The 57671-nt window shown below is 37.3% G+C and carries 46 protein-coding genes and 1 pseudogene (1 of these 47 running past the window's edge); 32 read left to right on the top strand and 15 right to left on the bottom strand.

The window, feature by feature from the left end; translation table 11 throughout:
* Positions 1-131, bottom strand: the beginning of a protein-coding gene (locus H4J56_RS16430) for a hybrid sensor histidine kinase/response regulator (protein ID WP_182259618.1). Its footprint begins 4042 nt before the window's first position; 131 of the gene's 4173 nt are visible here — the first part of the coding sequence; it begins with the start codon at positions 129-131; its stop codon lies beyond the left edge, outside the window.
* A gap of 489 nt (positions 132-620) precedes the next feature.
* Between H4J56_RS16430 and H4J56_RS16425 the strand changes: the two genes are divergently transcribed.
* The 3 genes from H4J56_RS16425 to H4J56_RS16415 all read left to right on the top strand — a co-directional run bounded on the left by H4J56_RS16425 (position 621) and on the right by H4J56_RS16415 (position 5802).
* Positions 621-2207 carry a methyl-accepting chemotaxis protein gene (locus H4J56_RS16425; protein ID WP_182259617.1) on the top strand — a complete coding sequence of 529 codons (1587 nt, stop codon included), beginning with the start codon at positions 621-623 and terminating at the stop codon, positions 2205-2207.
* 938 nt (positions 2208-3145) lie between these two features.
* Entirely contained in the window at positions 3146-3604 is a 459-nt protein-coding gene (locus H4J56_RS16420; RefSeq protein WP_182216211.1) for a (2Fe-2S)-binding protein, read from the top strand.
* The gene (locus H4J56_RS16415; protein WP_182259616.1) at positions 3601-5802 is read left to right on the top strand and encodes a xanthine dehydrogenase family protein molybdopterin-binding subunit; all 2202 of its coding nucleotides are present in this window, start codon (positions 3601-3603) and stop codon (positions 5800-5802) included. Before H4J56_RS16420 ends, H4J56_RS16415 begins: the two co-directional genes overlap by 4 nt.
* Before the next feature lie 145 nt (positions 5803-5947).
* Here H4J56_RS16415 and H4J56_RS16410 read toward each other — a convergent pair whose 3' ends face one another.
* The 4 genes from H4J56_RS16410 to H4J56_RS16395 form a co-directional block, all read right to left on the bottom strand.
* Positions 5948-6955, bottom strand: a complete 1008-nt coding sequence (locus H4J56_RS16410; protein ID WP_182259615.1) for a cytochrome d ubiquinol oxidase subunit II — start codon at positions 6953-6955, stop codon at positions 5948-5950.
* 3 nt (positions 6956-6958) lie between these two features.
* Positions 6959-8326, bottom strand: coding sequence for a cytochrome ubiquinol oxidase subunit I (locus H4J56_RS16405; protein WP_182259614.1), 1368 nt, complete (start codon positions 8324-8326; stop codon positions 6959-6961).
* A 112-nt stretch (positions 8327-8438) separates the two neighbouring features.
* A complete protein-coding gene (locus H4J56_RS16400; protein WP_182175603.1) occupies positions 8439-8984 on the bottom strand; it encodes a GbsR/MarR family transcriptional regulator in 546 nt (181 codons plus the stop codon).
* A 270-nt stretch (positions 8985-9254) separates the two neighbouring features.
* On the bottom strand, positions 9255-10622 hold the full coding sequence (locus H4J56_RS16395; protein WP_182216218.1) for a M17 family metallopeptidase: 1368 nt from the start codon (positions 10620-10622) through the stop codon (positions 9255-9257).
* A gap of 149 nt (positions 10623-10771) precedes the next feature.
* Here H4J56_RS16395 and H4J56_RS16390 point away from each other — a divergent pair.
* The 5 genes and pseudogenes from H4J56_RS16390 to H4J56_RS16370 all read left to right on the top strand — a co-directional run.
* Positions 10772-11050 (top strand): annotated as a pseudogene (locus H4J56_RS16390) (alpha/beta hydrolase family protein); the annotation flags it as partial.
* Positions 11051-11451: 401 nt separating this feature from the next.
* Positions 11452-12483 carry a hypothetical protein gene (locus H4J56_RS16385; RefSeq protein ID WP_182216220.1) on the top strand — a complete coding sequence of 344 codons (1032 nt, stop codon included), beginning with the start codon at positions 11452-11454 and terminating at the stop codon, positions 12481-12483.
* Entirely contained in the window at positions 12480-13475 is a 996-nt protein-coding gene (locus tag H4J56_RS16380) for a hypothetical protein (protein ID WP_182251508.1), read from the top strand. Before H4J56_RS16385 ends, H4J56_RS16380 begins: the two co-directional genes overlap by 4 nt.
* Before the next feature lie 417 nt (positions 13476-13892).
* On the top strand, positions 13893-15218 hold the full coding sequence (locus H4J56_RS16375) for an NAD(P)/FAD-dependent oxidoreductase (protein WP_182259613.1): 1326 nt from the start codon (positions 13893-13895) through the stop codon (positions 15216-15218).
* 150 nt (positions 15219-15368) lie between these two features.
* Entirely contained in the window at positions 15369-17015 is a 1647-nt protein-coding gene (locus tag H4J56_RS16370) for an FMN-binding glutamate synthase family protein (protein ID WP_182259612.1), read from the top strand.
* A 253-nt stretch (positions 17016-17268) separates the two neighbouring features.
* Here H4J56_RS16370 and H4J56_RS16365 read toward each other — a convergent pair whose 3' ends face one another.
* Positions 17269-18354, bottom strand: coding sequence for an L-dopachrome tautomerase-related protein (locus H4J56_RS16365; protein ID WP_182259611.1), 1086 nt, complete (start codon positions 18352-18354; stop codon positions 17269-17271).
* A gap of 76 nt (positions 18355-18430) precedes the next feature.
* Positions 18431-19456 (bottom strand): zinc-binding alcohol dehydrogenase family protein, encoded by a 1026-nt coding sequence (locus H4J56_RS16360; RefSeq protein ID WP_182259610.1) that lies wholly within the window; start codon positions 19454-19456, stop codon positions 18431-18433.
* Between the two features lie 138 nt (positions 19457-19594).
* Here H4J56_RS16360 and H4J56_RS16355 point away from each other — a divergent pair, with 138 nt between their 5' ends.
* The 10 genes from H4J56_RS16355 to puuE all read left to right on the top strand — a co-directional run bounded on the left by H4J56_RS16355 (position 19595) and on the right by puuE (position 29082).
* Positions 19595-20530 (top strand): LysR family transcriptional regulator, encoded by a 936-nt coding sequence (locus tag H4J56_RS16355; protein WP_182216230.1) that lies wholly within the window; start codon positions 19595-19597, stop codon positions 20528-20530.
* Positions 20531-20852: 322 nt separating this feature from the next.
* Positions 20853-21383, top strand: a complete 531-nt coding sequence (locus tag H4J56_RS16350; RefSeq protein WP_182216231.1) for a hypothetical protein — start codon at positions 20853-20855, stop codon at positions 21381-21383.
* Positions 21384-21680: 297 nt separating this feature from the next.
* Positions 21681-22055 carry a hypothetical protein gene (locus H4J56_RS16345; RefSeq protein ID WP_182216233.1) on the top strand — a complete coding sequence of 125 codons (375 nt, stop codon included), beginning with the start codon at positions 21681-21683 and terminating at the stop codon, positions 22053-22055.
* A gap of 94 nt (positions 22056-22149) precedes the next feature.
* On the top strand, positions 22150-24138 hold the full coding sequence (locus tag H4J56_RS16340; protein WP_182216234.1) for a TonB-dependent siderophore receptor: 1989 nt from the start codon (positions 22150-22152) through the stop codon (positions 24136-24138).
* Positions 24139-24673: 535 nt separating this feature from the next.
* Positions 24674-25375, top strand: coding sequence for a GntR family transcriptional regulator (locus tag H4J56_RS16335; RefSeq protein ID WP_182216236.1), 702 nt, complete (start codon positions 24674-24676; stop codon positions 25373-25375).
* Between the two features lie 30 nt (positions 25376-25405).
* Positions 25406-26068: a TetR/AcrR family transcriptional regulator gene (locus H4J56_RS16330; RefSeq protein ID WP_182216237.1), complete on the top strand. Its 663-nt coding sequence runs from the start codon at positions 25406-25408 to the stop codon at positions 26066-26068.
* Between the two features lie 307 nt (positions 26069-26375).
* Positions 26376-27578, top strand: a complete 1203-nt coding sequence (locus H4J56_RS16325) for a urate hydroxylase PuuD (RefSeq protein ID WP_259364867.1) — start codon at positions 26376-26378, stop codon at positions 27576-27578.
* A gap of 73 nt (positions 27579-27651) precedes the next feature.
* Complete coding sequence (locus H4J56_RS16320; RefSeq protein WP_182216240.1) at positions 27652-27867, top strand: hypothetical protein; 216 nt, start codon at positions 27652-27654, stop codon at positions 27865-27867.
* A gap of 92 nt (positions 27868-27959) precedes the next feature.
* Positions 27960-28133 (top strand): ureidoglycolate lyase, encoded by a 174-nt coding sequence (locus H4J56_RS16315; RefSeq protein WP_182216242.1) that lies wholly within the window; start codon positions 27960-27962, stop codon positions 28131-28133.
* A 28-nt stretch (positions 28134-28161) separates the two neighbouring features.
* On the top strand, positions 28162-29082 hold the full coding sequence (gene puuE, locus H4J56_RS16310; protein ID WP_404842411.1) for an allantoinase PuuE: 921 nt from the start codon (positions 28162-28164) through the stop codon (positions 29080-29082).
* A 235-nt stretch (positions 29083-29317) separates the two neighbouring features.
* Here the strand turns inward: puuE and H4J56_RS16305 are convergent, their stop codons facing one another.
* Positions 29318-29503 carry a hypothetical protein gene (locus H4J56_RS16305; RefSeq protein WP_182216243.1) on the bottom strand — a complete coding sequence of 62 codons (186 nt, stop codon included), beginning with the start codon at positions 29501-29503 and terminating at the stop codon, positions 29318-29320.
* A gap of 400 nt (positions 29504-29903) precedes the next feature.
* On the opposite strand from H4J56_RS16305, the gene H4J56_RS16300 reads away from it, so the two are divergent.
* The 7 genes from H4J56_RS16300 to H4J56_RS16270 all read left to right on the top strand — a co-directional run bounded on the left by H4J56_RS16300 (position 29904) and on the right by H4J56_RS16270 (position 39222).
* The gene (locus H4J56_RS16300; protein ID WP_182216245.1) at positions 29904-32102 is read left to right on the top strand and encodes a malate synthase G; all 2199 of its coding nucleotides are present in this window, start codon (positions 29904-29906) and stop codon (positions 32100-32102) included.
* Complete coding sequence (locus H4J56_RS16295; protein ID WP_259364865.1) at positions 32062-32928, top strand: bifunctional allantoicase/(S)-ureidoglycine aminohydrolase; 867 nt, start codon at positions 32062-32064, stop codon at positions 32926-32928. Before H4J56_RS16300 ends, H4J56_RS16295 begins: the two co-directional genes overlap by 41 nt.
* 230 nt (positions 32929-33158) lie before the next feature.
* Positions 33159-33452 carry a hypothetical protein gene (locus H4J56_RS16290; protein WP_182216248.1) on the top strand — a complete coding sequence of 98 codons (294 nt, stop codon included), beginning with the start codon at positions 33159-33161 and terminating at the stop codon, positions 33450-33452.
* Between the two features lie 324 nt (positions 33453-33776).
* Positions 33777-34133, top strand: coding sequence for a response regulator (locus H4J56_RS16285; protein WP_182216250.1), 357 nt, complete (start codon positions 33777-33779; stop codon positions 34131-34133).
* Positions 34134-34141: 8 nt separating this feature from the next.
* Positions 34142-34765 (top strand): chemotaxis protein CheX, encoded by a 624-nt coding sequence (locus H4J56_RS16280; RefSeq protein WP_182216252.1) that lies wholly within the window; start codon positions 34142-34144, stop codon positions 34763-34765.
* A gap of 7 nt (positions 34766-34772) precedes the next feature.
* Positions 34773-36818 (top strand): response regulator, encoded by a 2046-nt coding sequence (locus H4J56_RS16275; RefSeq protein ID WP_182216254.1) that lies wholly within the window; start codon positions 34773-34775, stop codon positions 36816-36818.
* A gap of 574 nt (positions 36819-37392) precedes the next feature.
* A complete protein-coding gene (locus H4J56_RS16270; protein ID WP_182216256.1) occupies positions 37393-39222 on the top strand; it encodes a monovalent cation:proton antiporter-2 (CPA2) family protein in 1830 nt (609 codons plus the stop codon).
* A 103-nt stretch (positions 39223-39325) separates the two neighbouring features.
* Here the strand turns inward: H4J56_RS16270 and H4J56_RS16265 are convergent, their stop codons facing one another.
* The 5 genes from H4J56_RS16265 to H4J56_RS16245 form a co-directional block, all read right to left on the bottom strand.
* On the bottom strand, positions 39326-39880 hold the full coding sequence (locus H4J56_RS16265; RefSeq protein WP_182216257.1) for a carboxymuconolactone decarboxylase family protein: 555 nt from the start codon (positions 39878-39880) through the stop codon (positions 39326-39328).
* A 406-nt stretch (positions 39881-40286) separates the two neighbouring features.
* Complete coding sequence (locus tag H4J56_RS16260; protein ID WP_182259609.1) at positions 40287-40889, bottom strand: TetR/AcrR family transcriptional regulator; 603 nt, start codon at positions 40887-40889, stop codon at positions 40287-40289.
* A 182-nt stretch (positions 40890-41071) separates the two neighbouring features.
* Positions 41072-42307: a M56 family metallopeptidase gene (locus H4J56_RS16255; RefSeq protein ID WP_182216261.1), complete on the bottom strand. Its 1236-nt coding sequence runs from the start codon at positions 42305-42307 to the stop codon at positions 41072-41074.
* Entirely contained in the window at positions 42300-42674 is a 375-nt protein-coding gene (locus H4J56_RS16250; RefSeq protein WP_182175629.1) for a BlaI/MecI/CopY family transcriptional regulator, read from the bottom strand. Before H4J56_RS16250 ends, H4J56_RS16255 begins: the two co-directional genes overlap by 8 nt.
* Before the next feature lie 669 nt (positions 42675-43343).
* Positions 43344-45413: an MFS transporter gene (locus H4J56_RS16245; protein WP_220465330.1), complete on the bottom strand. Its 2070-nt coding sequence runs from the start codon at positions 45411-45413 to the stop codon at positions 43344-43346.
* Positions 45414-45900: 487 nt separating this feature from the next.
* On the opposite strand from H4J56_RS16245, the gene ribA reads away from it, so the two are divergent.
* Positions 45901-46497 (top strand): GTP cyclohydrolase II RibA, encoded by a 597-nt coding sequence (gene ribA / locus H4J56_RS16240; protein ID WP_182216265.1) that lies wholly within the window; start codon positions 45901-45903, stop codon positions 46495-46497.
* Positions 46498-46872: 375 nt separating this feature from the next.
* Entirely contained in the window at positions 46873-47250 is a 378-nt protein-coding gene (locus H4J56_RS16235; RefSeq protein ID WP_070373769.1) for an RNA-binding S4 domain-containing protein, read from the top strand.
* Between the two features lie 450 nt (positions 47251-47700).
* Here the strand turns inward: H4J56_RS16235 and H4J56_RS16230 are convergent, their stop codons facing one another.
* Both H4J56_RS16230 and gtfA read right to left on the bottom strand, forming a co-directional pair.
* Positions 47701-48732 (bottom strand): LacI family DNA-binding transcriptional regulator, encoded by a 1032-nt coding sequence (locus H4J56_RS16230; protein ID WP_070373768.1) that lies wholly within the window; start codon positions 48730-48732, stop codon positions 47701-47703.
* 96 nt (positions 48733-48828) lie between these two features.
* On the bottom strand, positions 48829-50304 hold the full coding sequence (gtfA, locus tag H4J56_RS16225) for a sucrose phosphorylase (RefSeq protein WP_182244881.1): 1476 nt from the start codon (positions 50302-50304) through the stop codon (positions 48829-48831).
* 180 nt (positions 50305-50484) lie between these two features.
* Here gtfA and H4J56_RS16220 point away from each other — a divergent pair, with 180 nt between their 5' ends.
* The 5 genes from H4J56_RS16220 to H4J56_RS20030 all read left to right on the top strand — a co-directional run bounded on the left by H4J56_RS16220 (position 50485) and on the right by H4J56_RS20030 (position 57482).
* Positions 50485-51714, top strand: coding sequence for a sugar MFS transporter (locus tag H4J56_RS16220; protein WP_182222602.1), 1230 nt, complete (start codon positions 50485-50487; stop codon positions 51712-51714).
* 167 nt (positions 51715-51881) lie between these two features.
* Positions 51882-54305 (top strand): TonB-dependent receptor domain-containing protein, encoded by a 2424-nt coding sequence (locus H4J56_RS16215; RefSeq protein ID WP_182259608.1) that lies wholly within the window; start codon positions 51882-51884, stop codon positions 54303-54305.
* Positions 54306-54372: 67 nt separating this feature from the next.
* Positions 54373-55329: a carbohydrate kinase gene (locus tag H4J56_RS16210; RefSeq protein WP_182259607.1), complete on the top strand. Its 957-nt coding sequence runs from the start codon at positions 54373-54375 to the stop codon at positions 55327-55329.
* 42 nt (positions 55330-55371) lie between these two features.
* Positions 55372-57024: a glucose-6-phosphate isomerase gene (gene pgi / locus H4J56_RS16205; RefSeq protein ID WP_182251495.1), complete on the top strand. Its 1653-nt coding sequence runs from the start codon at positions 55372-55374 to the stop codon at positions 57022-57024.
* Positions 57025-57368: 344 nt separating this feature from the next.
* On the top strand, positions 57369-57482 hold the full coding sequence (locus H4J56_RS20030; protein ID WP_404842412.1) for a tyrosine-protein phosphatase: 114 nt from the start codon (positions 57369-57371) through the stop codon (positions 57480-57482).
* Positions 57483-57671: the final 189 nt, after the last annotated feature.

Here is a 57671-nt window from a genome sequence, read left to right as displayed (position 1 = left end):
GTCAGCACTTTAACCGAGTATTCATTAATGAGCTTTGAAGTCGATTCATTACTATAAGCTGGAGCAATCGTTCCAATAAATAGGATAACAAAGCAGATAACGTGATTAACAAGCGATAAATTATATTTCATAAATATTAAGATTATCAAATCCAAGTAAGGTCAACAAAAAGTACAAAAAATCTTATTTAATTTAATAGGTTATAACGTTGCTAAAAGCGGATAAACCTAATTAAGGCACAAGCTTAGTTTTATTTACTCATGCATCGCCCCTGCAATGTAAGCCAAAAGCTTATCATCTAGTATGCTACTTTAGCTGTAATATTTATATAAAATTTTTGTCAATATTTAGTTGATTAAATAAAACTAAAGGCTGGTTGGGTCTTTTACTTATGTTAGCCAAGTGTATCATTTTATTTTAGGGGAAAAGTTTTAGGCCCAGGAAGTATTCACTTTTGTGTACTAAACGTTAACGGAGACTTTAGTAATACAATGATATTTATAATACTAAGGTCTACAGTGCATATTGTTTGATAATCATGTATTAATATAGTTATTAAAGACAAATTATCTATCTTTTATGTCTAATATCAATAAGGTAATATTATAGTGAGTCGTCATATGGAAAATAAATTACAGAAATCAGTGCTTGTTTCATTAGTCATTACCATAATAATCACTTTAATTACGTATGCTAGCCACAAAGTTTTTTCATCAGTATTGCTCGCTTCACTGAGTGTAGCAGTCGTTAGTTTTTTTGCTGTGTTTTTCGGTGTAAGTCGCTGCTATAAAAATATAAATAAAAACGAAACAAAAAAGCAACGTGATAATTTAACAACAGAATCTCTTGCCAATATTGGTCAATCTATCGGTAATACCGCCAGTGAGTTAGCGATTAATTCTGCAGAGGTCAGTTTCTTTTTAAACCAATTGGCCCAAGCGATAGAAATATCAAGTGAAGATGTCGACCGATTAGCGACTGCAGCGGAAGAAATGTCGGCTAACAGTAAGCAAATAAACGAAAATTCCTCATTAGCCTCAGAGCAAGCGAGTCTAGCAATGACCGCTAGCAGCTCAAGTTCAGCAAAGCTAAGCCACAACATTGATACCGTCAATGAGCTTCATCATGCGGTTAGTACCGCCACAAAAAAAATTGAATCACTGGCCAGCAAAACACAGCAAATACAGAGTATTACTGATGTAATAGATGGCATATCAAGCCAAACAAACTTACTGGCTTTAAATGCGGCGATAGAAGCTGCTCGCGCAGGCGAACAAGGTCGCGGTTTTGCTGTTGTTGCCGATGAAGTCAGAGCGCTGGCAGGAAAAACTGCTGATGCTACTCGAAAAATAGGTGACATGCTTAAACAAATTAGTGACGAAACAACTGAAACAACCCAAGTAATAGCGGAAATTGTTGAAAAAACTGATAGTGTTGTCGTCACCATGACTGATTTATCACAAGGTTTCAAAGACATTGATCAGCTTATGGCTGATTCATCGGGCGCAAGCGATCAAATAAGTCACGCTTTAAAAGAACAAGATTTAGCCGCTAATGAAATTTCAACCGCTATTATAAATTTACATGACTTTTTAGTGGATAAAAGCCACGAAACGAAGTCTGTATCAAAGCAAGCGACAACATTATCCAATGGCACCGAGTCGATATTTGTACATATCTCTAATTTTTCTAGTGAGACTTTAATAAGTAATATGTGCAATCAGGCGCAGTATACAGCCAGTAAAATTGGTCAGTTATTTGAAAAAAGTATTAAAAATAATGAGATAACAGAACTGCAGTTATTTGATTTTAATTATAAACCTTTGGGACTTACCGAGCCGAAAAAATTTACCACCAGTTTTGATAAATTCACAGACCAACATTTACCTGCTATTCAAGAGCCTTTATTAGTAGAATTCTCTAACATGATTTATGCAGGCGCTGTTGATATTAATGGTTATTTCCCTACGCATAACAAATGTTTTTCAAAGCCGCTAACTGGTAATCAGGCAATAGATGCTATTAATAATCGCACTAAACGTTTATTTAATGACCCTACAGGTATTCGCTGTGGAAAACACACAGATAAATTTTTATTACAAACCTATAAACGCGATACAGGGGAAATAATGCATGATGTTTCCGCACCCATTTTTGTTAATGGCAAACATTGGGGAGGTTTTAGAATTGGCTTTAAAGCGGGTTAATATAGTAAGTCTTATAAACAAAGAAGCAGGTCATTATTTACCACTGCCTACCTGATCTGAGTTGAAATAATATTGACCCGCAACAACCTAGATTAACAGTTAAATTTTATCTAGATAAAATAAACAATTGTATTTACGATGCCTTATCCATAGAGCTAATGAATGTTTAGCTTTAACTAGTTTTGAACGAGATAATGTCTAAGCGAAGGTTGCATAGCCATTACTCTCTACTTTTAGCTACTTTAGAATATGTTCAGCCTAAGAGAAGAAGCGTTTAGTCTATATTTTTCAATCAAAAGTTAGCCGTTAAAATTAATATCACCTTAAATCAGCGCAAAGCATCAGGTAAGCATTGCTGTTAATCTCCTCGGTTTGTCTAAAACTAACGTTAATGAATACTCCATAGTGGATGCTTTTTTTATTATTGTTAACCTTATCAACATCTAGTATTTACTTAATTAATCGTTAAATCTATCACATGTCGTTTTTAATAAAGGGCGACGATATCGTTTGCTTTGAAGTATTTTTTATTGGAAATTAAAGTCAGCTTATCTGCACTATCTTTAACGAAGTCACATTCTACCTCCTGAGAAAAACAGCTGGAATCTAACGATATTAAACATTAAATAGTAGGGGGGCACACTAAGAAATTGAGTGGTTATAAGGTAATTATTGACTGAAAATAGAAAGCAACATAATATTTATTTTATTCAATAAACGTGAATAACCTTTAATAGGTTCTGCTCAAAGTGATTAATTGCGAAGAACATCGTTGTAAATTATCAATAGCTGCTATTGTGACGAGAATAGTTTTTAGCGATGATAGTCACAAGTCCAAACACAATAACCGTCAGTTTTGATTTTTTAGATTGATCTTATCGATTGATTTTAGCGGCGATTTTTTATCTCTCTTTATAATGTTTTAGCAAGGAACCCCTATGATTTCTATCAACCTTAATGGCCGAGAACAATTATTTGATGTCGAAGACGATATGCCATTGCTTTGGTTGATCCGTGAAGAAGCCGGTCTTCGCGGCACTAAGTTTGGCTGTGGTATAGCACAATGTGGTGCTTGCACGGTTCATGTTGACAATCAGGCTGTTCGCTCTTGTATGTATCCGGCGGTTGCAGCCCAAGGTAAGCAAGTGAATACGGTTGAAACTCTCGGCTCAAAAGAGGCTCCGCACGCTTTACAGGCTGCTTGGATTAAACACCAAGTTCCTCAGTGTGGCTATTGTCAGTCAGGAATGATGATGGCAGCAGCTGCATTATTAGCGAGTACTCCTAATCCAAGTTCTGACGATATCGATACTGCAATGACCAATATCTGTCGATGCGGAACTTACAGTCGAGTTAAAGCTGCCATTCTTGATGTAGCAAAGGAGATGTCTTTATGAGTCTTACTCGTCGGATGTTCGTTTTTGGTGGTGCAGCGATTGGCGGCGGATTAGCGCTAGGGGTTATTGGTTTAGGAACACATTTGGCCATGCATGATCGCCTTGGTGTGCAGCGAGATGGCAACACCAGAGATACCTTGCTCAACTTGTGGCTTCGTATTAACAAAGACAATACCGTTACACTACTTTCTCCGCATACCGAACTTGGTCAAGGTGCCGGTACTGGTTTAACCCAAATAGTGGCCGATGAACTTGACTTGAATTGGCCACAAATCAAATTAGAGCTTGCGCCTGCGACCACTGCATTTTCCAATGGTGGCGTTTTTGAAGGCTTTGTTAGTGAAATGATTGGTAAGCCACCAGTCTGGGCAGAGCATATTGCTAGTAATGCTTTCAACCGTCTAGCCGACTTACTTAATATGCAAATGACTGGGGGTAGCGCCTCTATTCGTTTTACTGGCTGGCAAGTTATGCGTGAAGCAGCCGCAGCTGCACGTCAAATGCTGATTAACGCAGCCATCGATAAATACGGCGCAAGTACTAATACGACTACCGATGCTGGATATGTTGTTGATGGCGACAACCGCTGGAGTTATGGCGAACTGGTTGAGCATGCGGCAACTTTAGACGTTCCTGAAAACTACACACTTCGTGCAAAAGGTGATCGTAAGTTTATTGGTAAGGCAATGCCTCGTCATGATTTACCCGACAAAATATTTCTTGAAACACAATACGGTATCGATCGCCATGTGGAAGGGATGCGCTATGCAGCTATTGCACACAGCGGTGTCTTTGGCGCTAATGTCGCCACTATTGATAACTTAGCTGAAATTACCTCGATGCGGGGTGTGCTGGGTGTTGAAAATATGGGGCTATCCGTTGCTGTTATCGCTAATAATCCTTGGCGAGCAGAGCAAGCGATAAAAGCCTTAAAAATTACGGCAGCATCCCATAAAAATAGTGATTTAAGTTCAGCAAGTATTGAAAACTTTCAACGTGAGAGTTTACAAGGAGAATTAAGTGATGCCCACAATATTGGCGATGTAGCGTCTGTGTTAGGCGGTAGCGGTGAAACAGTTGAAGCTGAATTTTGGGTGCCTTATTTAGCACATGCTACTATGGAACCGATGAATGCGAGCGCTTGGCTAGAAGGCGATAAGCTTCATGTTGCTGCGGGTGTGCAAAATCCACTTTACGCTCGTGTTCATGCGGCAAAAGTCGCTAATATGGACGTAGAAGATGTTGTTTTTCATGCTCATTCAATGGGAGGAGGCTTTGGTCGTCGTGTCGGTTTTAGCATGAGTGAAGACAATCCAATAATGTGGATTGATGAAGTCGTCACTTTAGTAAAAAAATACAAGTTTCCTATCAAACTCACTTGGTCACGTGAGGCAGACACGAGACAAGATGTTTATCGACCGGCAGTTCTGGCAAAATTTTCAGCACAGCTTGACGAAAACGCTAAACCACGTTACTGGCTATCGGCAAGCTATGGCAGCGAAGGTGGTGCGCCAGCCTCTATGCCACCTTATAATGTTGATAATATTAAGGTGCAGTTTGCTAATCATCCTTCTCCTGTGCCTATTGGTTTTTGGCGTAGTGTCGAAAATAGCCAACATGCATTTTTCAACGAGAGTTTCATTGATATATTGGCTGAAAAAGCACAGGTTGACCCCATTAAATATCGATTAGCATTGCTCGATAATAACGACGATCATGCAAAATGCTTAAAGGAAGTGGCGCAGCTGTGTAATTGGCAATACGGTGTTAGCTCTGACGGTAAAGCGATGGGCGTTGCGGTACAAAAAAGTTTTGGCACTATGGTTGCTACCGTTGCTGAAGTTTCACTGCAAAATAACCAAGCGCTTGTTCATCGTGTTTGGATAGTGACTGACAGTGGCGTGGTGGTCAACCCAGACTCAGCAATCGCTCAAGTTGAAGGTGGTGTGCTCTTTGGACTAACGGCGGCACTTTATGGGCGTTGTGATATTGAAAGTGGTGGTGTTAAACAAAGCAATTTTCATGATTACCCTATTATTAAAATGGCTGAAGCGCCGATTGTTCAGGTGAAATTGCTTGAAAGTACTAATGAACCCGGTGGTTTGGGTGAGGTTGGCGTACCGACTATTGCCCCAGCAGTTGCAAATGCATTGGCGGTCTTAGGTAAAAGACCAATGCGTTTACCGATTAATGCTTAATATGATAGCCAAAGTATAATGACCTTAATTAAAAACCAGCCTTGTGGCTGGTTTTTAATTAAGAATGGCGCTTAGCAAAAATACTTAACAGAAGAACATTAATAATAAGTGTCTGTGCTTAGTTTATTTAAGGATAAACTCACGCTTAATAATATCTGAGCTCTCGCACCTTGCCCCAAAATACCCGATAAGAAAAGGCGGTATAACTAAATATAACCGGTACCACAATGAAGGTTCCCCATAAGAGAAAACTCAAAGATTCAGGTGCTGCGGCTGTTTCCCAAATAGTCAGCTTGTTAGGCACTATGTACGGAAAAAAACTAAAGGCTAAACCAAAAAAACATAGAGTGAAGATAATCACTGCCGCGACAAAAGGTCGCCAACAGCCTTTGTCATTTATTTTAGGTAGTTGCTTTAGTTGTATTAAGCTAAAAATAAATAACGCAAAGCAAATAGCGGGTAAGGTTAATATCAATAAAGTGTTTGGCCAAGCAAACCATTTTTCATAGACACCTGGGTTAATTAATGGATTAACAAAGGAGACAGCTATAATACCAAGGAAACAAATTAGTCCTGATTTTTTTGCCCAAGCTACCGCTTGTATTTGTAGTTCACCTTCAGTTTTCATAATTAACCAACAAGCACCTATATAGCTATAAGCGGCCGCAACACCAAAGGCACTCAGTAAACTAAAACAATAAGCGGCTACAGTGCTTTCAAAGCCCATAACATACATACCTAACATGTAACCTTGGCTTAAAGCAGCGAGTAACGAGCCTATTTTAAAGACTTTATTCCACGTAGGCTTATGACCAAAGGCCGCCTTAGCACGAAAATCAAAAGCTACACCACGAAGCACTAAACTAATTAATAATACCGCGGTGGGTAAATAGAGCTCTTTAAATATATAACTGTGCGCCGCAGGAAAGGCTATCAACAATAAACCAATCGCTAAGACTAGCCAAGTTTCGTTAGCGTCCCAAAAAGGGCCTATTGAAGCTATCATCGTATCTGCATTATCTGCATTATCTGTTTGATCGAGCGGTAGCATAATGCCAACACCTAAATCGTAGCCATCTAAAATGGCATAAAGTAAGATTGAAAGACCCATTAATGAGACAAAAATTAGCGCTAAGGTATTTTCTTCAAACATAACTTATCCCTCGATTGATTTACTAGGTGTGTGAATAACAGGTTTTACTTGTTCATCGATACTGAATTCTTCAAGTTCAATCGCTCGTCCTGCCATCGTAAATAGGGTGTGTAGGTAGGCAACCATAATGACAACATATAAAGTCAAATAAAGTGTAAGTGTAATTCCTACATTTGCTGGTGCTATATCTGTCGCTGCATCTTTTACCGTTAAAATCCCTGTCACTAGCCAAGGTTGTCGGCCAATCTCAGTGACATACCAGCCCGCTAATGTGGCGACCCAACCCGAGAAGCTCATCGCAACCAGTACTTTTAATAGCCAAGGGGGCAATTGTTTTTTACGCCACAATTGAAAATGACTAAACCAAGCGACAATAAACATGAAGAGACCTAAAGCCACCATGATTCTAAAAGCAAAGAACACCGGCGCAACAGGGGGATGGTTACCTTCAAATTCGTTTAGCCCCTTTATTTCGCCATCAAAATCGTGTGTCAAAATAAAGCTGGCCATTTTAGGAACGGCTATTTCAAAATGATTGGTTTTTTGCTCTTCATCAGGAAGTGCAAATAACAACAGCGGTGCTCCTTTTTCGGTATGCCAAATACCTTCCATGGCAGCAATTTTTTGTGGTTGATGTTCTAAGGTATTTAACCCATGCATATCACCTAACAATATCTGTACTGGTGCCAGCACCGCAGCGACTGTTAACGCTATTTTTAGCGTTAATTGTGGCGCTTTTTTGTTATCACCCTTGAGTAGGCGATAGGCACTTATACCCGCAACTAAAAATGCTGCCGTTAAACCAGAGGCAACCAGCATATGAGACAACTTGTAAGGGAATGATGGGTTGAAAATAATAGCAAACCAGTCAACGGGGAATGCGACACCATCGCGCATCTCATGACCTTGAGGCGTTTGCATCCAAGAGTTAAGTGCTAGGATCCAAAATGACGATAAACTGGTACCAAAAGCGACAATTAACGTTGATAATGTATGTACTCGAGCCGAAACTCGATTCATACCAAATAACATAATGCCTAAAAAACCAGCCTCTAGAAAGAAAGCAGTGAGTACTTCATAACCCAATAATGGTCCCGCTATATTACCGACTGTTTCCATAAATTTTGGCCAGTTAGTGCCAAATTGAAACGACATAGTAATACCGGTAACCACACCTATTGCGAAGGTAAGGGCAAAAATTTTGACCCAAAAACGGTAGGCCCGCATCCAGATAGGATCATTGGTTTGGTCAAAGCGTAATTTGAAATAAAACAAAAACCAGCTCAGTGCGATGGTTATTGTTGGAAACAGGATATGAAAGCTAATATTAGCGGCAAACTGGATGCGTGAAAGCATTAAGGTTTCTAACATGATTTACTCCATAAACCCTAGAAAACACGAGTATCATCAACGGGTTTAACGTTTAAAGTGACAATTTTTTATAACATTAATGTGCTAGCTTTAAAAAAGTCAAAGTGACAATTTAGTTTTTATTTAAAAGTTTATCTTTTATATCAATAACTTTACTGACACCGGCACCAAGTTTCATTAATGTATTAAGTTTTTCTGGGCTCATGCTTTGTAGTTCTGCCGCCCAATGGGTAATCGTTTCAAGTAGGTCATGCATCTCATGCATTTTTTGCTGTGCATATTGTTCTTGAGGGTTAGCGGGTTCATCTAAAAGATTATCGCGTAATAGTGACAGGGTAGGGTCAACCTCACGTTTGCGACGTTCTTCAAAGACACGTATTGCCATTTCCCAAATAGACCCAGCCGGTGAGTAATATTCTTTGCGATCTTTGGGTTTATGTTGTACTTGAACTAAGCGCCAAGACTGTAATTCTTTAATACCCATACTGACATTACCGCGAGAAATGTTGAGGGCTTCTGATATTTGTAGCGCAGTGAGTGAATCATTGTGAATAATTAATAAACCATACATTTGACCTACGGTGCGGTTAAAGCCCCAGCGACTGCCCATTTCACCACAGTGCATAACGAACGATTCGATTTTAGCTGTCATAATCATAATTAAGTCTTCTGAACTTTCAGTAATTTCTGAAAGTTTAAACCTTTGTTGATTTAGATCAAGTGTTATTTTGAATATTATGGCTTTTTTTTGATTATTGAGTGAGGTACTCAGCTCGTGATAAAGCAAGGTGTTGTTAAGTGAGGTACCGACAGAAAAATGGGGAAAGTATCAATAAAAACTAGCTTTGGTAGCGACAGACATTTATGAATAAATGCGGCGCAAAAGCACCGCAGTTATTAACTTTTATGGCGATGTGGTTTTAATTGCTTATTTATACTTAGCTTGTAAGTAATCAAATACGGCGCGAATACCAAAAGCTTCACCGCCAAGGGGGCGCCCTGGTAAAGCTCTGATATTAAATGCCATCACGTCAAAGTGAACCCAATCAGTCTCTTTTTTAACAAACTCTTGTAGATATAATGCCGCGGTAATTGCACCACCAAAGGGTATTGCGGCGCAATTGGTCATATCAGCAATAGAGCTTTTCAGTAAATCACCGTATGGGCTATAAAGGGGCATACGCCAGACCGGATCGCTAATTTTGCTGCCCGCTTGGGTAATACCTGCAGCAACTTCATCGCTTGTTGAGAAAAATCCTGGTAATTCTGTGCCTAAAGCAACACGCATTGCGCCAGTTAGGGTTGCAAAATCAATAATTAAATCAGGCTGTTCGGTGTCAGCTTCTGTTAGAGCATCACACAATACTAAGCGACCTTCTGCATCAGTGTTGTGAATTTCAACGGTAATACCTGCGCGTGTAGTAATAACATCACCAGGTCTTATGGCATTGCTCGACACGGCATTTTCTACCGCAGGAATGAGTACTCGTAGATTAATTGGTAGGTTATGCGACATAATTAGTTGAGCTAATCCGAGGACATGTGCAGATCCGCCCATATCTTTTTTCATATTACGCATACCAGCAGCGGGTTTTAAGTCGAGACCTCCACTGTCAAAGCAAACGCCTTTACCCACTAACGTTACTTTTGGGTGATGGCTATTACCCCAAGTTAAGTCAATTAAACGAGGTGCATGCGCACTCGCGCGACCAACGGCATGTATGGTTGGGTAATTTTGTTCGACCAGCTCATCACCAATAATTTGCTGAACTTGGCCGTGATACCTATTAGCCAAGTTTTGCGCACAGTCACCAAGATCTATTGGCATCATATCAGCTGCTGGCGTATTGACTAAGTCACGTACTAAAGTCGTTGCCTCGGCATATTTAATGGCACTGTCGACTATGGTCTGATTATTAACGGCTAAGCAGGGAAGCGGGTCATTATTTTTGTTTTTTGTTACATAACGATCGAATTTATAGGCGCCCATTAGCCATGAAAAACAGATGGCTTGTTGCTGTTCATCTTTCGCATGTAACAAATACTGACCAGGAGGAAGTTGCTTAATTAATTCGCCACAGGCAAAGAAGTGATTGGCATCTTCAACAACAAATACTGCTAGCGACAACTCCCCTTGAGTATTAGGTAATAACGCTAAACCTTCAGCTTTATAATTAGTATTGGCTAACCATGCTTGGTTTTGCTGAGTTTGCTCGCTTAACCAGTCGTTATAGTTATTTTTGTTGATGATAAAAAGTGATGTACCTTTATCGTCGGCACGTAGTAACTGATTCATGAATTTCCTTAGGACGAATTGATTGGTTTTTATGTCTTGCTAGATTGTAACCTAAGCAAGATTAAGTTGAAGTGCTATCGGATGTTTCTGGCCTAATTATAAAGTAATTATTGCGAGCATAGATGTTTGTAAGTGAAATACCCACCGAACCCTTCTGCTTTCAAGGAGAAGAGCGTAGTTTTTGGGAAGGTCAACCAGCCTATGCATCGATGCCACCGTTCTTTCATGCAGAAAAAATTAATGAGCCAATGTTGATGCTCCACGGTAAAGAAGATCCAAATTCAGGTACTTTTCCAATGCAATCAGAACGAATGTTTGCTGCGCTAAAAGGACTTGGCGGTAATGCTCGCTTGGTGATGCTACCACATGAGCAACACGGTTATCGAGCCAGAGAGTCGTTGCTCCATATGCTGTGGGAACAATATTAATGGTTAGATATACATGTGAAAAACCCCACTAATAGCGCTACCCCTGAATAAAATTTATCAGGCGCTTTACCTATCAAATAATCGTTTAAGTAAAAGCCATGTCAACTGCTTATCAGTGAGCATGGCGAATTACTCACCGCAAAATAATGATATTTTAAATTTCAGCAAATCAATAATAAGTTAGCGAATAAGGTTATGTTCATTATGAAAATCTATATAACATAAACTAATGGCGCTCTATTGTTGTTTAATTTATAGGCTGCACCTATAGTTGGTTATTGAACTTAAATGGATTCAATTTGACTTAGCTAGGATAGCGCCTTTCCTTTTTTACTCGGCTGAATCTTCACGTTCGTAAAGTCTATTTAATTTAACATTGACGTCGATATTTGGAGAAAAAAATGAGCGATAAACCCGTCTTAATTTTAATGCATGGCATTGGAATGCACACCTCTGACTCTTTTAAAGAAGACGTTGTTGAGTCAATTAACAATGCATTGGAAAGGTATCCAAGTTATAAAAAACTAAAAATTGAAAATGAATTGATCATTCATAGTATTAGTTATGACCATCTATTTGAGAAGATCCGTAAGGAAATTTCAAGCAGCAGTAAAACAGTTGAACACTTCATTAAAACTCAGCTGGCGGGTGTTGATACGCCTGACTTAATGAATAAATTGATAGGTATTGATGCCAATCTGGGGAGTGATACCTTTGAAAATACTCATGCCTTAGATGTTATCCTATATTTGTCTATATTTGGTGAAAGCGTTAGGGGCTTTGTTATCAAAGAGTTAGTGAGTATATTTGGCCAACACAGTGCAGGTACGACTTATCATTTTTTAACGCATTCTCTTGGCACGTCAGTAATGCATGACTCATTAAATAAACTCTTTCCTGATGAAAAACCGCTCGGTCAACCGCAAATATCTACCTATTGGAGTTTCGCTAATGTTAGCGATTTAGTCACGTGGGCTTCTGGTTTAACTTCACCTTATCAATCTATTGTTAAACCTGGTGTTGGCGGAATAATGAATGAATTTTATAATATCTATCATGAGTGCGACCCTATTGCTTTTGATTTATTTAGACGCTTCGATCCTAAAAATAATGGTAGTTGGATAAGTGAATCAGCGTTTGATAATGCATATCGAAAAATTGTTACTAAAGAATTTAGTCGCAAGAATACCCATTCAATTAAAGGGTACATTGAAGATCCAAAAGTATCTTATCCTTTACTTTATACATTTTTAGATGACTTCGACCCCAGCTCTACTGAGCAAACACAAGCTAATAAGGCATTTAAACATTATCAAGGAGAGCTAAATAAAATTAAAAATTATCAACAAACAGGCGGCTTTACTGCTGACATTAAGGGATTAGTGGCAGCTATCACCGGTTTTATTAGATATTTCAAGGAGGATAAACAATGAAATATTTATTGGCGGCTATTTTACTTGCCTTGATATCTTTATCTTCTTTTTCTGAAGAGCTTATTTGTCAAAAACACGACGCTACAAAAGGGAAGGTTTTTATTAATATGTATGAGGGTGTTGATGATATTTCTCTGAAAATATGTAATAAACTTCTTGATGGCTCAGAAGTCGATCAAGCGATGAATGCTTGGTTTATTAATTGGAAGGAAAAACTTTCCTTGCATGTTAAACCGCTAGAAAAAATGGGTGTCGACAGCGATTTTATCATCAACAATGCTTATCAATCGTTAACCACATTGTCGTACCCTAAAAATATTAATGCCTCAAAAAGCACTAAGACAGGAAAATATCATCTAAAGTATAACAATGAAGAAATTGCAGTTTTAGATAATGCTGACTGTAAGGGGTATGGCCCAAAAAACTGTAAGATCCTCTTTGATAATTTGCATAAGGCAATTGTTGCTCCTTTTGAATCTTCTTATAAATATGCCAATTCAAAAGCAGGTATGAATATAGCTTTAAAGAACACTGCATGGTCAAATTATTTTGAAAATTCGCGTTCACAAACGTTTATAGATTTAGCCATTAATACTTGGTATTACCAAGATAAATTAAAAGAAAACCGTTTAGTTCCACCCCCCAATAAACAGTACTTTGCCTTACATCCTTCTATTATTATGCATTACAGTGTCGATGCTGAACATGGCGAACAGATGAAAGAAGCACTTGCTATAGAATGGGCGGGGATTAATTACTGGCAGTTAAAGATACCTTTGGGACTTTCAGTCGTCTCTACCTATGCAGATAGAGTTTCAGTTAAGTCGGTATCTCACGGGGTTATGTTTCACATAAACAATACTTATTCTTTTGGTTTAACGACTAACAGCGAGCAGCAGCATGGTGTTTTTGTTACTTTAGATTTACTGAAATTATTCGAAGATAAAAAGTCTAACTATAAAAACTATCTTAACAACATAAAAGATCTGTAAATTTTAGCCTAGATATTAACGACTTCTATTGGTAATGAAGTCGTTAGTAATATTTAGGATTAACTTATTATTAATAAGGCTGGAGATCAGATAATTTAGCAAAGTAAGTATAACACCCAGGCCGAAAACCCAACTAGATCTACTACTCAAGGCTGAAAGAGAGTCTGCATATTTAAAATGTTCTAATTTAAAATAGACTCGTGTCGCAGCCATAAGAAAGAACACAACACCAAGAAATGGACCTAAACGTTTAAACCAGGAAGACACGCTTTATCCTTAGTGCATTCATAAAGATAGCATGATAGTTTATTACATATTCGCTAACTTAAGCATAGATTAAGGTAGGGAATATCTAATACAAATAACGCTAGCTTTTAATGGTGTTGGCTCATTATAGTTTAAGGATCAGCGAATAAAATGTTAATCAGGCCTTGGTGGCGAAAACCGACCATTTCTTCAGACCCCATTGTTATAATCGGTGGTGGTGCAGGAGGTTTAGAGCTTGCCACTAAACTCGGCAAGTATTTTCGAAAAACCAAACAAAAAGTTATTTTAATCGACCAAAATAGAAAACATGTTTGGAAACCACTTTTACATGAAGTCGCTTCAGGCTCACTTGACGCAGATATAGATTGTGTTGATTATTTATCCCATGGTGCGCGTAATGGTTTTTTGTTTCAGCTAGGTGTAGTTGATGGACTCAACCGAGAATCGAAGCATGTACTTTTAAAACAATTAAATGATCAAGACGGTGCTTTAATATTTCCTGCTCGCCAGGTTAAATACTCATTATTGGTATTTGCGTTAGGGTCTGTAACGAATGACTTTAATACGCTGGGAGCAAAGGAGTACTGTACATTTCTTGATACTTGTGAAAATGCAGAGCGATTCCATACTGAGTTACTTAATGCTTTTTTACGACTTAAAGGGGACGATACGCGCAGCAGTCTCAATATTGCCATTATTGGTGGTGGTGCTACAGGCGTAGAGCTTGCTGCAGAAATAGTAAAAACCTCTGAATTACTGAAAAATTATGGATATGACCATTTATCAAAAAAGAGTCTAGATATTCACATTGTAGAAGCAGGGCCTCGGATCCTTGCTGCACTTCCTGAACGTATAGCGCAAAGTGCACAACAAGAACTAGAGGCGCTTGGTATCACCGTAAATACTAACACCGCGGTTACTGAAGTTACGCCCAACAGTGTAATAACAAAAGATGGTCGTGAAATCGCTAGCAGCATTACTGTTTGGGCGGCGGGCATAAAGGGACCTGATTTTATGCAAGCTATTGGCGGTTTGGAAAGTGCAAAGAACAATCAATTATTGGTTAATCCATTCCTGCAAACCCCTTTAGACACCGATATATTTGCTCTTGGCGACTGCGCCTCATGCACGACATTAAAAGGGATAAAAGTTCCCCCTAGGGCGCAAGCAGCACATCAAATGGCATCGACTGTCTTTACCAATATTATTGCTAAATTAGCATTGAAGCCCTTGGTTGCCTATGAATATATCGATTATGGTTCCTTGGTGTCATTGTCATCTTACACGGCAGTAGGCAGCCTAATGGGAAACATTAATCAACGCAGTATGTTCATCGAAGGTAAGTTGGCAAGATTGGTTTATATTGGGTTATACCGCATGCACCAAGTGACACTTTTTGGTGTGCTTAAAACCTTACTCATTGTCCTTGTTGGTAGGGTTAATAGAGCGTTAAGGCCTAACCTGAAATTACATTAACTGGTGGGTGGTGAATATGATTGATAAAGATTTTCAGTCTCTATAGGCTTTACACCTATTTATTACCGCCATACATCAAAAAAATAATATTATCCCATTGATCAATGGGGTTAAATAAGCAGATTAGAAATATAGTAGGATATTTAAAAAATGACTTCAGCGCAAAAATTTTACTGGCAAGTTTTAACCCTAGGTAACATCAGTAGCTTTATCTTACTTTATACCATTGCTGGTTGGTTCCCTGGTTTTTTGGTGTTTTTTACCCTGACCTATTCAATAGTAGGTGCATATGATCTTACCCTAAGTAAACATACCTTAAATAGACTGTATCCGGTTCTTGCTTACTTTCGTTACTTCTTTGAATCAATACGAACAGAAGTTCAACAGTATTTTATTGCAAATAACACCGAAGAAATGCCTTTTAATCGCGAACAAAGAGATCTGGTTTATCGACGTGCAAAGTCGGTAACAGACACCATTCCCTTTGGCACTCAACGAGATTTAATGCAAACTAACTATCAAAGTATATGGCACTCGCTAGCACCAAAAACAATAAAGGATGAATCTAAGCACGTTTCAGTTGGCGGGCGACAATGTTCAAAACCCTATAAAGCGTCAAGATTAAATATATCAGCAATGAGTTATGGCTCTTTAAGTGCAGAAGCTATTGAAGCGATGAATCTAGGCGCAGGTGCAGGTGGCTTTTATCATAATACTGGCGAAGGTGGTGTTAGCCCTTATCATTTAAAGCATGGTGGAGACTTGGTTTGGCAAATAGGTACGGGGCTTTTTGGCTGTCGAAATGAAGATGGCCGTTTCAATCCTGTGATGTTTGCTAAAACGGCTCAATTAGCACAAGTAAAAATGATTGAAATAAAGTTGTCGCAGGGCGCTAAGCCTGGTCATGGTGGCGTACTTCCTAAAGCTAAGATAACAGATGAAATCGCGCAGATCAGAGGTGTCAGTAAAGAAGAAGATTGTGTCTCTCCGGCGATTAACCCTGAATGCAATAGCCCATTTGAATTACTGTTATTTGTTAGCCAACTTAGAGAGTTAAGTGGTGGCAAGCCCATTGGTATCAAACTTTGTGTTGGTAACCCCGCTGAATTTTTATGTCTTGGCAAAGCCATGTTGGAAAGTAACATATACCTTGATTTTATTACGGTTGATGGCGCAGAAGGGGGCACAGGCGCTGCACCCGTGGAATTTAGTAACAGACTTGGTATGACCTGCTTGGAAGGAACCTACTTTGTTCATCAGGCACTTGTTGGATTAGGACTACGTAAACAGATACGGGTGATTTCAGCCGGTAAAACAGCTTCAGGTTTTGACATGCTTAACAAGGTTGCCTTTGGTGCTGATATTGTTAACGCGGCCCGAACATTTATGATGTCATTGGGCTGTATTCAATCTAGGCAATGTGACACCAATATGTGCCCTACGGGGGTCGCCACACAAGATAAAAATCGCTCTAAAGCCATCGATATAGAAGTAAAAGGCAAACGTGTAACCTCATTTCATCATCACACCCTAAATAGCTTCTTTGAATTATTGGGAAGCATGGGACTAGATGATGTCTCGCAGTTAACTTACAACATGATAAAACGTAGAACACCAAACGGCATGTTAGAATCTAATACCCACACAGTACCTGAACTGACTGAGAGTCAGTTAACGCAAGAAAATATTACTGGGATGTGGTTAACATGGTGGAATCAAGCCTCTAGCGATACTTTTTATGTTAATGATATTGCGCCTTTGGTACCACCTGAATTAGCCGTTAAGCAAATTTCTTAATGATTACTTGAGCGTTGCGCAATACTATTTTATTGTTATCGCTGAGGTTGAGAACCGTTTAATTATCAATGAATATTGACCATTAAAGCTCTAATATCGTGGTTCATATTATGAGCCACGATATTAGGATAGAACGTCTGCTTCATTAATAAAATAGACGGTCGTATTGATAATTACCTTAATATTTTTAATGGTTAAAAGCGGCCAAAAGACTTTTTAGTGTTGATAAGCCAAGGAAAAGGGTAGCGGGGCACTAACGACCTACTTTACCTTTAACAAGTGGCTTAAAAGAAAGCACGCTATATTGCCCTTGGCTGTCATCTTTACCATTGTTGAGTATTGGCGAACGGTGAAGTTTATTAACGGTAACGTAAATTTTATCATCGTCTCCGTAACTAAAACCATCAGGCCACACAAGACGTTCATCTTTAAATAACACTTGGTAATCGCCACTAGGTTTAACCACGCCAATAGCGCCGTTAGTAATATCGGTGACATATATATTGCCGCCACCATCGATAATAATACCATCAGAAATAGGCTTAGTACCGTAGTGCTGTACTTTTTCCTCTAGCTCTTTACTTGACAGACTTTCATTTATAATTGCGCTTGTGGCAACACGATATACCGATGTGCCCGACATGGAGCCAAAGTATAACCAGTCTTCATTGGGCTCAAGAGTGATTGGGTTTACACCCAAACGCGCAGCTTGCCCGCCAATTTTCATTGTGCGACCGTCAATAACTATGTCGATGTTTTCAGCACGAGTATAATGGCTGTCTTGCAGTATTCTTCGTGCGGCACCTGTTTTAAGGTTAACAGCAATAATTGCGGCTTGACTACCTTGTGCCGTGTCAGCAATATAGATATAGCCATTTTTGTTATCAACGGCTAAGTCGTTTAGAAACGACGTATCTGTAATCGTTGGCTTTGCTAAATAAATAATTTTATCAAGCTGCTCACTTTTAGTATCCCAACCCACTAATCGTCCCGCATGATCAGGACCCGACGTATCTAGCATCCATAACACACCCTCGGCTGATACATTAATACCAAGAACACCGTAAAAACCTTTACCATTATTGTAAGCATATGCCCATTCTTCATTAGGATAAGGTTTTGTGGTGCCGTCTGGCATAAGCTCCATGATCTTTTGCTTTTGTCCATAAAATCCATGTATCGACAAAAACTTTCTTCCCGATGGCGTAATAGCAATGTTACCCGGTGGATGTTGTGCATCGAATGTAGCGACTGTGTGAAGCTCGCTGTTATTGGCTAATGTAGTCGCTGTAGTGAGTAATGCTATGCTGTAAGCTATTACTGAAAGTAATTTTTTCATTTTTATACCTATTATTAAGTTATTAATAATTATACTTAATCGTCTTAGAGAGTCTCTTACATTTGTAGGACTGCTTTTAAAAACCTTCTAAAACAATTTTTCCAATCGATTGTCCTGATTCAAGTATTTTATGGGCCGCTCTTAGGTTTTTAGCGTTAATGGTTCCTAAGTTTTTACCGACCGTAGTTTGGATATATCCTTGGTCAATCAAGTCTGCAATTTTGTTAAGTAAGCGATGTTGCTCATTGATATCTGTTGTTTTGAACATTGAACGTGTAAACATAAACTCCCAGTGCAGGGATAAACTTTTAAATTTAAGTTTACTGATATCAAGCGACTTAGGATCGTCAATTAAGGCTATCTTTCCCATTGGAGCTAACAGTTCAACAAAGCTATCTAAATAGGAGTCAGTATGCGTTAAACTAGCAACGTGTGTTACTTGCCCTATAGCTAATTGTTCAATTTGTGCTACTAGTGATTTGGAGTGATCGATAACATAATCTGCCCCCAGTTTTTTTACCCATTTTGCAGAACTATCACGTGACGCCGTAGCAATGACAGTTGCGCCTGTTAGTGCACTTGCTAACTGAACTAAAATCGAACCGACACCTCCCGCCGCGCCAACAATTAAAATTATATCGTTTGATTTTTTCTTTATCTCAGGATGTTGTTGTTTGATTAATAAGCGTTCAAACAATAATTCCCAAGCAGTAATCGCGGTTAATGGTAATGCAGCGGCCTCGCCATCGGATAAACTTTTTGGCTTATGACCGACGATGCGCTCATCAACTAATTGATATTCGGCGTTACTTCCTTGGCGATTTAAATCTCCGGCATAAAAGACTTTATCCCCAGGTTTAAAGTGACTCACTGACTCACCTATGGCCACGACTTCACCAACAGCGTCCCAACCAAGCACTTTGTATTCATCGTTCTCTGCTGCAACATTTTGACGGATTTTGTAATCTACAGGGTTAACAGCGATAGACATAACCTGTACTAATAAGTCATGTCCTGAAGCTGTAGGTTGCGATAGTTCGATGTCTATTAATGATTTAGGATTACTGATCGGTAATGATTGTATGTAGCCAACTGCTTTCATGGTTTTTCTCCAAAGCTTTAAAATTGTTAATTACGGGGAGTTAACGTTAATTGTTATGGTGATTATAATGATATGACTTGATCGCTCAAATAGAAACAGCATAATGATAGAATCTTTATCAAATTATTTTTGACAATCATGCTATTAGAAGATCTTAATGTAATCTTAAAAGTTGCCGAATTTCGCAGTATTACTGCAGCGGCAGAGAGTTTAGACATGCATACAGCAACAGCTAGTGCAGCAATAAAAAGGGTTGAACGTGCGCTTGGCGTTGATCTGTTTATACGAACGACTCGAAGCTTAAGGCTCTCTGTTGCAGGAGAAAGGTATATTCCAAATTGTCAGCAAGCATTGCAAATGCTTGACGTAGCTAAGCAAAATGTTAAAGATGATTTAGACATTATTGATGGTGAATTAAGAATTTCTATCCCCTCAGATTTAGGTCGGAATTTAGTATTACCTTGGCTTGATGAATTTATGGAAGAGCACACAGGGATCAGTGTTAAATTACATGTCAGTGATAGTAATATTGATTTCTATAGGGATCCCGTTGATATTGCCTTGCGCTATGGTTCACCAAATGATGCCAACCTTTACGGTTTTAAAATCTGTAATGTACCACGAGTTATTTGTGCAACACCTCAGTACCTAGAAGCGCATGGTATACCCAAGCATCCTAATGATTTGACCACACATAACGGTCTTCTATATAAGTTACATGACATTGTTCATGATGTATGGGAATTCTCTTATAAAAGTGAGTTTATTAAAGTCAAAATGAAAAGTAATCGCGTTTCAAACGATGCTGACCTAGTCAGGCGTTGGTGTGTAAGTGGTAAGGGAATAGCTGTAAAATCTAGTTTAGATATGTCATATGACTTGCTGAGTAACCAACTTGTGACACTATTAACTGGCTTTGTCCCTAAGCCAACAGAATTATGGATTATTTGCCCAAGTAGACAGACCATTACTCCGGCAGTTCGCCTGCTTAGAGAACACTTAAAAATAAAGTGTAACTATGTTCTTACTCAACTTATAAACAAAGGTATTTTAGCTCAAGCGGATGTCTACTAATTGAGCATTCTATTTGATTTAAATGAGCGATTTTATTGATTTGAAGTTTGATGGTAATCCTCAATGCTTTAGAGACTAGTGACGTCAATGTAGTATTCTTGTGTATAAATAGGTGAAATACCAACGGCAGTAATAAGCTTGTTGGAGAGATTTTCAGCTAAAAATAATTTCTTATGATTTGCAATAACGTCATCCGTCACTCAATTATATTAACATGACTTTAGTGCCTGTTATTGACGTAATGAACTGAAAAGCTTAATGTCTTCTTTGACTACTGAGCTGTCAAGTATGGAATACATTTAACGTAATAAAAAGGACATCGATGAAACATCTTTTATTAACTATATTAACCACTACTTTAATCGTGCTTAGCGCTTGTGGCGGCGGTGCTGATAAAAAAACACCAGAGATTAATATATTGCCACCGGTTGAGGAAGGCTTCACCTTACAAAATATTCGCTTTGATTCAAGAGATTATTATGAAGGAGAGCAGGTTACTGTTACAGAAGGTACTCGCTTTGAAGTTCAGTGGGTATCACCGACTTCTGCAGCCTACAGAATAGATTTATACTTATCGATTAATGGCGACGTATATTCTGACGATAATAAAATAGCCGGGCTTAAATGTGGTAGCGCTTCTTTCTCACTCTGCCCAAACGCAACAGGTGAAGTTCAATGTGTAATTGATGACAACAGCTTATCTTGCTCTTTTGGAAACAAATCTGTAGGAAGCGAGTCTTTTCAAGATAATGACCTATCAAGCTTAAGGTTTATTATAAGAGGTTGTGATGCCCTCAGTAACTGTGATGTAAAAACGTTTAATTTGTCAGTACAAAATAATATGGGTAATTAAAATCAACGTTTATTAAAACCGCTCTCAAAGGTAGATATCAACAGGCAGAAAATAGATGTTTCACCTAATCCAAGCCCACCAATAACTGCCAGCAAGGCTACCATAGATGTCGTTCATCATAAAAAGGCTAATGCTACTTTTGTCTGCTTATCTGACAAACTAGGCATTATAATTAATAATCTCTTAAACAGTTTATAGTACCGACTTAATAGATAACTCGTACGAAGTTGCCTATGATTGTTCACATATCATGAATAAACTCTTATAATACTCTGCGTATGGTTTTTAAGGGTTTTTATGTTTAAAGCAGTGTTAAGAATGTTTATTATAGCAATGATGCTTGTTGCCTTCGTTGGGCAAGCAATTAGCTTTAATACTGCTATGTCTTGTGAAAATTCAGAAAAATCTCTTTCTTTTGACACCAGCGAAAAAGTAAAACATTACGGTTTAAATACAGCTAGTAAAGCTAACCCAAAAGACTGCTGTGGTATCGAATGTTGCGATGTTAATTGTACTTGTATTGTTAATGCATGTTCATCAACTGTATATTTTAATACTGTCGTTCACTCAGCTAAAATAACTATCTTAGCTGAAGCTTTTTATATGCAACAATTTGAGCAGCTTAAATCTATTTCTCCCTTGCTCTATCGGCCTCCTATTTTTACCTCATAAAAACTTAGAATAACAAAGATTGTACAACTCATCACTTTTCAAGTTAATTAGCGCCCTTGTGCTGAATTATTATCAAGTAATACCTGAGGTAAAAATGTTTAAAATATCATTAAAAACGGCAGTAGCCATGCTGTTAATCCCTGCGTTTTCTTACGCGAATGAAAATAACAATGAAGATGAACACGACAAAGAACACCATGAACATAACGATAACAAAATTGAAAAAATTCAAGTAAGCGCTTCTCGTTTAGGTCGTATCGTTACTGAATCGGCAACACGAACCGAAATTATTAATGGGGAAGAAATACAAGAAAAAGCGCTAATGCGTCCAGGGAATATCTCCATGTTAGTGGCTGAAACGGGTGGCGTTAGAGTGCAAACTACCTCGCCTGCGTTAGGAAGTTCCAACATTCGACTGCAAGGAATGTATGGTCGTTACACACAGCTCTTAAGTGATGGTTTACCCTTATACGGTGGTCAAACCGCTTCAATTGGCCTGTTGCAAATTCCACCTACAGACCTTGCAAATGTTGAAATAATTAAAGGGTCTGCTTCTTCTCTTTATGGTGGCTCAGCACTTGGAGGAGTGATTAATCTAATTTCACGCACACCTTCAGATGTTTATGAGGGCGAAGTGTTACTTAATGCTACGTCTAAAAATGGTCAAGATATCACTTCATACTTTGCCGCTCCTTTAACTAGCGCTTTAAGTGCATCGATTACTGCTGGAGTTCATCATCAAGAAGAGCAAGACTTAGATAACGATGGCTGGATTGATTTGGCTGGCTACGAAAGGCACAGTGTCCGACCTCGTTTCTATTGGCAGCAAGATAATGGTGCAAACCTTTACGTTACCTTGGGTGCAATGAAAGAACAAAGAGATGGTGGTACTTTAGGTGACGCTACTTTACCTGATGGTAATAGTTTTCCTCAAACACAGGGTACGCTTAGAACCGATGTTGGTTTCATATATGACCGCCCATTGGGGCAGGTGATGACTATTAATGTCCGTGGCTCGGCAATGAAACAAGACCACGAGCATGAATTTGGTCCTGTTCAAGAGGATGATAGCCATACAAGCAGCCTGATTGAGTCGAGTTTGTCAGGGTATTCTGATAAAGCGGCATGGCTAGTTGGCTTAGCACTACAGTCTGAAAAGTTCGAATCTGATACCTTTTCTGAATTTAATTATTCCTATCAAGTGCCGGGACTATTTTCGCAACTAGATTATGAAGTCAGTGATGATATTTCTATGTCGCTTAGTGCACGTGCTGATTGGCATAATGAATACGGAACACAAGTAAGCCCGCGAATTTCATTATTATACAACCAAGAAAGCTGGTCGGTTAGAGGGGCATATGGGCAAGGTTTTTTCGCACCAAGTCCTTTTATTGAAGATATTGATGAAGCCGGTTTATCTCGACTTGCGCCGCTAGAGAGTCTTGATGAGGAGCGAGCATCTACCGCATCTATAGATTTTAGCTATGTGCTGGGCAGTGTAGAAACTAGCCTAACATTATTTGCGTCAGATATTGATAACGTTACTGAGTTAGCTGTGATTAATAGTGATGATGCTTCAAGAAAGCAAGTTCTTATCGTCAATGCTGCTGGCGAAAGTAACATTAACGGTGCTGAATTATTACTACGCTATCGCTGGCAAGATATTAAATTTACCGGTAGCTATCTATACATAGACGCCACTAAAGAAAGAGATCCGCAATTTGGCCGAGTACCCTTAGCGTTAACCCCTAAACATTCGGCTGGTCTTGTTGTAATGTGGGAAGAACATGGTAGTCATATGGTAGGATTTGAAGCTTACTATACGGGTACACAACAACTTGAAAACAACCCATATCGAGAGCGAAGCAGCCCTTATTGGCACTTAGGGCTGCTGGGTCAAATTACCATCGGACAAGTAAGTTTTTTTGTTAATGCTGAAAACTTGTTAAATGTGCGACAAACAAAGGATGACTCTTTAGTATTACCCGAACAAGCACCTAGCGGTCGATGGACAACCAACATTTGGTCAAGAAACGATGGTTTTACTGTTAATGCTGGTTTACGTTTTAAATTTGGCGGTTAAAACCATACTATATTAGTATAACGATTTGTTGGATTGACCATATTGTATTAAGTGTTTTTAGAGGGGATACCGGCAGTTTTAGCTGTCCCCTGATTCGAATAACGGGTGCTTTGGTGATCTTAAATGAGCTATTAGGGGCTTCTAATGGCTAGCGTTTAGTTCTCATCGTCACCCTAAACCCTAAATAGGGATTAGGGTGCTAAGTTTATCAGTCTCACTCAGCCACAACTGAGATAAAGAATGTAAAACCTCAAGTCTATAATGTAACATTAGTCAGCGTTAACAGGTTACTCGATTAACCCATCAAAAAAATGCTCATAATGAAGATTAACTATTTAGGGATCTTTAGTTTAAATTTTGATTGTTTAACATGAGACTGTCTCTTTGATATTCAGCGCCAGTTAGGCGCTATTTATTTAAATAAGCGATAAGGTTATTGATTGTAATGAAGTTCAATGACTAGTTAACATAAAACTCTATATACTATAATCTAAGAGGATTAGTACCAAGTGGTCAATTTGTATTTAGGATTGTGATGAAAGTTAAGTTGAAGTCTGACGAAAAAATTAAAAAAATTAGCGATAAAGAAATATACCAAGAAATTTTTGATGCAATATTATCGTTTCGTTTACGCCCTGGTACTCGGCTGACTGAAGAAAATTTATCAAAAATATTCAATGTGGGTCGTACAACGATTCGTAGTGCTTTACTGCGACTTTCTCAAGACCATATTATTGAAATTCAACCGAACAAAGGGGCATTTATCGCAAGTCCGACCGTTAAACAAGGTAAAGATATTCTTGAAGCTCGAAAATTAATTGAAGTAGAGATTGTTAAAGATGTCATTAAGCATGCAACGCATAGTGACTTCGACTTATTGAAAAAAATAGTTAAATCAGAAGAAAATAATATCAAACGTGAACATATGGTTGAAGGTATTCAACTCGGTGGCGACTTCCATTTGATGCTGGCGAAGATATCAAAAAACACCACGCTTGAGCGCATTCTGACAACCTTAATACCGCAAACCTCTTTAGTGATTGTACTGTATGAAAACCCTGATGCGCCTAAATGCTCGCATTTTGAACACTTCGAGCTTATCGACGTAATGGAAAAAGGTCAGGTTGAAAAAGCTACAGCACTTATGTATCAACATATTCATAGTATTGAGACGCGTTTAAATTTAGATGAAAAAGAATTTACTAACGATTTAGTTGATATATTTAAAAAACGTTAATGCGTTAACGGTTAGGTCTTTGGTTAAAATATGGCAATAATAAAAATTTCTGATGATGATTTAGTCAATACACAACAAAAAGCTAGGTTATTAAACAAAAATAAAATAATAAAAGCTGCTGAACAAGAATTTAAGAAATATGGCTTTAATGGTGCGTCCATTGCGCGTATTGCTGAAACGGCAATGTTACCCAGAAGTAACATTCATTATTATTTCACGAATAAACTCGCGCTTTATGGTGCGGTGTTAACTAATATTATCAATTTATGGAATCAAGCTTTTGCTGATATAAAGCCCAATGATGACCCAGCAAAAGCAATTGCAAGCTACATAGATGCGAAAATAGAGTATTCAAGAACTAATCCTACTCCTTCAATTATTTTTGCTAGTGAGTTACTGCATGGCGCGCCTTATTTAAGTCAATATTTGAAAACAGATTTTAAACAGTGGATCACTGACAAAGCTAACATCATTCAATCATGGCAAGCGCAAGGTAAGTTAGATGAGCAAATATCAGCTTACCATTTGTTGTTTACTATTTGGGGGGCAACTCAACATTATGCTAATTTTTCAGTTGAGATTGAAGCTGCTTTAGATAGGCCGCTGACCAATAGCGACTTTGATGATGCTAAAAGAACGATAAAACATATCATTTTAAAAGGTTGTGGTATGCAGCTTGTTGAGAAGCGCTAACAATAGATATAACTCTTATAATTTCAATCCCTTCCTGTAGAAAAATCACCAATATTTTTAAAAACATAAAGTCATTGTAATTTTTTGGCTTTGTTTATGGGCAAAAATACTTGTTTGTACTGATGGTTAATTGTAAACAAGATTGTTGACAATGTTGTTTTTGTTTCATATGCTAAGTTGATGTTTAGTAATGAATGTAAATTACACAACACAACACAAGCCTTAAGCTATAGTTAGGTTGGCAAATTAAGCCGCGCTATAAATGCAATATAAATTCTTTAGAAGGGTCAGAAATTTGGAAGCGTATTTGTTCGATGTATTAAATTTTTTAGTGCGAAGTTTTCATATCATTACCGGCATAGCTTGGATCGGCGCATCATTTTATTTTGTTATGCTAGATAATTCATTACATACACCTAAAAATCCTGCAGACACCAAAAATGGTGTTTTTGGTGAGTTATGGGCGGTACACGGTGGTGGTTTTTATCATTCGCAAAAATACATGTTGGGTCCCAAAAACCAACCTTTAGACGATAATCTTCATTGGTCTAAATGGGAAGCATATACAACGTGGATCAGCGGTTTCTTTTTGATGGCTATTGTCTACTGGTATGGCGCTGATATTTACCTTATTGATACAAGTGTTGCTGATATATCGCAAAGCACAGCCATTGCAATTAGCTTAGGCTTTATGTTTGGTGGCTACATTATTTACGATTTCTTATGTAAATCTGCTTTAGCTAAAAACGATTTAGTTTTAGGTGTTGTGATTTTTGCACTTGTCTCTACCGCCGCTTATGCATTAACACACATATTTAGTGGTCGTGGCGCTTTTATGACCTTTGGTGCCATGTTAGGTACTATTATGGCAGCTAGCGTATTCTTTGTTATTATTCCTGGCCAAAAGAAAATGGTCGAAAGGCTCATCGCAGGCGAGAAAGTTGACGCCGCCCCGGGAATAGCAGGCAAACAGCGTTCTGTTCATAACACTTATTTTACCTTACCTGTTGTCTTTGTGATGATAAGTAATCACTATGCCATGACCTATAACCATGAGTATAACTGGTTAATATTAATGGGTATTTCAATGGCAGGTGCCTTAATACGGGTGTTCTTTGTTTCGCGTCACACGCCAGGAAAACCACTAACAGGAGCGTTAGTTACTGCTGTAGTTATTATGGTCGTCGTTATCTGGGCTATGGCGCCTAAGTCAATCGTGGCGAACACTGATTCAACAGCCTCACCAGTAGAATTCTCTCAAGTTCAAGCCATTATTAAACAGCGTTGTTCATCTTGTCATGCAGACAAACCTACACAAGCTGGTTTTGCCGCTGCGCCTAAAGGCTTTATTTATGACACACCTGAACAAATTAAAGCGCAAGCCACTCAAATTTATCAGCAAGCCGTAGTCCTTAAAGCTATGCCTATAGGTAACTTAACCAAAATTACCGACTCAGAGCGGAAGTTAATTGCACTGTGGTATCAACAACGTCAAACAACAAAAGAGTAATGTAACCTTTACTTTATACAACTAAATAATCATGGAATAAAAAGTTACAACAAAACATAAACCGAGAAGATAAATGAACATGATAACCACAGTTATTAGTGCTGCATCTTTTCTATTTCTTGGTTTGAGTTCGGCTACAACACAAGCTGCTACTTTTAATACATTTAAAGTAGCAGGCTTATATGGCACAGGACATAATAAACGAAGCACTGATGGCAATGAAGCAACGTTCACTATTGCAAATGCAACAGGCTTTACGTGGGATGATAGCTATTTTTTGCCGATGTAGCCCATGTCAGTGATGCAAATTCAACAGGTTGTACACATCTCGAGTTTGCTCCTAGCTATCGCCTCTAACAAGTCACCTCCAAGATAATAAAAATGGCAGGTGACTCTGTTTCTAGTGCAAATTTACAGGTTTTTGTAACCCATGAACAACAAGACTTTAATTTTCATGCAGGAATTTGGCACATGGCCTTAATTTTAGAAAAAGACCGACTTTTTTCGTCTTTGATAGGGCCGGTGCTGGCAAACATTGTAATGAACTTACTTTAGAAAACGAAACTATTGAGTTGACATTAGCATGAGTAAAATAGATATGAATAACTACCCTCGAGACATGAAAGGATACGGAGAGCATGCACCTAAGGTTACTTGGCCAAATAAGGCAAAAGTGGCGGTGCAATTTGTGATCAACTATGAAGAAGGAGCCGAGAATTGCATTTTACATGGTGATAATGCCTCGGAAACTTTTCTATCAGAAATCATTGGCGCACAACCGTTTGTTAACGAACGACATATGAACATGGAGTCTTTTTATGAATATGGCAGCCGTGCAGGTTTTTGGCGATTACATCGTTTATTTTCTCAGCGAGGCTTACCTGTAACTGTTTTTGGTGTCGCGATGGCGATGCAACGTAACCCTGAAGCAGTTGAAGCGATGTTAAAAGCAGATTGGGAAATTGCGAGTCATGGATACAGGTGGATAGACTATCAAAATGTACCGATTGAAACCGAGCGTGAACATTTAAAAAAAGCGATAGCTATTCACAAAGAAATGACAGGACAAAAACCTAAAGGTTGGTATCTTGGCCGCATGAGTGAAAATACTCGACAGTTGGTCATGGAAGAAGGCTCTTTTTTATACGATGCTGATAGTTATGCTGATGATTTACCTTATTATGTAAAAGGTAAAGAAAAGCCACATTTAATTGTCCCTTATAGTTTAGATGCCAATGATATGCGTTTTGCTAGTCCGCAAGGTTTTAATTCAGGTGAACAGTTTTATTGTTATTTAAAAGATACTTTTGATACCTTGTATGCTGAAGGGGCTGATGCGCCAAAAATGATGTCTATTGGTTTGCATTGCCGCATTATTGGCCGACCAGGTCGTTTTGCAAGTCTGGTTAAGTTCCTAGATTATATTGGAAAATATAATGATGTCTGGGTGTGTAGGAGACAAGATATTGCAGAGCATTGGTTAGCAAACCATAAAGCAGAATAAGTAGTAAGTAGCTAAAATTATTGCAATAACAAACAATTAGCAAACCATAAAGCAGAATAAGTAGTAAGCAGCTAAAATTATTGCAATGACAAACGATTAGCAAACCATAAAGCAGAATAAGTAGTAGCAAGTACCTAGTGATACTGCAACAACACCAAGAGCCTTAATTGAAAAGGTTTGACTGGTGTTGTTGTTAACAGATTGAGCATAGGGTAAAAATATTACAATGCCCCCCTCAAAAGAAGTAAGTTGAAACAAAGATTACACTAGCAGTAAAACCAAAATATTCTGTTCTTCTAACCGCCAAAAAAGGCATGGTTAACGCACCCAAAATGCCAAGATGAGTTGGAATACGATTTAAAAATGGTGGTTTATCTTGTTGGTCACCTTTATTTGCAAAGTAGTCTGCCACATGGAGCATGATAACGTATTCTCCAACTTCAATTTTGGTGTCGCCAAGTAATCACTCGTTTTTTCATCCGTCAGTATTGATTATCACTGCTAGTAAACGGACGATTAATCTAGATTTTTTATACACATTACTCGCTTTATAGGTCAACTTTTCGATAAATACAGGTGATCTTGAGATGATTATTAAGGTGTTTTATTAAGCATAAATATTGTTTGATGTTAATAGAGTTGACTCAAAGATAGGTTGTCAACAATTATGTATGCAATCTATCGTCTTTATTGACAGGTATTGTGAATTTGTATACATTCATCAGCATTGCAGCTTTAGATAAAGACGCTTATCAGCGCAGACCTCAACAGATAATTAACATAACAATCAAAGTATAATTAAGGAATAAGTGGTTAAGGAAATGACAATATATCAACAGAAAAACTTGCTAAAAGTAGATATTGATTTAGTAAAATTCATAGAAGAAGAGGTTTTACTCGGCTTAAACATCTCTGCTGATAATTTTTGGAAATCCTTATCAACAATCACTCATCAATTAGGGCCTGAGAATAGAGCCTTATTAGTAAAACGCACTCAATTTCAGGAACAACTTGATGATTGGAATCTCGCGCATCAAGATAATTTTGATATTGAGGAATATAAACAATTTCTTTTTGATATAGGCTATTTAAGCCCTGAAGGTGATGACTTTCTTATCACCACAAACAACGTAGATAGTGAAGTAAGCTCACAAGCAGGACCACAACTTGTTGTTCCCGCCGCCAACGCTAGATTTGCATTAAATGCCGCTAATGCTCGCTGGGGAAGTTTATACGATGCCCTTTATGGAACTGATGTCATTAGTGGTGAAGATGGCGCTGAGAAAAAAGCAACGCATAATCCTATTAGAGCAGCAAAAGTAGTCGCTTACGGTCGTGAATTTTTAGATGATCACTTTCCACTCGTCAACGGCTCACATCATCAGTCATGTGCTTATACTATTGACAATAAAAAGCTTTTAGTCACTTTAGTTGATGGTCGTACTTCACTATTAAAAAATACTGAACAATTTATTGGCTTTCAGGGGGATAAGAATAAGCTCAGCTCAGTTTTACTTAACCATCATGATTTACGTGTGGCGATAGAAATAGATGCAAGCTCAGCTATTGGTAAAACAGACGCTGCAGATATAAAAGATATTACTTTAGAATCAGCATTAACCACAATACAAGACTTTGAAGATTCGGTAGTTGCAGTAGACGCCAAAGAAAAAATTCATGTTTATCGTAATTGGTTAGGGCTAATGAAAGGTGACTTAAGTGAAACTATTGATAAAGCCGGTAAAATAACTCAGCGAGTATTAAAAGCTGATAAAATTTATCAGGACCTTAACGGTGGCAACTTGAATTTGCCAGGACGCAGTTTATTATTCTGTCGAAATGTTGGCCACTTAATGACTAACGCTGCAATACTCGATCAAGAGGGCTTCGAAATTCAAGAGGGCATCATGGACGCCATGATAAGCACCTTAATAGCCTTACACGATTTACAAAAAAATAGTATTCACCGTAACTCAAGAAAGGGTAGTGTCTATATTGTAAAGCCTAAAATGCATGGCCCTGATGAAGTGGCTTTTGCTAATAAACTCTTTAATGCTGTTGAAGATGGTTTAAGTCTTGATAGATATACCATTAAAATTGGGGTAATGGACGAAGAACGTCGCACAACAGTCAACCTGAAAGAGTGTATTAGAGCCGTAAAAAATCGCGTTGTATTTATTAATACTGGTTTTTTAGATAGAACGGGCGATGAAATACATACCAGTATGTTACTAGGTCCCATGGTGTTAAAAGGTGATATGAAAGCACAACCCTGGATTAAAGCCTACGAAGATAGGAATGTAGATATAGGTTTAGCCTGCGGTTTTTCCGGTAAAGCACAAATTGGTAAAGGGATGTGGGCTATTCCTGATGAAATGGCTGATATGATGAAAATGAAAATTGCTCATCCTTTATCAGGTGCTAATACGGCATGGGTTCCATCACCAACCGGGGCTACCTTACATGCTATACATTACCATCAAGTGAATGTATTTGAGGTACAGAGTAGGATTGCGCAAAGATCTCGTACTCGTCTAAATGATATATTAACAGTACCCTTATTAAAAAAATCTGAGCAATTGGGTAAAGAGGCGATTGAAAAAGAGCTTAATAACAATGCCCAAGGTCTATTGGGTTACGTAGTTCGTTGGGTTGATTTAGGCATGGGCGCTTCAAAAGTCCCCGACATTAACAATGTTGGCTTAATGGAAGATAGAGCTACATTAAGAATTTCTAGTCAGCACATTTGTAACTGGCTAGCACACGGTATCTTATCTGAGTCTGAAGTGAGGTCTTCCTTAGAAAAAATGGCGGTTATTGTTGATCAACAAAATGCCCATGACCCTTTATATCAGCCAATGTCTGCTAACTTTGCAAGTAGTTTAGCTTTTCAAGCAGCATTAGATCTTGTCTTTAAAGGGAAAACACAGCCCAATGGTTATACCGAGCCTTTACTTCACGCTTACAGGAAAGAATTTAATGAAACCCAAACAACAAGGAAAAACGAAGATGTCAAATAAAAGTACATATTATGCGCCTACAGGTGGATTACCACCACAAACACAATTGATCTCTGATCGCGCTATTTTTACCGAAGCTTACGCAATTATTCCTAAAGGTGTGTTAACCGATATTGTTATCAGTTATTTACCCTTTTGGAATAATATGAGGATGTGGGTGCTGGCTCGTCCATTGAGTGGCTTTTCAGAAACTTTTTCTCAATACATAGTAGAAGTAACACCAAACGGCGGCTCTGAAAAACCAGAACTTGATGAAAATGCTGAAGGTGTACTCTTTATTGTTGAAGGTGAAATGGATGTTACTATCGAAGGGACAAATCACCATATGACATCAGGCGGGTATGCTTATTTGCCTGCAGGTGCTCAATGGACACTTAAAAATAATAGTTTAGAAAATGTAAAGTTCCATTGGATCCGCAAAGCTTATCAAGTCGTTGAAGGCATCGATGCACCAGAAGCTTTTGTAACCAGTGACCATGAAGTTGAAGCTATTGAAATGCCTAATACCGGTGGTGTATGGAAAACCACAAGATTTACTGAGCAATCAGATATGCGCCATGATATGCATGTAAACATTGTAACTTTTGAGCCAGGCGGCGTGATCCCTTTTGACGAAACACATGTGATGGAACATGGATTATATGTTTTAGAAGGTAAAGCTGTTTATCATTTAAACGGTGAATGGGTTGAAGTAGAGGCGGGTGACTTTATGTGGTTACGTGCTTTTTGTCCACAATCTTGCTATGCCGGTGGCCCAGGTCCATTTAGATATTTATTATATAAAGATGTAAATAGACATATGCCATTTATACGTCCGAGAAGTTAATCTCTTCTGTGCTTATAGTTACTCTATACGTACTTTTTAGTAAAATATCGAATGTGATAATAATGTTGGATATTTTACTTTAGCCTCTGGCTAACAAGAGGTTTACCTATTTCTGTTAAAGGTATCCTTGTAGGCGGAATAGGGCTCTTAGCTGCTAACATTTAAAAAAAACTATAAAGCCAGCAAAACATGATGCTAGCTACCAAGAAATGCTTGAGGTATGTCAATTAGTGAAGCTAACTTCATTTATTGATAGCTTATCGTTTGGTATTAATACTTGGCTAGGCTCTAAAAGTGTAGGATTATTAGTTGGCCAAGCACAACGATTACAGATTGCACCGTTGTTGTTACGTCCAGAAAAGGTGCTGATTTTAAACAAGCCAACCAAAGGACTAGATCGAGGCAAAGAAGAAGCGGTAATGATCAATATTCTCGCCCATGTAAGAAAACATAAACAGACGTTACTAGTTGCTACTCGTTGTTACTCATTTTTGCGACGGATTTATATTTTTACATCAGGTTAATTTTATTGAAAGTTATAGGCCAAGTATAAAATTTGATAACACGAATATTTATCATCTAGCCAAAACTTATGTTACCGGCATTACAGAAGTGTATTTAATCGCTCCCCACCTTTTTAACGTCGCCTTACATGCTTTTAACGTTCCCCTTAGGCTCATTGGCTCTAACCAAAACACCCACCGCTAAGGGATATGTTTTGAAAATTACAGCATCTTTTTATACCTTGCTCAAATTACTAATTATATTTCAATATATTAGCTTGCAAATAAACCCATTCGTTTATATGCTTTTATGAGGCAGGTTATTAAAAATAATTGGGTATTTAAATGAGTAAAGTTGTATTAATTGTCGACGATAGTATTGTTTCTCGAATGATGCTTAAAGAAATTGTTAAATCTTATATACCTGGAGTCGACATCATTGAAGCTGGAGGTGGAGAGCAGTGCTTGAGCCAATTAACGGCGGAAAGTAAAATTGATATTGCGATTTTTGACTATAATATGCCTGGTATGACAGGTATTGAATTAATCTTTGCATTAGATAAGCTAATTTCAATTCCTAAGCGCGCTTTGTTAACCGCAAATATCCAAGATGACATAAAACAACAGGCTGAGCAAGCAGGTGTTGTTTTTTTAATTAAACCGATTACCGAAGAACTCATTAGCCATTTTTTAAATAGTTAGGGAAGCATATGAAGGATAATTTATCTCCACTTGAAATTGATGCCCTCACCGAAATATTTAACATCGGTATTGGTAGAGCGGCCAACTCCCTGAATAAAATGGTATCTCAACCGGTTGATTTAACTATCCCAAAAGTCGAAATCGTCTCTAACAAAATAGCCAAATCTAAATTGAATTTTGCTAGTGATACAGAAATCAGTGCTGTAATTCAACGATTTGAAGGTGACTTTAAAGGCCAAGCATTACTTATGTTTAGCAAAGAAAGTGGTTTGCAATTAGTTAGTACTTTACTTGGTAATAAGTTTCCACCCGAGGCTTTGTCTGATCTTGAGCAAGATTCTTTAGTAGAAATAGGCAATGTTATTTTAAATGCTTGTTTTGGAACGGTTATTAACTTTCTTAAATCCTCAATAAAAATTGAAATGCCAGAGTTTATACAAGGGGATATTAATAAAGTTTATGTGTATAGCAGCGAAAATGATTGGTCATTATATATAAAAGTTAAGTTCTCTTTACCCGATGATAATATTGAAGGTTTTATCTCTTTTATTATGGATATTACCTCATTAGAGATTTTTCAAGAATCTGTGAGAAAATTTGTTTTTGGCATTACTAACAAAATTGAAGCTTAGCTCTGCTATGAATAATTTAACAAAAGATATTTTATTTAGTTCTGTGAATGATCTTTCTCTTGGTATTATCATTATTGATGAAAACCATCAGGTAGTTTTTTATAATCAGTGGATAAAAGATCACTCTGTTATAGTCGATGATAAAGGTGTTGGTTGTAAACTTGGTGATATTCTAGAGGGGTTTAACTATTCCCGCTTAAGTGATGCATGCAATGAAGCATTAACGTTAGGATTGCCCACTAAACTCTCTAATACTTTTAATCCTAAACCTTTAGCGTTATTCCATAAAAGCCATGTTGGTGATAACGATTACCGTATACAGCAGCAAATATCGATTAAAAGCATCAATACTTCCCCGAATGAACGCTTATGTGAAATTCTGATCCAAGATGTGTCTAGTTCAGTTAAAAAAGAATTGATGCTGAAAAGTTTAGCCGATGAAAATAAGAAACAACAATTAAAAGCTGAATTAGCCAATCGGACTAAGTCACAGTTTTTGGCTAATATGAGTCATGAAATTAGAACGCCAATGAACGGTGTTTTAGGCATGCTAAATTTATTATCAACGACCAAGCAAAGTCAAGAACAAGCTCATTTTACTCGACTAGCACATTCAAGTGCCGATACCTTGCTTCATATCCTAAACGACATTCTAGATTTTTCAAAAATAGAAGCAGGTAAACTTGAAGTTGAATTGATTACTTTTGACCTTTTAAGAAATTTAGGCGATTTGGTTCAGTCTTTATCGATGAATAGCAAAGATAAAAAATTAGAAATTATTCTTGATGTCACCGATGTTGGTCATCAAATGGTCATCGGTGATCCTGGTAGATTAAGACAAATCATTACTAACTTAGTTGGCAATGCAATAAAGTTTACCCCCACGGGTGAAATTGTTATTAAAGCAAAGACAGTTTTAAATGACAATGGAGATATAAAACTACATATCAGTGTCATAGATACAGGAATAGGTATACCAGCGGATAAATGTTCAATACTTTTTGATGTGTTCACCCAAGTCGATGTATCGACAACACGAGAGTATGGTGGCACAGGTTTAGGCTTGTCTATTGTAAAGCAATTATGTGAATTAATGGGGGGAGGCATTACTGTTAGTAGTGTCTTGGGTCAAGGCAGCGAATTTAGTTTTAATATCCAATTAAAACCTAGCACAGAAGAAGTGCAAACTCAGTTAGGTACTCATTTAAATGGAATTAACATTTTAGTTACTGATGATAATCTTACTCATCTTGCCGTGCTTAGCAAACAACTCGGTCTTTTGGGGGCTGAAGTTATTCAAGCTGACAGTGGTAGTAAGGCATTGGCTATATTGAAGCAATACGATAGCCATTATTTTGCTATGGCTATTATTGATATGCAAATGCCGAGCATGTCAGGTAGTGAGTTAAGCGCTGAGATTAGAAAAATTAAGTCACTTGATAAGCTTAAAATAGTGATGTTAACTTCAATGGATCAGATTGTTAAAGGTCCTTTGTCATCAACGTCAGGATTTTCAGATTATTTATTAAAACCTGTGGTCATTGATGAGTTACTTAATATCTTAGATGATACGCTTAACAAGACACAGATATTAAAAAATACGGCTGGCGTTTCAGCTAGCCTTGGAAGTAATATGTTAGAGAATAAAAGTCAGACCACTAAAGCAAAAATATTGTTAGTTGAAGACAACCGAATTAACCAACAAGTCGCTTTAGGTATATTAAGAAAGTTTGATTATTCTATTGATATTGCAGTCAATGGTGTAAATGCAATTGATATCTTAGAGAAGAAAGATCCAGAACATCCTTATGATCTTATTTTAATGGATTGCCAAATGCCAGAAATGGATGGCTATCAAGCCACTGAACATATAAGAAATAATATGGATAGTGTCTTGTTCTCGACTATCCCTATTATTGCAATGACGGCAAATACTATGAAGGGTGATAAAGAAAAATGCTTAGCATCGGGTATGAATGATTATATTTCTAAACCGATAAACCCTAAACTGTTGGAAGAGAAAATTAGTTACTGGTTGAACAAACTTAATTAATTTTAGTAACCAAGTAGTGATTTTCTTGCTAATAAAACAGAAAAATAAAAGCATGGCCACTTTTTCAATACATTAACTTTTTAAAGTATCGCTAAAATTAATTATCATCGCTCATTACTTATTTTATCTGAGCACTATCAAAAACAACATTAGCAGTAAAACTAAATGTTACTGTTAGTGCGATACAAGAGCTTCACCATGAAGTAAACCAATATATGCCGAGCAACATTGTCTAATAACGTTGCTAACGGTATATATATGATCATATTTGCATTATTGACGCTTGAATTCCTTCACATAATGCAGTGTTTTTTTTGATAAGCGGGCAACTTTAGTCTCTCTAGTCGAAACTGAAGGATAAGTTACTATGGTGATGTCATACAATCATTATTTACACTATTAGTGCTGTTATCGTCATCATTAAACTTCAGGTGACAATTTTACTTCTCGCCTATAACTCTGCACTAGACTATCGCATCAGCTTTAAAATATTGATAAAATACGTATAACTTAGGCGACTAATCCTCAACTTTAACTATTCAATAACGCCCTAGTGAAAGGAGTACATGTAAAGATGTTAGAAATAGCGGTTATATACTTAGTTGCAGCACTTGTTGCAGTGCCAGTGGCAAAGAGACTCGGCTTAGGTTCTGTTTTAGGTTATCTGTTAGCGGGAATTTTAATTAGCCCTAGCTTACTCGGCTTGGTTGGCGATCAAACCAGTGTTATGCATTTTGCAGAGTTTGGTGTTGTGATGATGCTATTTTTAGTTGGCCTAGAATTACAACCGGCCAGACTATGGAAATTGCGTCACTCTATTCTAGGCCTAGGCGGCTTACAAGTTATAGCAACAACCACGCTTATTTTTGCACTTTGTTTTTATCTATTCAGTTTGCCTTGGCAAACATCGTTAGCAATAGGGTTGATGTTGGCATTGTCTTCAACGGCGATTGTTTTGCAGACATTGACAGAGAAGGGTTGGATCAAGCAAGACGCGGGGCAAAATGCTTTTTCGGTACTCCTGTTCCAAGATATTGCGGTAATCCCTATTCTTGCGATATTACCACTCCTTGCCTTTCAAGACTTAAGTGCAGCAAAGTCTTCTGGCCATAGTTTGATTGCTCACTTACCCGTTTACGGTCAAGTGGGGATTTCTCTTGCAGTTATTGCAGCCATTATTTTAGCGGGCAAATACATCTCATCGCCATTATTTCGTTACATTGCTGAAACAAGGTTACGTGAAATTTTTACCATTGCGGCATTACTATTAGTTATTGCCATTGCACTGATTATGGAAAAAATAGGTTTGTCTCCTGCGTTAGGTACATTCTTAGCGGGTGTTGTACTAGCTGAAAGCGAGTTTAGGCATGAATTAGAGGCTGATATTGAACCCTTTAAAGGATTATTGCTTGGTTTATTCTTTATAACCGTAGGTGCTTCGATAGACTTTCCTCTTCTTTTTGATAAAATTACCTTTGTTACGCTAACGGTATTAGCCCTTATAACGATTAAAGCACTGGTTCTTTTTGTGTTGGCACATTTTTTTAAGATGAAAGGCAGCCAAAAGATACTGTTCACTTTAGCTTTAGCTCAAGGTGGTGAATTTGCTTTTGTTTTACTTTCATTAACAAGTAATCTACTTATTACCACACCAGAGCAGACTAAATTAATTACACTTATCGTTGCTATATCAATGCTTTGTGCACCATTGTTATTAATTTTATATGAGAAGGTGTTGGTGAGAAAAACTTCTTCCACACCTGAATTTGATGCTATAAAAGACCTCGAACCCACAAAAAATGTCATTATTGCTGGTTATGGACGTTTTGGCCAAATTATAGGACGTTTATTAACGGCTCAAGGCTACCATTTGTCGATTCTTGATCACAGTGCCAGCCAAATAGACTTACTCAGACGTTTTGGTAATAAAGTTTTTTATGGTGATGCCGCTCGACAAGATTTATTAGCAGCGGCAGGGGCCCAAGATGCAAAAATGCTGGTTATTGCTGTAGACGAGCCCGATAAAACATTAGATATTATTAAATTGGCTCGTAAGCACTATCCACATTTAAAAATTCTTGCACGCGCTATTGACCGACGACACGCTTATCAGATTATGCAGCTTGGGGTGACAAGTCTTAAACGAGAAACTTTTGACTCTGCTGTTAATTTTGGTATTGAAGCATTAGTGTTACTTGGCAACGATCCGGTTGAATCGGCTAGAGCAGGAGAACTTTTTGCTGAGCATGATACTGAGTCAATGACAATTTTGGCTGATAAATGGGGTGATGATAAAAGTTATGGGGTAGCGGTTAAACAACGTAGTGAAGATTTACAACAAGTATTACAAAACGATAAAATTGAGCAAAATAAACTAAAAACTCGTCAAAAAAACAACCAATAAAAGTGCTAATAACTCGATGTTATTAGCACGTTATTAACGTATTTAGCATTTATTTGGGGAATGGTCAGTAGAATAATTAACTTAGCTATTCCCCCAGCGCTACTTATGCATTTTTCTGCCATGCAAATTCTTTGAATGGTGCGTCTGTTGGCGTACTCGCAATGTGATTGGTATAGTTACTGATCACTTTTTGAGACAGGCCTAATATTATTTCTAATATTTGCTGTTCGCCATACCCAGCTTCTTTAAAACTGGCTAATTCTGTATCACTAACGTGTCCGCGATTACGAACAATAATCAAGGTCATATCTTGAAGTGCTTGTAACTTCGCGTTTGGCATTGGTGATTGATTACGCAAAGCCTCAGTAATTGCAGCATCAACTTTCATTGAATGAGCAATAGCCGTGTGTGCTGGTACACAGTAATTACAGCCGTGCTCAACATTTATTGTTTGCCAAACAACAGTTAATTCTTCTGCATCAAATGAGGTATTTGTAAATAGCTCATGAAGTTTTTGATATGCTTCAAGAAGTTGTGGTGAGCTAGCGAGTACACCATGTAAATTTGGTAACATGCCAAAAGCTTTAACTGAGCCTTCTAAAAGTGTCTTACTTGCTTGTGGAGCAGATTCAATCGTATGTATTGTTAAAGTTGTCATTTTACTTTCCTTATCATTAATTTAATTTAATTTAATTTAATTTAATTGATCAGATTAAAAATTCACGGTGAATAAGTACTTCACGTCTATGGTGCTTATTTAAAAAATGTACCGATCGGTATGTCTTGATTTTCGTATTGTACCGATCGGTACATTGAAGTCAATCGTAATTAATGAAATAAATTTTATCTATTTAAAGTTCTAGAGGTTTAGGCCATGTTAAAGAGTAAGCAACGTGTTTATCTATGCTGATTAACGAAAGGGTAATTAAAAGTGAACTGAAAGTCTTGTCGTGCCTTATTGGGGGAAGGTAAAACTTTAAATGCCCAGATAAATAATGGTAAATAACGCATTATTGTTGGTTGTGTATAGCCTTGACATTTCGTTTTTAAAAAGAGTGATCTCTTTAGTTAACGCCGATACCTTTAAGCATACTATCTACAGTATATTCTAGTTGTGATCTAGCTACGCCAGAACGAGCCATAGAGGCAGTGCCTTTTAAAAGCGTATATACGCTTAAACTGTTTGCGTCGGCATTTTTATTTAGCCCTAAAGCGATAGCCTCTAAGTCTTGATTAAAAAAATCGACATATAATTGTTTAGGAATCACTTCAGCATCTTTGAGTATCAATTTTGCTTGCTCAGGAATATCACCACTGACCAGTTCTGATTGACATAAAACTAAGTAGCATCCTTTTGCTTGCTCATCGCTGCACTGCATAGTTACAATTGACATCATATGATTTTTCAAACGATTTTTTAGGGGAATATCAGGTGCAAATAATAACGCCATATGAGGTTTCATTTTAGTATCAATATAGCACTGTGTGGCTTTAACAAATAAGGCTTCTTTGTTACCAAAAGCACTGTACATACTTGGCTTGTTAATCCCCATCTCTTTTGTTAAATCGGTGAGTGATGCGCCAACATAACCTTTTTGCCAAAAAACATTCATCGCAGCATTTAATGCGGTAGTCTCATCGAAGGATCTTCTTTTACCTTTTATCACAATATTAGCCTGTAAATTTAACTCAACTCATTGTACCTAACGGTACAGGCGCATTCAAGTAGCAAAAAATGGATAAGGTTATGGAAAAATTTACAGCAAAAGTGATTAATTTTACGATCGGGTATACTAATTTAAATGTAAAAAGGCTACCTAGGTAACCTTTTTAAAATATTACGCTAACTTTACTTAGTTATTTGAATACGCTCAATTAAGCTTTCATGTTTTGTATCTTTATTCATTGAAAAATCTAATTGAACTAACGCATTTTTTAACGTGTGGTCACTGACAGAGTATTTCCATTGCTTTAATGCCGTTAAGGCTGCTTGGTCAAATACACCGGCAGGCTTTGAATTTACGACCGCTACATTTTCAACCGCACCATTTGTCATTATATCAAACGTTAGTACTACTGAACCTTCTATATTGTCTTTTGCTGCTTGTTCAGGATAGCTAGGATTAACACGCTGAATAGGCTTAAGCTCAACTGACTTTGAGACTTTATCTCCAAGACTTTCCTGTTGGTTTCCTGCGTAACTTAATCCTGAGAGCAGAGTAACGGTGGTAAATATTACGGTAGCCAGTATTAATTTAGAGCTTTTTGGACGAGTTTTTAAATTGTTAATTCGTTCTAACATCATTTTTTTATCTCCATATTTCTTAAATGATAGTTGAGCAAATGCTAATGAAGGTGTCGACTGAGCCGCCACTAACAGCGCTTTACTATAGTTAATCCTGCTCTCTTTTGGTTTGCGCGCCAGAACGAGTTGATCACAGGAGAGTTCTTGATCTTGACGAAACCTAAAATAGCCGAGCCAAGCAAGAGGGTGAAACCAAAACAACGTTAAGCAAGTCAGCGCAATTAGGTTCCAATAAATGTCATTTCGATCAAAATGACAAATTTCATGTTCAAGAATTAGTTTTTGTTGCTCGGTACTGTAAAGCTCAAAAAAATCTTCTGGAATAATAAGTTTTTGCTGTACCAAACCCACCAACATCGGGCTATAAGTACCTGTACTTTGGTAGAGCAATATATTTGGGGGTAACACTAATGGCACCATAGACTTATTAATAGCGGTGAGCTGAAGGTGCTTGTTAAATATATGATAAGTTAACAAGCCATAAGTTATCATGGCAGCCACAATAATTAGCCAAATATAGAGAGCCCAAGACATAGAGAGGCTTTGTTTAAGTTCATCAGTTGGAGTTATCAAGTAACGTTTTATTTCAATTATTTTTGATAGGCTACTCTGCTGCCAAGGGAGTGGTAAACAATATATCACCAGCCCTAAGGGCACTATTAACCATAGTAAATAGGTATTACTAGCGCCTAAATAATGTATTAGCCATTTATGACCAACTAACAATATAGTTAGCAACAATGTTAAGGGCAGTAATAAAGTAAAAAGGTTATCAATCATTGTCTTGCTCCCATTTTGTAATGAGAAGTTTTAATTCATCAATATCTTCTTTCTTCAAATTGTTTTTTTTAGCAAAACCAGCAACTAATGGCGATACTCTTCCTCTGAATAACCGTTCGATAAAACTTTGGCTTTGAACTTCCGTATAAGCATCTCGTTCAAGTAACGGAAAATAAAGATAATGGCGTTCTTGCTTTTCAAAACCTATCGCTTCTTTTTTTACCAGACGATTTATCAGGGTTTTTACTGTTTTATCGTGCCATGGCTTATGTTTATTAAGTTGTTCAATAATGCTATTTGCTGTAGCAGGGTGTTGAGCCCACAAAGCTTCTAAAACTTCAAATTCTGTATTAGTAATTTCAGACATATTTTAATATTACAGTTGTAATCGATGCGTTGATATTACACTTGTAATCACAGCTGTCAAGTATCGAGGTGTTAAAGGTATTTATATATTTACTGGTAACCTGGTTTACATGTTTTAGTAGAGAGTAAAATCCCCTAGATATTTGCTGTATTTTACAGTCACTTTTTCTCGACTGAGATAGATAAATACCTAGAAGTTAAGCAAAGTTGGACGATATCAGCCATGGTAAGTCAATTTATAACACAGAATAAAAATAACTAAAGTGTTGTTGTTTTTAGGCGCTTATTTAACTTAAAGTACTGATTGGTATAAGGTTTGTATAAATAGAACATTGGTACTTATTCTTTGTAGCTAGGGTTGGTTTAAAAAAAGGGTCATGCTAGGTTGTTATATTTATCTGTATAATTTGATAATACCAATGAGTTTTCAGTTGTAACTAGTTATCTAGTAAAAATATTATTACATAATAAAGCTTAGTGAATTTCCTAATGCCAACAATGTCAGAGTTGTTGACGTTAAAATAATAACGTCTAGTTTTCGCTTAGTAGACAAAATTATCATTAATTCTTATATTGCTAACGTCAACAATTTTCATTCTAGGCCAATTACTTTTACTGATATTAGAGGTTTTGAGTTATAGCGTAATTGTTACTGCCGATTTATAAAACCTTACGAGGGTTTTTTATCAATAGAAGTGGTTAACTCGCTGTCTTCAATATCATCTGATTCTTGCAATATTTCAAGCATATCCGATGCAACCTCGGGGAAAGAATCGACAAAGGTACCGGCAATTTCTACTGCATGTTCAGGAATACTTTCAACCATATGGTTAACATAGTTATTGGCAGCATTTTCAATGTTTTCTGAGGTCTGTGCTGAGCCAGCTTGTTCACTGTCGATTAAATTTTGGACATAGGCTTCAGCAACATCACTTGATGATTCAGGTAGCGAATCTGATACCGTAAAGGCAAGCTCTGCTGATTGATCAGGAGCAACATCCGTTAATCGATTATAAAGCTCAGTTGCTGTATTTTCTGAGACCGCGGCGATTCTATCTATCGGTCGCATTGCATCTAAAGAATCTGATAAATTTGTCATGTATTCTTTGGTCATTTCTAGAAGTTCACTGGGGTAGTCTTCTGCCATGTTTTCAGCGGCGAGTTCCATGACATTAATACCGTCGTCAGGCATTGTATTCGCAATAGCAACAATGATATTAGTGAATTGGTCAGGGTACTCAGAGGTTATCCAATCAACTAATTGATTGGCTTTCTCAGGGCAAGCATTTGTTAATGCTTGAGCAATATGAATACTCATTTGTGGTGCTGCCGAGGTTATTGCCGCATAAAGTTTACTAATGTCTATCGCGTCTATGGTACTTAATGCTGCGGCTAAATTTGAGGCGTTTTTGGGGTCTCGAAGCACTAGCGCTTTAACCATGTTAACAGCCGCTGATGGGTTTTTACTTGCAAGGCTAATGGCAACTTCTACTTCTGGCGTTGTTTCAAATTGTGCCTCTGCATATTGTGTACGAGGATCGAGTTCCGATACTACACCGCTGGGTGTTTGCATAACAAAGCTTTCTTGTTCATCAAGCGGTAACGCTTTTCTTAGTTTCATTCGAATACTGATAAACAGTAACAGTGTTATCGCAACGATATTCATAAAACTAAATAAGGCACTGCTACCGAAAGTATCCATTACCATAGAAGCTAGGTAGGGGCCTAAAATGCTGCCCAATGCATAGATTAATAATAACGAACTCATTGCAGATAAAATTTGTTCTTTTAATACTTTATCAAAAGTCTCTGACATACTCATTGGATAAAGGCAGGCAACTAATCCCGTAATCAGCGCTACGGCTAACAAGGTGAGTTTGAACATATCTGAGGAAATAAGAAAAGGCACTAATAAACATAATACAATGAGTGTTGCGACCATACAGAGCATAACTTTTCGACGGTCAAAGTGATCTGATAAGTAGGCGATAGGGAACTGTAAAATGATCGCCCCAGAAATGGCTGTGCCCATAAAGATGGATAAATCTAAGCCGGCAATACCGTTGTTACTGGCAAAAATAGGCAGCATATTAATCAAAGCCGCATAGAGGACTCCACAGTAAAAACAACTAACCACACCTAAAGGAGATAACTTAAAAACAGTCATTAAAGACATTGATTGACTGTCTTCAATTTGTGGACCTTGTTGCTTACTAATAACGATAGGTGTGATAGACAAGCTAAATAAAATACCGCAGATAACAAATAAAGTAATGTCATCAATAGGAGCGACATTTAATAAAAACTGACCAGAAAATAGTGCCGTCATTATCATCATCTGATTAATTGATAGTATGCGTCCTCTATTTTTTTCTGTGGCGCTGTGGCTTAACCAACTATCAAGTGTGGCATTGGTACAAACAATACAAAAGCCAGTGACAATTCTCATACACGCAAGCATTAATGGTTCTGGATACAGGCCTGAAAGTAAAATAGCGACGGAAGTTAAGCTACCACACATCGCGAATATTCTTATGTGCCCAACACGTTGTAATAACATACGGCTATAATATGCACCCAACAAAAACCCCACAGACAACATCGATAACACTAAACCAATATTGTTCATGCTCATTCCATCGCTCTGCATGCGCACAGGCAATAAAATATTACTGAGTCCATAGCCTAGCATTAACAAGAAGCCACTTATTAATACTAAAATAAAGGGTCTGAGGGTCATTATCACAAGGAATACTCTTATCTATTAGCGGAACGCTTTAACGGTTTGAATGAGCGTCATATTATTTAAAATTAAATAATATGACGTTCAACTATAAATTATTGATGTTACTTCAAAGCAACTCACAGACACTTAGTATACCAAGCGCATATTAGGGTTTACAGTGGAATAAGAAAAACAGATGACTAAAGTTAGTCTGTTCGTTCAAAATTCAATCGTTACCTTTTAAATCCCACGGTTATCTCAATATTTAACAGCACTAATGACTTATACACTTCGTTGTAGTAAATGTATCTCAAGGTTAACCTATTAGCCGTATTAATCGATTATTGTTAATATACGCAGTGAATTTCTAACAGAGTAGACTATTTAAGCCAAAAAGTTGATTAACACTTGAAAGCTAGATAAATATCTCAATATGAATGTAACGAGTGGTAATATTTAAGGGGCTAATAACAGCGCCTTTGCTAATTTAATAAAGAAACCCATGAATAAAATACGTGCAAGAATTAATCTAAAAGTTGGATTACACAGTGATATCGACGCAGAAATCGCGACCTTTACAATGTTTGATGAAAACCATGAGCACATAGCGTTAATTTTTCAACAGGCCGATAAAAATCAGCAAGCACCACTAGTTCGTATGCATTCGGAATGTTTAACGGGCGATGTATTCCACTCTTCACGTTGTGATTGCGGTGAGCAGTTAGATGAAACTATCAACTTGATGAAAGAGCAGGGCGGAATTATTCTTTACCTTCGCCAAGAAGGTCGTGGCATTGGTTTATACAATAAATTAGATGCCTACGTATTACAAAGCCAAGGCATGGATACCTATCAAGCTAATAAGCACTTAGGTTTTGCAGAAGATGCCCGTAGTTTTGAAGATGCAGTGACTATGCTGCAAGCCTTAGCCGTTACAGATTTACGTTTGATCACTAATAATCCTAAAAAGATAAATGCCTTAAAAGATTATTTTAATATTGTCGAACAAGTGAATACGAGTTTGCATTTAAAAGATGATAATAACAATTATTTACGCACCAAAAAAAATCACGGCAAGCATGATTTAAAAATTGATTAAATAGTTAATTTTTAATTCCAAACCTATAAAAGTCCAACGGTACTTATGTATCAGTTGGATTTTTCTCTAAAGCATTGTATTAAATGCTTAAGCAGTCGATGGATTAAATCACTTTTAAGTAGTGCATTTAGCTAAATTCGTTATTCACTAACTAACTCAGTAGTATTAATTGTTAAAAAGGGAACGTTTATTAGATGTATAACCCGATAGTGAATTAAAAAGAAATAGTTAAATTTTAACGTATTGCTACATTAAGTATTTACTGGTTATGCTAGCTTAACAATGCCCAGTGTCCTTAATATAATTCTTATTCAATAGCGGTTATATATGTTAGAATTCGACGATATTATTATTTAAAATTATTAGGCGTATTTCATGTCTGAACACACTATTATCGACATTTGTGTTGAACCTATAGAACTATGTAAATTACTCAAAATTGCCAATATGGTTGGTGGTGGCGGCGAAGCTAAAACCATGATCAGTGAAGGTAATGTTTTAGTAAATAATGAAGTTTCAGTTCAAAAGCGTAAAAAAATTCGTCGTGGCGATATTATCGAATATAACGGTAAAATTATTGAGGTCGCTTATAACCCGACTAAGAAATCAGCTGAGTTTATCAATTCTGTCGTTTCAGTAAGTCAGAATTCAAAAAAGAAAAAAAGAGCAAGAAGTAAAGCACCGGTTATTGCATCTGAATCTGTTACAAAACCATCGAGTGAGCGCCCAAAAAGAAAGTCTACAGCACTTTAATTTTTTTAAATTTCCTCCAAATTGAAAATAAATCGCAAATTTTTCATTGGGGGAAATTCCATTTACAGTTACTTCAAGAAGTGCCATTAATATTTTAGGGGATAAAACCTGGTAAAGCTACGGTTCATGTGTCCCAAACGTTAGCCCAGCTTACAATGAGCAATTAAGAAATCAGTTTTAATGACTTCTTGGTAAGCTAACCGGAAGTAAACTTGCTAATGTTCCTAAGGTCAGTTTCAAGCTGATTACTGCAATTTAACTTAAAAACTCACATCAATTTACAACTGAAATTTTGCCTAACATTTTTGCATGGCGTTAGGTCTACGGCACTTTCGACCTATGCGAGATAGAGCTAAGAATGACTTTCACCATAAAAATGCGATATAGCTAAAAATAATTGATTAGTTATCTGATTATAGTCATTAACGGTTATAAAAGGTGCCCTTGAGTTTAACAACTCCCTCCATGCTCTATATGAAAAGGAATTAATACAGAATCAGTCGCTCTATTGATAAAAAGTTCTGCAGCTTTGACACCCTTTTTTTCACTATTTTGATGCACTGTTGTTAAGGGCGGAGTAGAACGAAGAGCTTCATCGATACCGTCAAAACCAACCACTCTTATATCTTCAGGAATATTAAGTCCCATAGCGTTAATTTCTTTTATGGCAGCTAAAGCAATAAGATCACTCATACAAAGTAAAACATTTGGCCGAGGCGTTGATGTTAACGCTTCTCTAGCAGCAATTAAGGCAGAATGATGCTTACTTTCAGGTATGTTCCACACTCTATCAGCTCTGAGGTTAACATCTAACTCCTTGATTGCTCTTTGATAACCACTTAAGCGTTGATGAGCAATTGAACATTTAAAGTCTGAACTTGGTAAATCGTAAACACGACAAGTTACATTAGAATCGAGTAATCTCAAGCCAAGAATAGCTATGGCGTCATCTGTTGACTTTATTGCAAGTTTCGCTATTTCATAAGCGGCTTGTTCATTGTCAATACCTACAGATGCTTTACGATCTATATCAAAATCTGCGGTAACAACTTTTTTTGTTGTCGTTCTTAATTGGTCAATTAACTTTGTATTACGTGGACTACCGTAACAAATAAAGCCATCAACAAAATCAGATACCGCGTTGATATTCTCAGAAGTGCCAGAAAACAATAACAAATTGACTTTACTTTTTTCTAAAACCGATGAAACACCTTTTACAAAATTACTCGCCACCGGATCTGTTATCATGTATTCAACACTGTCAGGTAGCACCAAAGCAACGATATTAAAGCGACCATTTCTTAACGATTGAGCCGCTTTGTTAGGTCCTGAATAACCCATTTTTTCACATGACTCAAGAATATCATCTCTACGCTTTTTAGAGAGTTGATCGGGTCTGTTAAATGCATTAGAGACTGTTGCATTTGAAACACCAAGTTCTTTAGCAACACTTTTAAGCGTCCAAACTTTTTTATCTGTCATGATGACCTTTTTGATTACCTTAAAATTTCAGCAGTTTATAATGTTCGCCATAGTATACTTAGTTCTATTATAAACTGAATATTAATTCATGAGCTTTCAGCTTAAATTAAGCAACATATTTAAACTAATAATGCGTGTGCTATTGTTTTCTATGATCTCAATTTGTGCGTGTCTGTCAGCTAAATCGACGATTAGCGTTGTACTGTCATCATCTTTTTGCCACTTCATTTCTAATGTTGAAACATTACTACTAACGGTAAATTCACCATTAAAAGCTTCAGTGTTATTACGTAATTTAATGAGACTAATTATTGCTTTGGTATAAGGCTTATTTAATGCTTGTTCAATGCGCTCATTATTTAGATAAGGGCGATTTATGTCTCGGCCAACATTTGTTTTAGATAATAATGTAATATCATTACCTTCAGCCAGTAAACCAGCGTAATACACCTGTGGTATGCCTGGTGAGAAGAATTGAATCGCTCTGGCAACTAAATAATCAAAATCATTTTGCCCAAGTGCATCATAGTATGTACAATTTACTTGATATATATCTACATTACTTGCCGCAGCTCCCGTTGCCTTTTTACTTTCGCCAGCACTATTAAAATGAATTGTTTCAACAAGGTTATCGATTTCAACATCATCCAACAAACCAGCCTTACCATTCATTGGGCCAACATCAATAATACCAATGCCATCATGAGTATCCAACACAGTAATACAATTTCTTGGTGATATGTCTAGCCACTTAGCTAATGCGGTGAAGTTCTGACTAAAAATACTGTGTAAAACCAGAGGAGGTAATGCAAAATCATAAACTCGGTCAACGCGTTTAGCTATTTCTATTTGAGTTTGATAATAGGAATGGATCTCTACAAGGGTTTCAATCCCCAGTTTATTAGCGATACTACTTAGCTCATCAATAAATTCAAAAGTTTCGTCAAGCATGAAACAGCTTGTTCCCGCTTTTTTCAGTGCGTAACCTGCGGCATCTAAACGGATCATTTTAATATTATTTTCAGAAAATGTTGTTAAAATACGTTTTAAATAGGCTTTCCCTATCTCAGATGTCACATCTATATCTATTTGATTGTCTGTAAAGGTAGTCCAAAAATCTGCGCTTTCATTATTAGGTAATGAAAAATGAGTAAAACAACTACCAGGCCTAGGACGATATATTTTGTCTTGTTGTGTAGTATTTAAACCGTTCGGGAAAACTTTATCTTTGGTTAAAAATAGTTCCCAAAAAGGCGATTTTTGACCGTTTTTTAATACATCTTTAAATTCTTCAGATTGGGCTGACATATGATTTACGATAAGATCAGCCATCAACTCATGATTTTTACCCAGCTCTTTTATATCATCCCAATTGCCAAGTCTGCTATCGACTTGGGTATGATCTATAGGGTCGAAACCAGCATCACTACCGTCTATTGGATAATAAAAGGGTAACAAATGAACACCGGAAAACAAATCTGAAAGTTGCTCATTTAACAAGTTGGTTAATGACTGGGTATCTGCTCCAGTGAGTCTATCAATGTAGGTGATTAGCTGAACATTATTTTTCATAAGTTTACCATTTAATTTTAAGTTGCATCTTAATCGATTAAGCTCTATCTTTATATACAATATAGTATTAATCAAGAATAATTTAATTTTTCTTTAAGATGCTAAGACAAAATAACTAAATAGCGATAAATTTTTTTAGCTATCATTAACATAAAAAGTTTTATTAACTGGGGAAGAATAATGAACCAAACGAATAACTTAACACTAAGCCCACAACTATCTGAAGATGCGTCGGTAAATAGAATTAAACTTCTGACATATATGATGTTTTTTGTTTTTGCTATGACCTCGGATGCAGTAGGGGTTATCATTCCACAATTAATAGAAACCTATCAATTAAATCTAACACAAGCGAGTGCATTTCATTATGTGCCCATGATTTTCATTGCATTGAGTGGTTTGTTCTTAGGATACTTGGCCGATAAATGGGGGCGAAAAGCAACGATTGTTATTGGGTTGGCAATTTTCTCTATCGCATGCTTTTTATTTTCCTTAGGTAGTTCTTTCCTGTATTTTTTATCACTACTCGCTTTAATTGGCATCGCTATTGGTTTATTTAAAACAGGTGCGTTAGCGCTTATTGGTGACATATCTTCGTCAAATAAAGATCATACGTCGACGATGAACAAGGTAGAAGGATTTTTTGGTATAGGTGCTATGGTGGGTCCCGCGATTGTAAGTTACTTACTTGTTGCTGGTATATCTTGGAAGTACTTATACATAAGTGCTGGTGTGTTATGCGCACTACTATGCTTGTCCGCAATGAAAACTAAATACCCGGTCAGCAAACCAAGTACGGAAGGGAAAATAAATTTAAAAAGCTCACTTAAAGTAATGAAAGACCCTTATGCGATGGGATTTTCATTGGCAATAGCGTTATATGTTGCCACAGAAGTTGCCATCTACGTTTGGATGCCAACACTCTTGGCTGATTATACAGGCTCTCTGGTTTGGCTGGCTACATACTCACTCACTATTTTCTTTGCTTTAAGAGCGGGAGGTCGATTTTTAGGAGTATGGATGCTAAAACATTTTAACTGGCAAACAGTGATGTGTTGGTTCTCGTTAGCCGTATTTTTGTGTTATTTAGGCACGGCAATAATGGGTGTTGAAGCAGCAGTTGTACTATTGCCACTTTCAGGTTTATTTATGTCGATGATATATCCGACCCTTAATTCTAAAGGGATCAGTTGTTTCCACCCATCAAAACATGGTGCTGTTGCTGGAGTTATTCTGTTTTTTACCGCTGTTTCTGCAGCAGTATCTCCACTTCTTATGGGCATTATCAGTGATCTGTTTGGTCATGTATCTTATGGTTTTTACTTAGCAACATTCTTTTCAGCTATTCTAGCGTTAGCTGCTATTTATAACCTGATAGCTGATCCCACTCAGCATAATCCTCAAAACTAAATCTTACTATTTATCAGTAGATTAATAAAAAAACAAAATTGAATATAAAAAATAACTTGCAAAATGACTGCTTCTTACACAATAATCATCTTAATCGATTAAGTTGGTCGTTTTAGCAGAAAGATTTTAAAATATAAAACATACTATAAAAAAACTTGGGGAAGTAAATGAAACATACAACATATAAAAAATTATTATTAAGTACATTAGCCATGGCTATATGCTCGAGCTTAAGTGCAGCGGAAACAACCAAAACGAAAGTAGAAAATAAAAAAGGCATCGATTTTGAGCGAATCGTAGTAACAGGTGCCACGGGTAAAGGCACAACAGTGATGGCATCAAGCGTTTCAGTAAGTACTATCTCTGGTGATCAAATAGAAGTAGCAGCACCAAGAAGTAGTGCAGAGGCATTTAGAAATATCCCCGGGGTTCGTGCTGAAGCATCAGGTGGCGACGGTAACGCTAACCTTGCGGTTCGTGGTCTTCCTGTAGCAGCAGGTGGCGCTAAATTCATGCAAATTCAAGAAGATGGTTTACCTATTCTACAATTTGGCGATATCGCTTTTGGTAACACAGATATTTTCTTACGCATAGACTCTACAATGGCTTCTATTGATGCTATTCGTGGTGGCTCTGCATCTACACTTGCTACAAATGCTCCTGGCGGCATAATCAATATCGTTAGCAAAAATGGTAAAACTGAAGGAGGTAGCGTAGCTACAACCATCGGTTTAGATTACGACTCTACTCGCACAGATTTTGAATTTGGTGGCGACATTAACGACTCTACCTATTTCCATCTTGGGGGTTTCTACCGTCAAGGTGAAGGTGTACGTGATACTGGTTATACGGGTAATAAAGGCGGCCAAATTAAAGCTAATATAACTAAAGAGTTCGATGCTGGTTACGTTAGACTTTATTTCAAACACTTAGATGATACAACAACCGCTTATTTACCTATGCCTGTTTATGCTGACGGTTCTTCAGTTGAAGGGTTTGATGCTTCAACTGGAACTCCACACACTCCATATCACACCTCTATGATCACCACGGATGGTGCTGGAAATGGACGCCTTGCTGATATGCGTAATGGCATGAGTCCGAAAGTTGATGCGCTTGGTTTTGAAGCTGTATTTGATTTAGGCAATGACTGGTCTGTTGAAAACAGAATGAGAATTTCTCGCACTAAAGGTAGCTTTACTGGTCCATTCCCTGAAAGTATTCAAGGAAGTCAGGGCTTAGCTGACAGTATAGCGGGTGCTGGCGCAACATTAACTTACGCAAATGGTCCACAAGCAGGTAATGCTTATACTGCTGATAACCTTATGCGTATTCATTCGTTTGATGTCGAAATGACTAACCTTGATTTTATGGTTAACGATTTTAAATTAACAAAAACAATGAATGATACGAGTTTTACATTTGGTTTATATAACTCATCTCAAACCATTCAACAATCGTGGTTATGGAATTCTTACTTATATGAAGTTAAAGGCCAAGATGCTGCGCTTGTTGATGTAAATGCCGCTGACGGTACTGAATTTTCTGACAATGGTGTTATTGGATACGGTGTTCCAGCTTGGGGTAACTGTTGTACGCGTAATTACGATCTACAATATGAAGTTTCTGCTCCATACGCAGCGTTTAGCACAAGTTTTGATAACATCAATATAGACGGTAGTGTTCGCTTTGACAGTGGAACAGCAACGGGGACTTTCGCAGGCGCTGCTCAATCGACCGTTGACATGAACGGTGACGGCAGTATTCATCAAATTGAAACGAGTGTTTCAAATGTAAACAACGCCGATGCTAACAATGTAAATTATGATTGGAGCTACGTGTCTTACTCTTTAGGCGCTAATATTCAAATTAATGACGACTTAGCTGCATTTGGTCGTATCAGCAAGGGAGCTACCGCTAACGCAGACCGCTTGGCTTTTGGTAAAATAGATGCTGCTGGTGTTGCAAAAGATGAAGATATTTATGATGAAGTAGATCAATTGGAATTGGGTGTTAAATTCCGTCAAGATAACTTGTCTGTCTTTGCGACAGCGTTCTTTGCACAAACGCAAGAGCAAAATTTTGAAGCAACTAGTCAACGATTTTTTGACCGTGAATATGAATCAAAAGGTATCGAAATTGAATCAACTTACTATGTTGGTAATTTTGATGTACGTGCTAACTTAACGTGGACTGATTCTGAAATAACTAAAGATTTTGTTAACCCAAGCGTTGTTGGTAATACGCCAAGAAGACAAGCCGATGTTGTTTACTCTATAACAGGTCGTTATAACTTCAATGAGGGTTCTGCGGGTGTTAACGTTATTGGCACTTCAGATTCATTTGCTCAAGATAACTTTGACCAAACTGATCCTAACGCACTTATTTTAGACGGTTATGTTCAAGTAAATGCCTTTGCTCAATACCGTCTTTCTGACGCATTTAGTGTTTCCTTAAATATTAACAACGTTTTTGAAACTGTGGGGATCACCGAAGCAGAAGATGCTACAGCTGCTTCTGCCAAAACTATTATCCGTGCAAGATCAATACAAGGTCGTTCAACGACTCTTACGTTTAAATACGAATTTTAATCCTAAATTATAATATTAGAAGTATTAACTAGCCCATTTAATATGGGCTTTTTTTCAAGGTGAATCTATGTTTTCTTTAATCAGTTATGGCGAAGTGTTGGTCGATTTTCTGCCAACGTCAGTCAATGACCCCAGTTACATTCCGTTAGCTGGAGGTGCGCCTGCCAATGTCGCAGTAGCTTATGCTAAGTTAGGTGGAGCAGGATACTTTGCTGGAGGTGTTAGTGAAGACAATTTTGGTAACATGCTCATGCAAGCATTAGAAAATGAAGGCGTTAATACCGATTTCGTTAAAAGAATAGCAGGCGCAAATACCGCTTTAGTATTAGTTAGCTTAGACTCTTGTGGTGAGAGAACATTTAATTTCTATCGTCATAATAGTGCCGACATGCAATATGGCATCTCTCAAGTTGATAAAATTAACTGGCAAAATATGGGTTTTTTTCACTTTTGTTCAAACACCTTAACTAGCCAGCCAATGTATAGCGATACGCTTTATGCGATAAAAAATGCGAAAAGAAATAACGTATTAATTAGCTTTGATGTAAATTTACGCCAACAACTTTGGCAAGATTTATCCCTATTGATGTCACGCGTTGAAGCTTGTATCGAAGAAAGTGACATAGTCAAATTGAGTAAAGACGAAGCCGAATACTTAGCAAAAATAAAGCAGGTTGATGTCGATGTTTATGTACAATATTTACTATTACTTGGCGCTAAACTGATTGTCATCACCGATGGTGCAAACCCTGTTCAAGTAACTTGTGCTAGTTTTTCAATAATACTTAAAGTACCTAAAGTATCTCCCGTTGATACTACTGGAGCCGGAGATAGCTTTATTTCAGGTTTTCTATTTTCACTCGCTAAATCTGTGGAAGATGATGAAAGTATCGATACATTATATGAAATCATTGAGCTACGTGAACACGTTTCTGCTGCGGTGTTATTTGGCGCTAACTGTGGCGCTTTTACCTGTCAGAAAAAAGGGGCCTTCACGGCATTACCACACTTAACTGATATCTAATACTCGACATAACTTACTCATACTTACTTACCTAGGATCGACATGCAATCTAGAGAAAATCTCAATAGTTGGCAGCAATTAACCCAACATGCACAGCTAATGAAAAATCAACATATGAAGGACTTATTTGCAAAAGATAGTCAGCGATTTCGTAAGTTTTCAATAAAACTGCCTTCTATACTATTAGATTATTCTAAAAATGCGATCACAGAAGAAACTATTACGCTATTAACCAATCTAGCTAAAGAGTGTGAAGTTGAAAAATGGCGTGAAAAAATGTTTAGTGGTGAACGTATTAACAAAACTGAAGATCGTGCTGTTTTGCATACAGCATTAAGGGATCGTTCTAAAAAACCACTTTGGGTAGATGGTAAAAATATTTCAGAAGATATTGAAAAAACACTAAAACAAGTTAAAAAATTTAGTGATGATATTCGTCAAGGTTTATGGCGAGGATATTCGGGTGAGCGTATCACCGATATAGTAAATATTGGCGTTGGTGGTTCTAATTTGGGACCTCAAATGGTGACCGAGGCATTAAAAAGGTTTAGTGATAACTGCGTTAACGTCCATTATGTGTCGAATGTTGATGGCACCCAAATAGCCGAAGTCCTTCGACCATTAAACCCAGAAAAAGTGCTATTTATTGTATCCAGTAAAACATTTACCACGACAGAAACCATGTTAAACGCTAAAACAGCGATTAAATGGTTAACTGCGTCATCATTTGATCAATCAGCTATCGCAAAACACTTTATTGGCGTTACTGCTAATAAAGTAAATGCCATGAAGTATGGTATAGCAGAAGCAAACATCTTTGATATGTGGGATTGGGTTGGTGGACGATTTTCGTTATGGTCTGCTATCGGGCTTCCTATCGCTATTAATCTTGGTTTTGATTGTTTTAGGGAGTTACTTGATGGTGCTTATGAAATGGATTGCCACTTTTGTGATACACCGATAGAACATAATATTCCGGTGATATTAGCATTATTAAGTATATGGAATTGCACTTTTTTAGGTGCTCAATCTCAAGCCATTTTACCTTATGATCAATCCTTACATATGTTGTCGGCTTATCTGCAACAAGCAGAGATGGAAAGTAATGGTAAATCGGTGAACTGGGATGGTGAAACTATCAATTATCCAACCGTTCCATCAATTTGGGGGGAGTTGGGTATTAATGGTCAACATGCTTTTTATCAATATTTACATCAAAGTAATAACATTGTTCCCGCCGACTTTATTGGCTCGGTTGAAAGTGTTACTCCTATAGAAGGCCATCATGAAGCCCTTATGTCTAATTTTTTCGCGCAAACTCAAGCTTTAATGCAAGGTGTTAATGAACAACAAGTTAGGGACGATTTAACAGCAAAGGGACGAACACCTAGCTACATAGATAAAGTCGCTCCCCATAAAGTACATAAAGGTAACCGGCCAACCAATACTTTATTAATGAATAAGATTTCGCCATTTACGCTCGGTACTTTAATTGCAATTTACGAACATAAAATATTTGTTCAAGGCATTATTTTGCAAATATGCTCTTTTGACCAATGGGGAGTTGAACTGGGTAAAGGTTTAGCCAGTAGAATAGAAAGCGAGCTTCACAATAACTCGATCGATCTCGCTCACGATAGCTCTACCTGGAATCTTATGATGCATTATGAAGAGGTGAAAAATCGCACCAAATAGAAAAACATCTAGTATTACCAAAAACATATTTTACTTTAGATACAGAAGGTTATGAATAAATATCTTAACAACTCGATAAATATAGAAAGTAGTGCACAAATTATTTTAAACCGTGTCCAGGAACAATAAACGTTGAGTTAAGCGAATCGCTAAAAGACCTGAAACAAGCAGGTGCAACAGTATTATTGACACTGATGTTTGATGAAAAGATGACAGAAAATCACATAGAGTTAGTTCCTCAATTGTGCAAAAAACAAGAAATTACTGGGTTACAGTTACCTATAGTCGATGATGATGTGCCAAATAAAGCATTTGAAAATAAATGGAAGTAATATCAATCACTCATATTAGCTACCATTATCAATGGAGGCTGTGTAACAATTCACTGCAAAGGTGGTAAAGGGAGAAACGGATTAGTCGCGGCAATGATTTTAACTTGCTACGACTGGCCAATTTAAAAGGTTCTGCCTGAAACTTTAATGAATTACTATGCCACCCATGATAATGCTTTGTAAAGGAAGGTATTAGACGTCAACTAACTTGTCCGGTTGGCGTCAATTAACTTGGCCGGTATTTGAATTTAGTTGCATAGCTTGTTTTTTTCGGTAACTTTCTCCTTTTATTTGATAGATATCACTGTGGTGAAC

Origin of the sequence: Colwellia sp. BRX8-4 (assembly GCF_014077345.1) — a bacterium.
Taxonomy (GTDB): Bacteria; Pseudomonadota; Gammaproteobacteria; order Enterobacterales; family Alteromonadaceae; genus Colwellia_A.
This window is presented reverse-complemented; position numbering and strand designations above follow the sequence as displayed.

Bases quoted from the DNA above. Each gene is read 5' to 3' on its own strand.
- H4J56_RS16425 (WP_182259617.1), top strand. From the start codon at position 621: ATGGAAAATAAATTACAGAAATCAGTGCTTGTTTCATTAGTCATTACC.
- H4J56_RS16420 (WP_182216211.1), top strand. From the start codon at position 3,146: ATGATTTCTATCAACCTTAATGGCCGAGAACAATTATTTGATGTCGAA.
- H4J56_RS16415 (WP_182259616.1), top strand. From the start codon at position 3,601: ATGAGTCTTACTCGTCGGATGTTCGTTTTTGGTGGTGCAGCGATTGGC.
- H4J56_RS16410 (WP_182259615.1), bottom strand. From the start codon at position 6,955: ATGTTTGAAGAAAATACCTTAGCGCTAATTTTTGTCTCATTAATGGGT.
- H4J56_RS16405 (WP_182259614.1), bottom strand. From the start codon at position 8,326: ATGTTAGAAACCTTAATGCTTTCACGCATCCAGTTTGCCGCTAATATT.
- H4J56_RS16400 (WP_182175603.1), bottom strand. From the start codon at position 8,984: ATGATTATGACAGCTAAAATCGAATCGTTCGTTATGCACTGTGGTGAA.
- H4J56_RS16395 (WP_182216218.1), bottom strand. From the start codon at position 10,622: ATGAATCAGTTACTACGTGCCGACGATAAAGGTACATCACTTTTTATC.
- H4J56_RS16385 (WP_182216220.1), top strand. From the start codon at position 11,452: ATGAGCGATAAACCCGTCTTAATTTTAATGCATGGCATTGGAATGCAC.
- H4J56_RS16380 (WP_182251508.1), top strand. From the start codon at position 12,480: ATGAAATATTTATTGGCGGCTATTTTACTTGCCTTGATATCTTTATCT.
- H4J56_RS16375 (WP_182259613.1), top strand. From the start codon at position 13,893: ATGTTAATCAGGCCTTGGTGGCGAAAACCGACCATTTCTTCAGACCCC.
- H4J56_RS16370 (WP_182259612.1), top strand. From the start codon at position 15,369: ATGACTTCAGCGCAAAAATTTTACTGGCAAGTTTTAACCCTAGGTAAC.
- H4J56_RS16365 (WP_182259611.1), bottom strand. From the start codon at position 18,354: ATGAAAAAATTACTTTCAGTAATAGCTTACAGCATAGCATTACTCACT.
- H4J56_RS16360 (WP_182259610.1), bottom strand. From the start codon at position 19,456: ATGAAAGCAGTTGGCTACATACAATCATTACCGATCAGTAATCCTAAA.
- H4J56_RS16355 (WP_182216230.1), top strand. From the start codon at position 19,595: ATGCTATTAGAAGATCTTAATGTAATCTTAAAAGTTGCCGAATTTCGC.
- H4J56_RS16350 (WP_182216231.1), top strand. From the start codon at position 20,853: ATGAAACATCTTTTATTAACTATATTAACCACTACTTTAATCGTGCTT.
- H4J56_RS16345 (WP_182216233.1), top strand. From the start codon at position 21,681: ATGTTTAAAGCAGTGTTAAGAATGTTTATTATAGCAATGATGCTTGTT.
- H4J56_RS16340 (WP_182216234.1), top strand. From the start codon at position 22,150: ATGTTTAAAATATCATTAAAAACGGCAGTAGCCATGCTGTTAATCCCT.
- H4J56_RS16335 (WP_182216236.1), top strand. From the start codon at position 24,674: ATGAAAGTTAAGTTGAAGTCTGACGAAAAAATTAAAAAAATTAGCGAT.
- H4J56_RS16330 (WP_182216237.1), top strand. From the start codon at position 25,406: ATGGCAATAATAAAAATTTCTGATGATGATTTAGTCAATACACAACAA.
- H4J56_RS16320 (WP_182216240.1), top strand. From the start codon at position 27,652: ATGAACATGATAACCACAGTTATTAGTGCTGCATCTTTTCTATTTCTT.
- H4J56_RS16315 (WP_182216242.1), top strand. From the start codon at position 27,960: ATGGCAGGTGACTCTGTTTCTAGTGCAAATTTACAGGTTTTTGTAACC.
- puuE (WP_404842411.1), top strand. From the start codon at position 28,162: ATGAGTAAAATAGATATGAATAACTACCCTCGAGACATGAAAGGATAC.
- H4J56_RS16305 (WP_182216243.1), bottom strand. From the start codon at position 29,503: ATGCTCCATGTGGCAGACTACTTTGCAAATAAAGGTGACCAACAAGAT.
- H4J56_RS16300 (WP_182216245.1), top strand. From the start codon at position 29,904: ATGACAATATATCAACAGAAAAACTTGCTAAAAGTAGATATTGATTTA.
- H4J56_RS16295 (WP_259364865.1), top strand. From the start codon at position 32,062: ATGAAACCCAAACAACAAGGAAAAACGAAGATGTCAAATAAAAGTACA.
- H4J56_RS16285 (WP_182216250.1), top strand. From the start codon at position 33,777: ATGAGTAAAGTTGTATTAATTGTCGACGATAGTATTGTTTCTCGAATG.
- H4J56_RS16280 (WP_182216252.1), top strand. From the start codon at position 34,142: ATGAAGGATAATTTATCTCCACTTGAAATTGATGCCCTCACCGAAATA.
- H4J56_RS16275 (WP_182216254.1), top strand. From the start codon at position 34,773: ATGAATAATTTAACAAAAGATATTTTATTTAGTTCTGTGAATGATCTT.
- H4J56_RS16270 (WP_182216256.1), top strand. From the start codon at position 37,393: ATGTTAGAAATAGCGGTTATATACTTAGTTGCAGCACTTGTTGCAGTG.
- H4J56_RS16265 (WP_182216257.1), bottom strand. From the start codon at position 39,880: ATGACAACTTTAACAATACATACGATTGAATCTGCTCCACAAGCAAGT.
- H4J56_RS16255 (WP_182216261.1), bottom strand. From the start codon at position 42,307: ATGATTGATAACCTTTTTACTTTATTACTGCCCTTAACATTGTTGCTA.
- H4J56_RS16250 (WP_182175629.1), bottom strand. From the start codon at position 42,674: ATGTCTGAAATTACTAATACAGAATTTGAAGTTTTAGAAGCTTTGTGG.
- H4J56_RS16245 (WP_220465330.1), bottom strand. From the start codon at position 45,413: ATGACCCTCAGACCCTTTATTTTAGTATTAATAAGTGGCTTCTTGTTA.
- ribA (WP_182216265.1), top strand. From the start codon at position 45,901: ATGAATAAAATACGTGCAAGAATTAATCTAAAAGTTGGATTACACAGT.
- H4J56_RS16235 (WP_070373769.1), top strand. From the start codon at position 46,873: ATGTCTGAACACACTATTATCGACATTTGTGTTGAACCTATAGAACTA.
- H4J56_RS16230 (WP_070373768.1), bottom strand. From the start codon at position 48,732: ATGACAGATAAAAAAGTTTGGACGCTTAAAAGTGTTGCTAAAGAACTT.
- gtfA (WP_182244881.1), bottom strand. From the start codon at position 50,304: ATGAAAAATAATGTTCAGCTAATCACCTACATTGATAGACTCACTGGA.
- H4J56_RS16220 (WP_182222602.1), top strand. From the start codon at position 50,485: ATGAACCAAACGAATAACTTAACACTAAGCCCACAACTATCTGAAGAT.
- H4J56_RS16215 (WP_182259608.1), top strand. From the start codon at position 51,882: ATGAAACATACAACATATAAAAAATTATTATTAAGTACATTAGCCATG.
- H4J56_RS16210 (WP_182259607.1), top strand. From the start codon at position 54,373: ATGTTTTCTTTAATCAGTTATGGCGAAGTGTTGGTCGATTTTCTGCCA.
- pgi (WP_182251495.1), top strand. From the start codon at position 55,372: ATGCAATCTAGAGAAAATCTCAATAGTTGGCAGCAATTAACCCAACAT.